Source organism: Paraburkholderia sp. XV (genome assembly GCF_020177535.1).
Taxonomy (GTDB): Bacteria; Pseudomonadota; Gammaproteobacteria; order Burkholderiales; family Burkholderiaceae; genus Paraburkholderia; species Paraburkholderia caribensis.
On sequence record NZ_JAGUUD010000036.1, the window covers coordinates 1 to 57,671 of the forward strand.

49 protein-coding genes and 1 pseudogene (1 of these 50 running past the window's edge) are annotated in these 57,671 nt (G+C 61.2%); 21 read left to right on the forward strand and 29 right to left on the reverse strand.

What is annotated here, in order from left to right; translation table 11 throughout:
* Positions 1-307 precede the first annotated feature (307 nt).
* The 5 genes from KFO72_RS18580 to ppk2 all read left to right on the forward strand — a co-directional run bounded on the left by KFO72_RS18580 (position 308) and on the right by ppk2 (position 6,739).
* On the forward strand, positions 308-1,813 hold the full coding sequence (locus KFO72_RS18580; protein WP_225032722.1) for an NAD-dependent succinate-semialdehyde dehydrogenase: 1,506 nt from the start codon (positions 308-310) through the stop codon (positions 1,811-1,813).
* A gap of 38 nt (positions 1,814-1,851) precedes the next feature.
* Positions 1,852-3,249, forward strand: coding sequence for an aspartate aminotransferase family protein (locus KFO72_RS18585; RefSeq protein ID WP_225032723.1), 1,398 nt, complete (start codon positions 1,852-1,854; stop codon positions 3,247-3,249).
* Positions 3,250-3,403: 154 nt separating this feature from the next.
* Positions 3,404-5,134 carry a gamma-glutamyltransferase gene (ggt, locus tag KFO72_RS18590; RefSeq protein ID WP_225032724.1) on the forward strand — a complete coding sequence of 577 codons (1,731 nt, stop codon included), beginning with the start codon at positions 3,404-3,406 and terminating at the stop codon, positions 5,132-5,134.
* Positions 5,135-5,252: 118 nt separating this feature from the next.
* Positions 5,253-5,639, forward strand: coding sequence for a VOC family protein (locus tag KFO72_RS18595; RefSeq protein ID WP_035997620.1), 387 nt, complete (start codon positions 5,253-5,255; stop codon positions 5,637-5,639).
* A 173-nt stretch (positions 5,640-5,812) separates the two neighbouring features.
* Complete coding sequence (gene ppk2, locus KFO72_RS18600) at positions 5,813-6,739, forward strand: polyphosphate kinase 2 (RefSeq protein WP_054933578.1); 927 nt, start codon at positions 5,813-5,815, stop codon at positions 6,737-6,739.
* Positions 6,740-6,842: 103 nt separating this feature from the next.
* Here ppk2 and KFO72_RS18605 read toward each other — a convergent pair whose 3' ends face one another.
* Positions 6,843-8,432, reverse strand: a complete 1,590-nt coding sequence (locus KFO72_RS18605; RefSeq protein ID WP_225032725.1) for an inorganic phosphate transporter — start codon at positions 8,430-8,432, stop codon at positions 6,843-6,845.
* Positions 8,433-8,653: 221 nt separating this feature from the next.
* On the opposite strand from KFO72_RS18605, the gene KFO72_RS18610 reads away from it, so the two are divergent.
* Both KFO72_RS18610 and KFO72_RS18615 read left to right on the forward strand, forming a co-directional pair.
* The gene (locus KFO72_RS18610; protein ID WP_062917123.1) at positions 8,654-9,595 is read left to right on the forward strand and encodes a LysR substrate-binding domain-containing protein; all 942 of its coding nucleotides are present in this window, start codon (positions 8,654-8,656) and stop codon (positions 9,593-9,595) included.
* A gap of 363 nt (positions 9,596-9,958) precedes the next feature.
* Positions 9,959-11,032 carry a diguanylate cyclase gene (locus KFO72_RS18615; RefSeq protein WP_225032726.1) on the forward strand — a complete coding sequence of 358 codons (1,074 nt, stop codon included), beginning with the start codon at positions 9,959-9,961 and terminating at the stop codon, positions 11,030-11,032.
* Positions 11,033-11,062: 30 nt separating this feature from the next.
* Here KFO72_RS18615 and KFO72_RS18620 read toward each other — a convergent pair whose 3' ends face one another.
* The 3 genes from KFO72_RS18620 to KFO72_RS18630 form a co-directional block, all read right to left on the reverse strand.
* Entirely contained in the window at positions 11,063-11,965 is a 903-nt protein-coding gene (locus KFO72_RS18620) for an aspartyl/asparaginyl beta-hydroxylase domain-containing protein (RefSeq protein WP_054933582.1), read from the reverse strand.
* Between the two features lie 222 nt (positions 11,966-12,187).
* Positions 12,188-13,231: a VTT domain-containing protein gene (locus KFO72_RS18625; protein WP_225032727.1), complete on the reverse strand. Its 1,044-nt coding sequence runs from the start codon at positions 13,229-13,231 to the stop codon at positions 12,188-12,190.
* A 125-nt stretch (positions 13,232-13,356) separates the two neighbouring features.
* On the reverse strand, positions 13,357-15,372 hold the full coding sequence (locus tag KFO72_RS18630) for a VTT domain-containing protein (protein ID WP_060605209.1): 2,016 nt from the start codon (positions 15,370-15,372) through the stop codon (positions 13,357-13,359).
* Positions 15,373-15,722: 350 nt separating this feature from the next.
* Between KFO72_RS18630 and KFO72_RS18635 the strand changes: the two genes are divergently transcribed.
* The 5 genes from KFO72_RS18635 to KFO72_RS18655 all read left to right on the forward strand — a co-directional run bounded on the left by KFO72_RS18635 (position 15,723) and on the right by KFO72_RS18655 (position 22,732).
* Positions 15,723-16,493, forward strand: a complete 771-nt coding sequence (locus tag KFO72_RS18635) for an H-NS histone family protein (protein WP_225032728.1) — start codon at positions 15,723-15,725, stop codon at positions 16,491-16,493.
* A gap of 390 nt (positions 16,494-16,883) precedes the next feature.
* Positions 16,884-18,308 carry an aldehyde dehydrogenase gene (aldA, locus tag KFO72_RS18640; protein ID WP_225032729.1) on the forward strand — a complete coding sequence of 475 codons (1,425 nt, stop codon included), beginning with the start codon at positions 16,884-16,886 and terminating at the stop codon, positions 18,306-18,308.
* Between the two features lie 152 nt (positions 18,309-18,460).
* The gene (locus KFO72_RS18645) at positions 18,461-19,780 is read left to right on the forward strand and encodes an MFS transporter (protein WP_225032730.1); all 1,320 of its coding nucleotides are present in this window, start codon (positions 18,461-18,463) and stop codon (positions 19,778-19,780) included.
* Positions 19,781-20,998, forward strand: a complete 1,218-nt coding sequence (locus KFO72_RS18650) for a mandelate racemase/muconate lactonizing enzyme family protein (RefSeq protein ID WP_060605213.1) — start codon at positions 19,781-19,783, stop codon at positions 20,996-20,998. It begins immediately after the preceding gene.
* A gap of 66 nt (positions 20,999-21,064) precedes the next feature.
* Positions 21,065-22,732, forward strand: coding sequence for a GMC family oxidoreductase (locus KFO72_RS18655; protein ID WP_225032731.1), 1,668 nt, complete (start codon positions 21,065-21,067; stop codon positions 22,730-22,732).
* A gap of 81 nt (positions 22,733-22,813) precedes the next feature.
* On the opposite strand, the gene KFO72_RS18660 is transcribed toward KFO72_RS18655, so the two are convergent.
* The 7 genes from KFO72_RS18660 to KFO72_RS18695 all read right to left on the reverse strand — a co-directional run bounded on the left by KFO72_RS18660 (position 22,814) and on the right by KFO72_RS18695 (position 32,047).
* Entirely contained in the window at positions 22,814-23,407 is a 594-nt protein-coding gene (locus KFO72_RS18660; protein ID WP_225032732.1) for an IMPACT family protein, read from the reverse strand.
* Positions 23,408-23,743: 336 nt separating this feature from the next.
* Positions 23,744-24,760, reverse strand: coding sequence for an alpha/beta fold hydrolase (locus tag KFO72_RS18665; protein WP_225032733.1), 1,017 nt, complete (start codon positions 24,758-24,760; stop codon positions 23,744-23,746).
* Positions 24,761-24,773: 13 nt separating this feature from the next.
* A complete protein-coding gene (locus KFO72_RS42315; RefSeq protein ID WP_318248508.1) occupies positions 24,774-26,474 on the reverse strand; it encodes an amino acid ABC transporter permease/ATP-binding protein in 1,701 nt (566 codons plus the stop codon).
* A gap of 59 nt (positions 26,475-26,533) precedes the next feature.
* Positions 26,534-27,385, reverse strand: a complete 852-nt coding sequence (locus tag KFO72_RS18680; RefSeq protein WP_224100570.1) for an ABC transporter substrate-binding protein — start codon at positions 27,383-27,385, stop codon at positions 26,534-26,536.
* 76 nt (positions 27,386-27,461) lie between these two features.
* On the reverse strand, positions 27,462-28,364 hold the full coding sequence (locus tag KFO72_RS18685) for a polysaccharide deacetylase family protein (RefSeq protein ID WP_225032734.1): 903 nt from the start codon (positions 28,362-28,364) through the stop codon (positions 27,462-27,464).
* Positions 28,365-28,502: 138 nt separating this feature from the next.
* Positions 28,503-30,878 (reverse strand): acetamidase/formamidase family protein, encoded by a 2,376-nt coding sequence (locus tag KFO72_RS18690; protein ID WP_062917115.1) that lies wholly within the window; start codon positions 30,876-30,878, stop codon positions 28,503-28,505.
* A 137-nt stretch (positions 30,879-31,015) separates the two neighbouring features.
* Positions 31,016-32,047, reverse strand: a complete 1,032-nt coding sequence (locus KFO72_RS18695) for an acetamidase/formamidase family protein (protein ID WP_062917114.1) — start codon at positions 32,045-32,047, stop codon at positions 31,016-31,018.
* A 386-nt stretch (positions 32,048-32,433) separates the two neighbouring features.
* Between KFO72_RS18695 and KFO72_RS18700 the strand changes: the two genes are divergently transcribed.
* Together KFO72_RS18700 and KFO72_RS18705 are read left to right on the forward strand one after the other, a co-directional pair.
* Positions 32,434-33,363: an ABC transporter substrate-binding protein gene (locus KFO72_RS18700; protein ID WP_060605239.1), complete on the forward strand. Its 930-nt coding sequence runs from the start codon at positions 32,434-32,436 to the stop codon at positions 33,361-33,363.
* Entirely contained in the window at positions 33,363-34,994 is a 1,632-nt protein-coding gene (locus KFO72_RS18705; protein WP_225032735.1) for an amino acid ABC transporter permease/ATP-binding protein, read from the forward strand. Before KFO72_RS18700 ends, KFO72_RS18705 begins: the two co-directional genes overlap by 1 nt.
* Positions 34,995-35,062: 68 nt before the next feature.
* Here the strand turns inward: KFO72_RS18705 and KFO72_RS18710 are convergent, their stop codons facing one another.
* Positions 35,063-36,310, reverse strand: coding sequence for an MFS transporter (locus KFO72_RS18710; RefSeq protein ID WP_263627710.1), 1,248 nt, complete (start codon positions 36,308-36,310; stop codon positions 35,063-35,065).
* A 222-nt stretch (positions 36,311-36,532) separates the two neighbouring features.
* Between KFO72_RS18710 and KFO72_RS18715 the strand changes: the two genes are divergently transcribed.
* From KFO72_RS18715 to KFO72_RS18725, 3 genes are read left to right on the forward strand one after another with little or no spacing between them, the layout of a single operon-like run.
* Positions 36,533-37,255: a GntR family transcriptional regulator gene (locus KFO72_RS18715; RefSeq protein ID WP_054933623.1), complete on the forward strand. Its 723-nt coding sequence runs from the start codon at positions 36,533-36,535 to the stop codon at positions 37,253-37,255.
* A gap of 59 nt (positions 37,256-37,314) precedes the next feature.
* A complete protein-coding gene (locus KFO72_RS18720; RefSeq protein ID WP_225032737.1) occupies positions 37,315-38,610 on the forward strand; it encodes an MFS transporter in 1,296 nt (431 codons plus the stop codon).
* A gap of 52 nt (positions 38,611-38,662) precedes the next feature.
* Positions 38,663-39,571, forward strand: coding sequence for an amidohydrolase family protein (locus KFO72_RS18725; protein WP_225032738.1), 909 nt, complete (start codon positions 38,663-38,665; stop codon positions 39,569-39,571).
* 63 nt (positions 39,572-39,634) lie between these two features.
* On the opposite strand, the gene KFO72_RS18730 is transcribed toward KFO72_RS18725, so the two are convergent.
* From KFO72_RS18730 to KFO72_RS18750, 5 genes are all read right to left on the reverse strand, one after another.
* Complete coding sequence (locus KFO72_RS18730) at positions 39,635-40,078, reverse strand: host attachment protein (RefSeq protein ID WP_318248509.1); 444 nt, start codon at positions 40,076-40,078, stop codon at positions 39,635-39,637.
* A 1-nt stretch (position 40,079) separates the two neighbouring features.
* Positions 40,080-41,294, reverse strand: a complete 1,215-nt coding sequence (locus KFO72_RS18735) for an alkene reductase (protein ID WP_082433996.1) — start codon at positions 41,292-41,294, stop codon at positions 40,080-40,082.
* 65 nt (positions 41,295-41,359) lie between these two features.
* Complete coding sequence (locus KFO72_RS18740) at positions 41,360-41,569, reverse strand: hypothetical protein (RefSeq protein WP_225032739.1); 210 nt, start codon at positions 41,567-41,569, stop codon at positions 41,360-41,362.
* Between the two features lie 160 nt (positions 41,570-41,729).
* Positions 41,730-42,260: a DUF1269 domain-containing protein gene (locus tag KFO72_RS18745; protein WP_035997555.1), complete on the reverse strand. Its 531-nt coding sequence runs from the start codon at positions 42,258-42,260 to the stop codon at positions 41,730-41,732.
* 360 nt (positions 42,261-42,620) lie between these two features.
* Positions 42,621-43,229, reverse strand: coding sequence for a helix-turn-helix domain-containing protein (locus KFO72_RS18750; RefSeq protein ID WP_225032740.1), 609 nt, complete (start codon positions 43,227-43,229; stop codon positions 42,621-42,623).
* Positions 43,230-43,837: 608 nt separating this feature from the next.
* On the opposite strand from KFO72_RS18750, the gene KFO72_RS18755 reads away from it, so the two are divergent.
* The 3 genes from KFO72_RS18755 (at position 43,838) to KFO72_RS18765 (ending at position 48,363) form a co-directional block, all read left to right on the forward strand.
* Positions 43,838-44,413, forward strand: a complete 576-nt coding sequence (locus KFO72_RS18755) for an HdeD family acid-resistance protein (protein ID WP_054933601.1) — start codon at positions 43,838-43,840, stop codon at positions 44,411-44,413.
* Between the two features lie 109 nt (positions 44,414-44,522).
* The gene (locus tag KFO72_RS18760) at positions 44,523-45,152 is read left to right on the forward strand and encodes an Hsp20/alpha crystallin family protein (protein ID WP_036001602.1); all 630 of its coding nucleotides are present in this window, start codon (positions 44,523-44,525) and stop codon (positions 45,150-45,152) included.
* A gap of 373 nt (positions 45,153-45,525) precedes the next feature.
* Complete coding sequence (locus tag KFO72_RS18765; protein WP_263627708.1) at positions 45,526-48,363, forward strand: ATP-dependent Clp protease ATP-binding subunit; 2,838 nt, start codon at positions 45,526-45,528, stop codon at positions 48,361-48,363.
* Between the two features lie 51 nt (positions 48,364-48,414).
* On the opposite strand, the gene KFO72_RS18770 is transcribed toward KFO72_RS18765, so the two are convergent.
* The 4 genes from KFO72_RS18770 to KFO72_RS18785 form a co-directional block, all read right to left on the reverse strand.
* A complete protein-coding gene (locus KFO72_RS18770) occupies positions 48,415-48,687 on the reverse strand; it encodes a UBP-type zinc finger domain-containing protein (RefSeq protein WP_036001599.1) in 273 nt (90 codons plus the stop codon).
* A gap of 58 nt (positions 48,688-48,745) precedes the next feature.
* A complete protein-coding gene (locus KFO72_RS18775; protein WP_054933603.1) occupies positions 48,746-49,981 on the reverse strand; it encodes an NAD(P)/FAD-dependent oxidoreductase in 1,236 nt (411 codons plus the stop codon).
* 188 nt (positions 49,982-50,169) lie between these two features.
* The gene (locus KFO72_RS18780; protein ID WP_054933604.1) at positions 50,170-50,409 is read right to left on the reverse strand and encodes a DUF6566 family protein; all 240 of its coding nucleotides are present in this window, start codon (positions 50,407-50,409) and stop codon (positions 50,170-50,172) included.
* Positions 50,410-50,436: 27 nt separating this feature from the next.
* Complete coding sequence (locus KFO72_RS18785; protein WP_035997538.1) at positions 50,437-50,679, reverse strand: hypothetical protein; 243 nt, start codon at positions 50,677-50,679, stop codon at positions 50,437-50,439.
* A 416-nt stretch (positions 50,680-51,095) separates the two neighbouring features.
* On the opposite strand from KFO72_RS18785, the gene KFO72_RS18790 reads away from it, so the two are divergent.
* Positions 51,096-51,662, forward strand: coding sequence for a phosphate-starvation-inducible PsiE family protein (locus KFO72_RS18790; RefSeq protein WP_060605251.1), 567 nt, complete (start codon positions 51,096-51,098; stop codon positions 51,660-51,662).
* 41 nt (positions 51,663-51,703) lie between these two features.
* Here the strand turns inward: KFO72_RS18790 and KFO72_RS42570 are convergent.
* The 8 genes and pseudogenes from KFO72_RS42570 to KFO72_RS18830 form a co-directional block, all read right to left on the reverse strand.
* A pseudogene (locus tag KFO72_RS42570) lies at positions 51,704-51,907 on the reverse strand (hypothetical protein); the annotation flags it as partial.
* Between the two features lie 24 nt (positions 51,908-51,931).
* A complete protein-coding gene (locus tag KFO72_RS18800; RefSeq protein WP_225032741.1) occupies positions 51,932-53,002 on the reverse strand; it encodes an SDR family oxidoreductase in 1,071 nt (356 codons plus the stop codon).
* A gap of 72 nt (positions 53,003-53,074) precedes the next feature.
* Positions 53,075-54,154 carry a maleylacetate reductase gene (locus KFO72_RS18805; protein ID WP_107202437.1) on the reverse strand — a complete coding sequence of 360 codons (1,080 nt, stop codon included), beginning with the start codon at positions 54,152-54,154 and terminating at the stop codon, positions 53,075-53,077.
* Positions 54,151-55,014, reverse strand: coding sequence for an intradiol ring-cleavage dioxygenase (locus KFO72_RS18810; RefSeq protein ID WP_035997529.1), 864 nt, complete (start codon positions 55,012-55,014; stop codon positions 54,151-54,153). Before KFO72_RS18810 ends, KFO72_RS18805 begins: the two co-directional genes overlap by 4 nt.
* Positions 55,015-55,035: 21 nt before the next feature.
* Positions 55,036-55,320, reverse strand: a complete 285-nt coding sequence (locus KFO72_RS18815) for a YciI family protein (protein WP_035997526.1) — start codon at positions 55,318-55,320, stop codon at positions 55,036-55,038.
* 31 nt (positions 55,321-55,351) lie between these two features.
* A complete protein-coding gene (locus KFO72_RS18820) occupies positions 55,352-56,260 on the reverse strand; it encodes an NAD(P)-dependent oxidoreductase (protein ID WP_225032742.1) in 909 nt (302 codons plus the stop codon).
* A gap of 4 nt (positions 56,261-56,264) precedes the next feature.
* Positions 56,265-57,335, reverse strand: coding sequence for a 2,3-butanediol dehydrogenase (locus KFO72_RS18825; RefSeq protein WP_054933610.1), 1,071 nt, complete (start codon positions 57,333-57,335; stop codon positions 56,265-56,267).
* A gap of 58 nt (positions 57,336-57,393) precedes the next feature.
* A protein-coding gene (locus KFO72_RS18830) for an ABC transporter permease (protein ID WP_060605262.1) crosses the window boundary here: on the reverse strand, positions 57,394-57,671 show its 3' portion. The gene runs 694 nt beyond the window's last position; the window shows 278 of its 972 coding nt (coding positions 695-972); its start codon lies off the right edge, out of view; it ends in the stop codon at positions 57,394-57,396.

Consider the following 57,671-nt stretch of genomic DNA (forward strand, 5'->3'; position numbering starts at 1 on the left):
AAAGAAAAGTAGGTGCCGCCCCGCACAGGGGCGACGCGTGAAGCGAGCTAACGAATCGCGGATGCCAGCGAAAGCGACAGCGAAAACAAAAGCAATTCCCGGATGCCAGCGGAATCGCGGATGCAAGCGCAAAGGCAAATCACGAATAGCAACCGAAAACCCAACCCCTCCCGCGACAGCGAAAAAAAACCGACCACCTCCACCAGAAAACAGAAAAACCAAAACCCAAACACCCCGAGAACAAAAAAAACAGAGCCCGCGCAGCGCCTAAAGTAACAGCCAGAGATATCAAAGAAAGGAGATCACCATGTTGCTCGGCCACCCTGTTCTCTTCAAATCATTGTGTTACATCGACGGCCGCTGGGTCCACAGCGAAACAGCCTCGACAATAGCGATACAGAACCCTGCAGATCAAAAAGTAATCGGCCACGTCCCGATGCTGGAAGCACACCAGATCACACAGGCAGTCGACGCCGCACATCGCGCATTCGAAACCTGGCGCTGGATCCCAGCCACAAAACGCGCCGCCATATTGCTCCGCTGGCACGAACTGATCCAACGCCATCAACACGACCTGGCAGGCATCCTCGCCCTGGAACAGGGCAAGCCACTCGCCGAGGCAACGGGCGAAATCACCTACGGCGCGAGCTTCATCGAATGGTTCGCGCATGAAGGAAAGCGACTGAACGGCCGCACGATCCCATCGCATATCGACGGCGCACATCTCGGCACGATCATGGAACCCGTCGGCGTCGCCGCCCTGATCACCCCGTGGAATTTCCCCAACGCGATGATCACCCGCAAGGCTGCTGCGGCGCTCGCAGCAGGCTGCACAGTCGTCGTGAAGCCCGCGCACGAAACGCCGTTCTCCGCACTCGCGCTCGCGCAGCTCGCAGAAGAGGCCGGTTTCCCGCCGGGTGTCTTCAACGTGGTGCTCGGCGATCCGCAAACGACGATGGAAACACTGGTGCGCGACCCGCGCGTGCGTACCGTCAGCTTCACGGGCTCGACGCGCGTCGGTGGCCTCGTCATGCAGGCCGTCGCCCAAAGCGGCATCAAGAAGACGGCGCTCGAACTCGGCGGCAACGCGCCGTTCATCGTCACGCATGACGCCGACATCGATCAGGCAGTGCGCGTGGCCGTGGCAGCAAAGTTTCAGACGTCAGGGCAAGACTGTTGCGCGGCGAATCGCATACTCGTTGCGCGTCCCGTCTACGATACATTCGTCGAGCGCTATGCGCAGGCCGTGCGTCAGTTGAAGGTCGGCGCGGCGTTTGAACCGGGCATCCAAGTCGGTCCGCTGATGCATCAAGCCGCGTTCGATGCGACCGTCCAACGCGTCGAGGATGCGCGTGCGAAAGGCGCGCGTGTTCTGGCCGGCGGCGTGCCCCATGAGCGCGGCGGCTGGTTCTTCGAGCCAACCGTGATCGCCGATGCGCAGAAGGGCATGCGCATCTACGATGAAGAGAACTTTGCACCCATTTCAGCCGTGTCGCCCTTCGACACGCTCGAAGAAGCGATTACGCGCGCCAACGACACCGAGTACGGTCTCGCCGCCTATCTGTGCGCGAAAGATCTGAACACGGTCTTTCAGGTCATTCGCCAACTGGACTTCGCGATGGTCTCCGTGAACGGCGCGAAATTCACGGGCGCGCCGATTCCATTCGGCGGCATGAGGGCATCGGGTCTCGGCCGCGAAGGCGGACTCGAAGGCTTCGAGCCGTTCGTCGAAACGCGGTACTTCTGCCTCGGTCAATTGGGCTTGCCCCTAACCGACGTCGCTTCGCCTGCTCGCCGGCCGCTCGCCGCGTGAGTCTGTCATTCAACTATCGATTAAATATGGAGTGTCATATGACCCAGTTCGATCAACTGTTCAGCGCGGACCGCGCGCATTTCATGCACCCTTCGACGCATGCTCACGATCACGCCAGCGGCGCGCTGCCCGGCCGCATCGTCACGGGCGCCAAAGGCATTCGCATCGAGGATCATCAAGGCAAGTCGTTCATCGACGCATTCGCGGGCCTCTATTGCGTGAACATCGGCTACGGCCGCACGGAAGTGGCCGACGCGATTTATGAGCAGGCAAAGAAACTGGCTTATTACCACACCTATGTCGGGCATTCCACCGATACGATCATCGAACTGTCGTCGCGCATCATCGACTGGTCGCCGACGGGTATGAAGAAGGTGTATTACGGCATGTCCGGTTCCGACGCGAACGAAACGCAGATCAAGATTGTCTGGTACTACAACAATGTAAAAGGCCGTCCGAACAAGAAGAAGATCATTTCGCGCCAGCGGGGCTATCACGGCTCCGGCATCGTGACGGGCAGCCTGACAGGTCTGCCGAGTTTCCATCAGCACTTTGATTTGCCCATCGATCGCGTCAAGCATACGGTCTGTCCGCATTGGTATCGTCAGGCGCCCGCTGGCATGAGCGAAGCGCAGTTCGTCGACTATTGCGTCGAAGAACTGGAGAAGCTGATTGCGAAGGAGGGCGCGGATACGATCGCCGCTTTCATCGGTGAGCCGGTGATGGGCACGGGCGGTATCCTGCCGCCGCCGGCCGGTTACTGGCCCGCCATCCAGAAAGTACTGAAGAAGCACGACATTCTGTTGATCAGCGATGAAGTGGTGTGCGGCTTCGGACGGCTAGGCTCGAAGATGGGCGCGCAGCATTTCGGCATCGAGCCGGATCTGATCACGGTCGCAAAGGGTTTGACGAGCGCGTATGCGCCGCTGTCGGCCGTGATCGTCGGCGAGAAGGTCTGGGACGTCATTGCGCAGGGATCGCAGGAACATGGTCCGATGGGGCACGGCTGGACCTATTCGGGACATCCCGTTTGTGCTGCCGCGGCGCTCGCGAATCTCGACATTCTTGAGCGCGAGAACCTCATGCAGAATGCGGCGGAAGTCGGCGGGTATCTGCAGCAACAGTTGCATGCCGCATTCGATTCGCATCCGCTCGTCGGCGAAGTGCGCGGCTCAGGCATGCTTGCCGCGGTCGAATTCATGGCGCATAAAGAAGAGCGTCGTCCATTCGACGCCGCATTGAAAGTCGGTCCGCGCGTGTCGGCCGCTGCATTGCAACAAGGACTCATTGCGCGCGCGATGCCGCATGGCGACATTCTCGGCTTTGCGCCGCCGCTCGTGACGACACGCGCGGAAGTCGACGAGATCGTCAAGCTGGCCAGGACAGCCGTGGATGAAGTCGCTTCGCAGGTGCTAAAGGAATCTGCTGCTGTCTAACAGCGTCGCAAGCGTATTGCAATTGGTAATCGCGCGAAGCAACTCGCTGCGGCTGCAGCATGAGGGTTGCTTCGCAAATGCACTCGTTGCGTGTTATAAGCCCAAAGACAGGCTTTTAGTTCCATCACTGGATGATTGTCTTTGGAGGCACGCATTGAAACTAATCGATAAAGCGAAATTCTCCGCAACAGCACTCGCCGTCGCAGGGCTCTTCACGACTTCCGCAGGCTTTCTCGAGTCCGCACCTGCTTACGCGAAGGCACCCCCGCCGCAGCAACCCGTACTCAACGCATCGGCCGTCGCCGTCGCTGACAAGTACAGCGCTGACGCTGCCGAGCAGATCTTCAAGGAAGGGGGCAATGCCGTCGACGCCGCTGTCGCTATCGCGTTCACACTGGCCGTCACGTACCCCGAAGCAGGCAACATCGGCGGCGGCGGTTTCATGACGCTGTACGTGAACGGCAAGCCCTATTTCATCGACTATCGAGAGCGCGCGCCGCTCGCTGCGACGCGCAACATGTTTCTCGACGATCAGGGCAATGTCATCAAGGGCAAGAGCCTTTTCGGCTATTACGCAGCGGGTGTGCCCGGAACCGTGGCGGGCATGTGGGAAGCACAGCACCGCTTCGGCAAGCTGAAATGGAAACAGGTTCTGGCGCCCGCCATCAGATATGCGCGCGACGGCTTCGAAGTCGACGAGCAACTGGCGAAGCGTCGCGAAGATGCCGAGAAGGACTTCGCAGGCAAGACGAATTTCGACACCTATTTCGGCAATCTGAAACAGGGTGTCAATTTCAAGCAACCGGATCTCGCGGCCGTGCTCACGCGCATCGCGAATCAGGGCGCGCGCGAGTTCTATAACGGCAAGACGGCCGATCTGATCGCGGCGTCGATGAAAGGTCACGGCCTCATCACGAAGCGCGATCTGCAGGACTACCGCGCCGTGTGGCGCCAACCCATTCAGGCGGACTGGAACGGCTATCACGTGATCACGGCGCCGCCGCCGAGTTCGGGCGGCATTGGCCTCGTGCAATTGCTGAAGATGAAGGCGGATTTGAAGAGTGACTTCACCAATGTCGATCTCAACTCGCCGCAGTACATTCACCTGATATCGGAAATCGAAAAGCGCGTCTTTGCCGATCGCGCGCAATATCTGGGCGATCCGGACTTCTATAAGGTGCCCGTCGCACAACTGACGGACGACGCCTATATCGCGAAGCGCGCAGCGGAAGTGAATCCCAACGCGCCGTCGGACACAAAGAGCGTGCAGGCCGGGCTCGGTACGTCGATGCCCGAGAAAGCGGAGACGACGCATTTCTCAGTGGTCGACAAGTGGGGTAATGCCGTGTCGAACACGTACACGATCAACGGCTATTTCGGTTCCGGCGTCGTGGCGGAAGGCACGGGCATCGTGTTGAACGACGAGATGGACGACTTCGCTTCGAAGCCCGGCGTGCCGAACATGTTCGGCGTGGTGGGCAGCGACGCGAACTCGATCGAGCCCAAGAAGCGCCCGTTGTCGTCGATGACGCCGACCATTCTGACGAAGGACGGCAAGGTGTCGCTGGTGATCGGCACGCCGGGGGGATCGCGCATCTTCACGTCGATCTTCCAGGTGGTCAATAACGTGTACGACTTCAATATGCCGTTGAAAGATGCGGTTGGCGCAATGCGTTTCCACCATCAACTGTTGCCGCCGAATACGATCTTCGTGGAGCCGTATGCACCTATCGAAGGCGACCTCGCAAGGCAGGTCGAAGCGAAGGGTTATACGCTTAAGACGCAGGATTTCAACGGCGACATTCAGGCAATCAAGATCAACGGCGAGCGGCCGGAGGCCGTATCCGATCCGCGCGGACGTGGCGTGTCGCGTGTGATACCGTAATCTCGCGGCATGCGCTGGCGTCGCGGCCAATCCCGCGGCGCCATGTCGATTCGCTTTGCAGCGGACATCGCCGGTGGGCGTGTCCGCTGTTTTCACTTTCAGAAGCGGGGAGTCAGCGATGAATCAGCCGGAATCACCGAGCCATACGCAAGAGCCGCGATTCGAAGGGCTCAGTGCCGTCACGCTCGCCACGCATGACATGGAGCGCGCCGTTGCGTTTTACCTGGCGCTTGGCTTTCCGCTTGCCTATGGCGGACCCTTGGAGGCGTTCACGTCGTTTGCGTTCGGCGGCACCTATCTGAACCTGATTCTCGACACGAGAGGACCGGTACGATGGTGGGGACGCGTGATCGTGCACGTGTCCGACGTGGACGCCGTTTATCGCAAGGCACTGGCAGCGGGATACCAACCCGAGGCCGCGCCCGCCGATGCTTCATGGGGCGAGCGCTATTTCCATATCACCGATCCTGACGGCCACGAGATCAGCATCGCCAGGAGGCTGTGAAGCGACTGTGAAGCGGCTGTGAAGGGGCTGTGAAGCGCCTACAGAGGCGCTTTGACGAGCCGCACGCGCTGCGCAAGAGTAATATGACTGACACCGAGAAAGCTGACAATCACACGAGCCCACGCGCCGCGTGTACCCTTTTCCGCGCTACGGAAAGAACAGGAGCCACTGTGATGAAGGAATCCGAACAGGAACTTGACGCCGCGTCGCTCGCCGCCCGGCAGCGCCGCTTCGAAGAGGACCTCGTCGATGCGTACGACGAGGAACTCGAAATGGAAGTCGACGACCGTATCCTCGACGGCGGCGAAGGCTTCACGCCCGAAGCGCGCGAATTGCGCAAGCAATACTTCCGCGAACTGTTCCGTCTGCAAGGCGAACTCGTCAAGCTGCAGGACTGGATCGTCAAGACAGGGCATCGCCTTGTCGTGATCTTCGAAGGGCGCGACGCGGCTGGCAAGGGCGGTGCGATCAAGCGCATCACGCAGCGACTCAATCCGCGCGTGTGCCGGGTCGCGGCACTGCCCGCGCCGAACAATCGCGAACGCACGCAATGGTATTTCCAGCGCTATGTCAGCCACCTGCCCGCAGGCGGCGAAATGGTGCTGTTCGATCGCAGCTGGTACAACCGCGCGGGCGTCGAGCGCGTGATGGGTTTCTGCACCGACGACGAATACGACGAGTTCTTCCGTTCGGTTCCCGAGTTCGAGAAAATGCTGGTGCGCAGCGGTATTCAGATCATCAAGTACTGGTTCTCGATCACCGACGAAGAGCAGGAAATCCGCTTCCAGGCGCGTATCCACGATCCGCTCAAGCAATGGAAGCTCAGCCCGATGGATCTCGAAAGCCGTCGCCGCTGGGAACGCTATACGCAGGCGAAGGAAGTGATGCTGCAGCGCTCGCACATTCCCGAAGCGCCGTGGTGGGTCGTGCAGGCCGTCGACAAGAAACGCGCGCGGCTGAACTGCATCCATCATCTGTTGAGTCAGGTGCCTTATCACGAGATCGAACATCCGTCCATCGTGTTGCCGGAACGCGTCTTTCACGAGGACTACAGCCGTCATCCCGTGCCGGACTCGATGATCGTGCCCGACGTATTCTGATCCTTGTTTGAAGGGCTGAAATGAAAAGCGCGGCATGAAAATGCCGCGCTTTCTGTTTGGCGCCGCCGTTCGATCGAATCGCCGCGGCGGCAAGCGTGAATCGTCAGAACAGGTGGCGGAACAACCAGTACAGTCCCGCGGACAGCGCGATCGACGCCGGCAGCGTCAGCACCCACGCAAGCACCAGGCTGCGCACGGTGCCCCATTGCAGGCCCGAGCCGTTGGCGGCCATCGTGCCTGCCACACCCGAAGACAGCACATGTGTCGTCGATACGGGCAGGCCGTACATGTCGGCGGCGCCTATCGTGACCATCGCGACGAGTTCGGCCGATGCGCCCTGACCATAGGTCAGATGCTGCTTGCCGATCTTCTCGCCCACCGTCACGACGATGCGCTTCCAGCCCACCATCGTGCCGAGCCCCAGTGCGATTGCCACGGCAACTTTCACCCACGTCGGGATGAACTTGGTAGCGTGGTCCATCTGCTTCCTGAAGTTGTCGATTGCCCTGGCGTCGTCCGCTGCAAACGCGGGCTGCTTCGCCTTCTCCATCAGACGGATTGCTTCCGACGCGACGTACATGTTGTTACGCACGTTATCGACCTTGTCTTGCGGCACGTTCGCCATCGTGCCCGACGCGCTGACCTGCTGACCGATCTGCTCCATCAGCTTCTGCAGCGCGGGCACCGTCGCGGGCACGAGCTGCCGCGTGCGCACGAAATTCTCCACTTCGCTGCGCGGCGCGACGACGGGCGGCACGCCTTGCGTCGCGTACTTGCCGAGCGCGGCGGAAGCCTGCTGCGAAACGGCGAGGAAGGTTTGCGTTTCGTTTGCCGTGACGGCCTTGTTCAGCGCGTAGGCCGTCGGCACGGTGCCGATCAGGATCAGCATGATGAGGCCCATGCCTTTCTGGCCGTCGTTGGAGCCATGCGCGAACGACACGCCCGTGCAGGTCAGAATCAGCAGCCCGCGAATCCAGAACGGCGGCGGCTCTTTGCCTTTCGGCTCGGCGTACAGCGCGGGCACGCGCACGAGCGCCTTGAGGACCAGCAACAGAAGGCCGGCGAGCAGGAAACCGATCAGCGGCGAGAACAGCAGCGACTTGCCGACGCCGGCAGCTTGCCCCCAATCGACGCCGCTCGTGCCGTCCGCGCCATGCAGCAGCTGGTTCATCAGCCCGACGCCGATGATGGAGCCGATCAGCGTATGCGAGCTGGACGACGGCAGGCCGAACCACCAGGTACCCAGATTCCAGATGATCGCGGCAATCAGCAGCGCGAACACCATCGCAAAGCCTGCGCTGCTGCCCACTTGCAGAATCAGTTCGACGGGCAGCAACTGGAGAATGCCGAATGCGACTGCGCCGCTCGAGGTCAGCACGCCAAGAAAATTCCAGGTGCCGGACCAGACGACCGCGACGTTGGGCGAGAGCGAGTGCGTATAGATCACGGTCGCGACGGCGTTTGCCGTGTCGTGAAAGCCGTTGACGAACTCGAAGCCGAGCGCGATCAGAAGGGCGACGCCTAGCAGCAGATACGGGACGATCGAACCCGTGCGAATCGGCTCGAGATCGCCGATTAGCTGAAACGCGCAATAGATCGCGCCAGCGACCAGCGCAATCACAAAGACGGCGAGTCCTAAGTTGCGGTTTTTGGCACTCGCGGTGCCTGTCTGCGGATATGAGAGTTCCGGCATGGCCTGGGCCTCGGGGGATGGTCGGGGGGATCTCCGATCCTGCAAGCCCAGCATGTCGATACGATGACAAACGCATGACGGGTATGCCCCTTAACATTTGTGCGCCGCGTCACGCCGTGTTGAACCGGACGCATCGCGAGAAGGCCCTTGCCGCCCAGACGCTAAAATAAGCGCGTGGCGCCAAGGCGCCGACCCGAATCGAGACCTCCTTGAAAAGAAAAATGCCAGCGCTCAATGCGCTCAAAGCCTTCGAAGTCGCCGGGCGTACGGGCAGCTTCACGCGCGCGGCGGAATTGCTCAACGTCACGCAAAGTGCAGTGAGCCGCCAGGTGCGGCAACTCGAAGAGCAACTCGGCGAAACCCTATTGCAGCGCAGGCATCATCATCTGGATCTCACGGCGTCGGGCCGCGTGCTGCTGCAGGCGTTGCAGCATTCGTTCGACAAGATCGAATGGACCGTGCGTTCCATTCAGGAGAAGACGCATCTGAACCGCTTGCGAGTCAATGCGCCGCCCACTTTCGCCAGCCGCTGGTTTTTGCCGCGCCTCGGGCGCTTGCACACCGAGCATCCCGAACTGGAATTGAGCCTGTCGACGCGGCTGGAGGACAATCTTGCCGAGTCGAGCGTGCTCGATTGCTCGATCCGTTTCGGCAATGGCGAATGGGAAGGACTCGATAACCTGCTGCTGATGAACGAGCGGCATATCGCCGTGTGCTCGCCCGCGTTGCTTGCACGTCAGGCAGGCAATGAAGCCATCGATCTCAATCAATTCACTTTGCTGCATGTTTTAGCGGGCGACAACCAGCGTTATCTGACCTGGCAGCATTGGTTGAAGGCGGCGGGTATCGAAGGTGTGGATACGTCCGGCGGTTTCGAATTCGACCTGCTCGATCACGCCATACGCGCTGCTGTCGACGGCCTCGGCATCACGATCGCCGATCGTCATATGATTGCGCACGAACTCGCCAATGGAGACCTTGTGCAGGTGCTGAACGTGCATGTCGACGGACACCAGTCATATTGGCTCGTGACCCGTCCCGAACAGGGCGACCTGCCGCATGTGACGGTGTTTCGCGACTGGCTGCAACAGGAAGTGTGGCTGACGCAGCGCAGCGTCGAAACATCGGCGGCCGCGCGGGTGCCTTTGATCAGCGGCCATTGACTCGCTTGCCGCTTGCGCGGCTTTTGACTCACTTAAGCTGATTCGTTTGCTTCACATAACTCTCATTGAGCAAGCGGACGCGCTAGCGCCGTCGACGTCCCTTGCCACGCGGCGCAAACGTTGGGCGTCCATCGCCCGTCGTGCGCAACACTGAAAAACCACAGAAGCGCTTCCAACGCGTAAATGGACTAATTACCCACTGCGGATGCTGGTATCATTTTTTTATACCAATCCATGACGTTGCGCCCGCATCGAAGCGCGCAGCGTCTCTATCAAAGCTTGGTGCAAACAGGGACCCTGCGGCACGCAGCGCACGAACGCGCGCGGCCTCATTCTCAGTCATTTGCTCGGGGATCGATAACGTTGGCAACGAAAAGCAGGGCCGGGCAAGGGAAGAGCTTTGTCGAGCGCATTTACCGCTTGCGCATTGCCGGGCTGGGGCTTGGCTTCTTCTGCGTCGCTTCCGTTTTCGCGCTACAGCCTCGCGGCTTCGTGCTGTGGTCGCTTCTCGTGTTTCATGGTTTCGCCTGGCCGCATGTCGCGCGGCGTGCGGCGCTTGCCTGTGAAGTGCCGTTTCGCGGCGAACGCCTGAATCTGATGGTCGATTCGATGCTCGGGGGTTTCTGGGTCGTGGCGATGCAGTTCAACGTGCTGCCCAGCGTGCTGATTCTCGCGATGCTCAGCATGGACAACATTGCCGCGGGCGGGCTGCGGCTCTTCACTCGCGGCGTGGTCGCGCATGTGCTCGGTGTGCTGACGGGACTCGTCACGGTCGGCTTCGTGTTTTCGCCGATGTCGCAAATGCCGACCATTCTCGCGTGTCTGCCGTTCCTCATTATCTATCCGCTGGCATTAGGCTTTACGAGCTACCGGCTGTCGCTCAAGCTCGCGCAGCGCACGCGCGAACTCGAGCATCTGAGCCGCACGGACGGCCTGACGCGCCTTTGGAACCGCCGCCATTGGGAAGGTCTGCTCGCCGAGGAATTCGAGCGCTGCCGCGCGAACCGCTACGCGTCGTGCCTGCTTTTGATCGACCTCGATCACTTCAAGCGGATCAACGACACGCTAGGTCATCCTGCTGGCGACGCGGTGTTGCAGGCGTTCGCCGATCTCCTGCGCAGCCATTTCCGCGCGGGCGACAGCATTGGCCGTTATGGCGGCGAGGAGTTCGGCGTCGTTTTGCCGGGCGCGACATTGCGCGAGGCGCATACGGTTGCGAAGGTGCTGGTGCAGCGCGTGAGGGAGAAGACGAAAGAAGCGTCGACACAATGCCCGTGCACGATCAGCATCGGCATTGCTCAATTGACCGACGATCTGTCCGACTATCACACATGGTTGCAGGAAGTCGACCGCAGTCTTTATCAGGCGAAGGCGACGGGGCGCGACAGGATCGTCGTCGGCGGTCTTGCGCCCGTTCAGGAAGTGGTGCGCGGCTGACCATGCCGAAGTGCGCAGACGCTTCACACTTCATAGCGCGTAAATGATGCCTGCGAAAATCGTGCCGAACAGCGCCCATTTGACGGCATAGTAAGTCGGCCGATGCCACGCTTTCAGGCGCTTGCCGACGCGGCGAACCGCGTACAGATACTTGAATCCGCGGTTCAGAAAGCCGGTGCGGTCGCCTTCTTCATTCGGCGAACTGGCCGCGCGCATCACGACATTCGAGAACATCCGGTTCAATGCGGTGGCCCAGCGGAAGTACATGGGCCGCTCGACGTCACAGAACAGCACGATGCGCGATACGTCGGTCTCGTTCTTCGCGTAGTGAATATAGGTCTCGTCGAACATCACCGCTTCGCCGTCGCGCCAATAGTACTGTTGGCCGTCCACGTCGATATAGCATTTGGGGTTTGCCGGCGTGACGAGTCCAAGGTGATAGCGCACCGACCCGGCATACGGATCGCGATGCCGCACGAGGCTCGCGCCCGGCGGCAACTGCGCGAACATTGCAGCCTTGATCGTCGGAATGTCCTGAAGCAGACGCGTGGTCACGGGACACAGCGATTGCGCCGACGGATGCGGCGCGTCATACCATTTCAGATAAAAGCGACGCCAGCCAGTCTTGAAGAATGAATTGAACCCGATGTCGTTGTAATGGGACGACGCGGCTATTTTTTGTGCAGCATCTACAGCAAGCGCTTCTTTGCGAATCACTTCCCAGTTTGACTTGAGCGGTGCCAATTCCGGGAAATGCTTTTCGTCGATATAAGCTTTGGCCTTGAGCGGCGAGAAAAGATAGAACAAGCAGTTGATGGGAGCCAGAAAGGTCGAATGATCTGATAGCTGGCGCCCGAATGTGAAACGGGCATTGCCGCGTCTTACTACATACGTGACGCTCACGATAAACCAGATGATAAATAGCCAGCGCATACCTTGCTCTCCAGGTTCCACCTGAACAATCGGTCTTTAGTAACCAGATCTGAAAGTGGAATCTTAGCGAGAACTGCGCCAGCCTGCTCTCGAGGGGTACGCAATGGAACGCGGTTCGCCAATCGGTTAAGCGGCTCGCTGTTAATAGCACCAAAGCGTGGTTTTTCTTTAGCGTGTGATTGCGTGGTAATGGGGCAGACAGACGCGTGAAAACGTGCGCTATTAACTGGAGACGGCGCCTCTTGGTGCAATACCGCGCAAAGTAATGCCGCGTTCCTGCGACATAGCACGGGATTTGTCGCGCCCGGGTTGCGCGGCGCCGATGTTCGGTGCGATCAAAGGCTCCACCGAGTAGCCGCGCCGCTCCCACGCGTCCAGCCCGCCCCTTAGCGCGCGAATTCGTGTAAAGCCTTTGTCGCGCATCTGCTGCGACACCGTTCTAGCCGTGACGTCGTCGGCGCAGATGCAATAGACGACGACATCGCGCGCGAGCAAGGCGGCGTCGACCGTGGCGGGCGAATGGACGTCGAGCGGCAGCGCGCCGGGAATGGGTTGTGGCGTTTGTCGTTTCATCTGCTCGGGGCGGGCGTCGAGCACGACGGGCGGCTTGTCGGGACGCATCATCGCATCGACCTGTTCCGACGAGATAGCCGCGAGCGACAGCGGCCGTTGCAGGCGCCAGCGCTGCACGAAACGGAACACCAGATAACTCGCGGCGATGGCGGTCAGCACATCGATGATCGTCCAGCCGTGCGCCCGCACTTCGTGAATCAGCAGGCTGAGTTGCCGCTCGAAAATCGCCCCGCCGAGCAGCCAGAACGTTGCCCACGCGACGATACCGACGGCGTCCCACGCGAAGAAGATGACGACGCCGACGCGCGTCGTGCCCATCAGCGGCGGCGTGATGATGGCGAGTCCCGGTATGAATTTGGAGACCGAGACGATTGCCGGTCCAAAGTGCACAAAGAGGGCACGCGCCTTGCGCACGCGCTTTTCGACGGCGGCCGACAGACGCGCGAGCGCATGGATCAGCCGTCGTCCAAGCATGCGGCCCGCCGTAAACCACACTCCGTCGCCAATCAGCGCAGCGGCAAGCGCGGCCGTCAGCACGTGCCAGAAGGACAGATGGCCGTTGGCGATCGCCGTGCCGGCGAGCAGCAGCACGGGCACGGCAGGCACGGGAACGCCGAGGCGCGTGAGCAGCACGTTCAGGAACACAACGGCCGCGCCCCACGTAGAAATTGCCGACGGATTGAGATCGACCAATTGAAATAGCTCCTTGCGCATCAGTTCGCTTCGCCGCGCACTGGCTGTCGTTCATTGTTGCACGGCTGACCATACCGCATGCCTGGCAAGCGGGCACAGAACCGGTACAACCGCTATAAATGACTTTAGCGTTCTATGGATGCGATGAGCGTGACGGGAATGTCGGTACATCCCATGCTGCTCGACAGTTCAAGTTCTCGCCATTCGCCATTCACCGATTTCGGGGAAATCAGCGGATCGAGTTGTCTGTCGGTGCGCAGCACATTGAAGGGCCACGAAGGGCGCAGCAGACGCTCATGCACCAGCGAACCAAGCCAGATCGGCGTGGGCGCCGCGCCGTTGCGGCGCGCAACGGCATAGCCCGTGCGCCAGAAACGCAATACGTCGCGTTCGTCGGTGCGGGTGCGCTGACGGCTGAAAACGAGTGTCGACGGTTCGCCGTCGTTGAGCTTGGGCAGCACGGGCAGATCCATCACGGGCACGTCGGGCGACACCAGCGAGAACAGGCTGCGCACATTGAAGCGCGTGCCTTCGAGCCAACCTCTGCTGCTCAATTGCGCGACGATCTGCTGCCGGTCAGCCGTCCATTGCACGGTGATCGGCTCGCGCCGGTCGCCCTTCATGTCGGAGCGGTAACACGGAAACTGCTTCCACAGCGAGTCCGTCCATTGCGCCTGCGTGACCACTACGGGCGGCCGCTGGCGCACCTGCGGCTCCGCGTCCGGCTGATGTCCCACGGCGATCTGCAGCCCGACGCTTGCGCATAGCACGACCAGCAGAACGGCAGGCATGTATTCGCGCGAAGGCGGCGCTTCCGGGTGCCGCCATACGGCCGTCAGTGCCACGACAGCGACCCAGACGGCCGCGAATGCTGCGCCGCCCACGGCATCGGAGAACGCGAAGCGCCCGGAATACAGGCCCGCGAACGCAATGGCGATCACGATCAGGCTCGCGAGGGCCGTGACGGCGATGCCCGTCAGCATGTTGACGCGGCGCGCCACGACGAACGCTAGAAAGCCGTAGACCGTGACGCTCGCGGCGACGTGATTGCTGGGAAATGCATAGAGATCGGACAGCGCGGCGGCGGGCGGCGCGTGCGGCACGATGACCTGGATCGCGAAGATCAGCACCTGCGAGAAGATCACTGCGATGAGCCAATAAATAAGCATGCGCCAGCGTTTCTCGAAGGCGATCATGATGGTCGATGCAATGACCAGCGCCGCGAGCGTCGGGATGCTGCCGAGCGTCGAGGCACGCGCGAGCGCTTCGCTGATCCACGGCGCCTGCGCGGATTGCAGAAAGCGATAGAAGGACATGTCGACCTGAACGAGCGGATCGCCCGATACGACGTCCTGCATGACGCCAAAGAAAATCCCCGCGCACACCAGCACGAAAACCGAAATGCCGACCAGCAGGCCAATAGCCGCGCGCTCGGGATCGACGATCCGATAGACCAGCTTTCCATACGGCGCTTCGTGATCGCGCGCCCACGCCACGAGGCCGCTGCGCGATGCACCGGCCCATGCGCGTGCGTGCGAGACGACTACGCGCATCACCCAGAAGCACAACCATACGATGGCGACCACGATTGCCAGCGCCGCGACGAGACGGAAGGACACGGCACCCGCCAGCTGGATCGAGGCGCCGAATACGACGCCCGGAAGAATATGCGCGGGCGCCCACAACAACGCGGACAGCACGTTCATCGCGTAGAAGCGCATGGGCGGCATTTCGAGCATGCCCGCGATCACCGGGATGATCGCGCGCAGCGGTGCGGCGAAACGCGCAAACACGACGCTCTTCGCGCCATGTTTGTCGAAATACTTCTGGCCGCTCTCGAGCAGCCCCGGGTGCGTGCTGAACGGCCAGAGCCTGCTGATCCTGTCTTTATAACGGCGGCCGAACCAGTAGCTCATGCCGTCACCCGCCACAGCGCCTGCAATCGCGCTCGCGAAGAGCCAGCCGAGATTCAGCGTGCCCGTGCCGACCAGCGCGCCCGCGATGAACATCGCCGTGCTGCCCGGCACGAAGGTGCCGATGATCGCGACGGCTTCGAGAAACGCAGCAAGAAAAACCACGACCAGCGTCCACGCAGTGTGGCCTGCAAGCAGGTGCAGAAGCTGGACGTACGCGTGCTCCATCAATATCTCCAGGTGTCGAAGCGGCCAATCAAGAGCACGGCGATGCGCATGTGGGCTCAAAGGAAAGGGACGTTGAAAGTTTATCAGTGTCGTACCGTTGAGCGCAGGCGTGCGGCCATGCAGCAATTGGCAGTCAATGGAATTAACGGTTGAAGGCGGGCTGTTATTCTCGCGGCATGCAAGCCAATGTCAAAAGCCGCTTCAGCAATTGCGTGTGACGAGTCTTATGCGAGGCTTAAGGGGAATAGCGTATCTGAGGACAACGGTTTTCTTACTCAAGCTTTAAAACGATAGCGCTTCTAAGCAATTCCGTGGCATAGTCCGCGTATGCAATTCAAAGGGAGGCAATAATGGCTACATTGGAAATCATCCAGGCTCGCATAAAGAAACTCCAGTCACAGGCCGAAGCGCTCATTGCTCAAGGCGCGCAAGGTGCGTTGGACCAGATCCGGGAACTGATGATCAAACACGGTCTCACGACGGAAGATATCGAGCGTCGCGCAAAGGCACGGCGCGAACGCGAGCGCAAGGTGCGTCTTGGCGTCAGCAGCGGCAAGGCTGGAATCAAAGCGGCGGTGAAAGGCAAGTTGCCGCCCAAATATCGCGATCCGAAGACGGGTGCAACGTGGAGCGGTCATGCTCGACCGCCGGCATGGATCAAGGACGTAAAAGACCGTAGCAAGTTTCTGATCGATGCTGCTGCGGCTGCGGCGGAACCTGCGGTGACTGCAAAGGCAGTGACGAAGAAAGCGGCGGCGAAGAAAGCTGTAACGGCGAAGTCGGCGGGCCGCAAGGTTGCGAAGAAGGCATCGGCAGGTGCAAAAGCCGCTGTGAAGAAAGTCGCTGCGAAGAAAGCGGCGGCGAAATCGGCCGGCAAGAAGACCGCCGCTAAAAAGGTCGCTGCGAAGTCCGCCGCGCCGACTGCCGGCAAGCGCGTCATTGCGAAAAAAGCCGCCGCGAAGAAAACCAGCGCGAGCAAGGCGCCTGCAAAGAAGGCAGCCGCAAAGAAGGCAGCCGCAAAGAAGGCAGCCGCAAAGAAGGCTCCCGCGAAAAACGTTACGTCCGTCGTCGAAGCGCCCGTGACGGCGCAGGCATCTACGCCCGCGACGGGCGAGGCTTGATCCGCGTCGAAGCGGCTTTCATGTAATCCCGGTCCGGCGACATCCTGCCGGACCGTTCCCAGGCGCGACGGGCAGATCTCCGCGCCATTTACCCGCAGCCGGTGCAATGCCGGTTCGCGCAAGAGCGGATTCGCCGCCTTGACGCGCTCTTCGCTCCTCCCCTGGAAGACGCATTTCCACATATCCGCCGCATCCTCTGGCGATTCGTTCGTGTGCACGTCATATCGCCCTCGAAACATGAGTTTTATGAATGTTCGACGGTCGAAATACTCGCTTGCGCGGCATAAGGCCGCAGAGAAGAATCCCGGTCATGCGCCGGCTGCATGTTTCGAATCGCTCTGACCCGCCGCCGGTAATGTGCTTCGCGCACGCGTCACCAGGTAAAACACCATGCGACTCGACCGGAATTTCGTTGGCGGCCAGTTCGTCGAACCCGCAACGGACGAACTCATCTCCGTCTATAACCCCGCTACCGGGGCGCACATTGCCCAGGTATCGGGCGCGTCTCGTGAAGAGGCCGTAGCGGCAGTCGCTGCCGCTGCCGCCGCACAAAAGAGCTGGCGCAAGCTGCCCGCGGCGGAGCGCGCAGCGTATCTGCACAAGCTCGCCGACGCATTGACCGACTGCGCGCCCTCCATCGGCGCGGCGCTCGCGCTGGAGTCCGGCAAGAGCGTGGCCGACGCGACCAACGAAGCCATTTACGCCAGCCAGATCACGCGCTATCACGCCGAGTGGGCGCGCCGTATCGAAGGCGAAGTGATTCCCAGCGACACCCCCGACGAGAACCTCGTGATGCACCGCGAGCCGATCGGCGTCGTCGCATGTCTGATTCCGTTCAACTATCCCGTCTATACGTTCATGCGCAAAATCGCGCCGGCGTTGATCGCGGGTAATACGGTGGTGGTGCGGCCGAGCAACAACACGCCCACCTCCGCATTCGAAATCGCCAAGGCGGTGATTCGCGCGGAATTGCCGCCGGGCGTCGTCAACATTCTTGCGATGAGCCACGCAACGGCGGAAGCCGTCTGCACGCATCCCGCGGTCGGCATGATCACCTTGACGGGCAGCGTCGGCGCGGGCCGCAAGGTGCTCGACTATTGCAAAGAGAACATTGCGAAGCCGTCGCTCGAACTGGGCGGCAAGACGCCTGCCATCATTGAGCCGGACGCCGATCTGGAAAAGGCCGCGCGCGAACTCGTCGGCTCGAAGACGACGCACTGCGGCCAGCTTTGCACGGCAATCGAACGCGTCTATGTCCACGAGAGCGTGCACGACCAGTTCGTCGCGCTGCTGAAAAAGCACATGAGCGCAGTAAAGAGCGGCGACCGCAGCACGGATGCTTCCTCGATGGGGCCGCTCGTCAACGAAGCCTCACGCCAGTCGATTCACGCGATGGTGCAGCGCGCGATAGCCGATGGCGCAACGCTCGAAACGGGCGGCGCGATACCCGAGGGCAAGGGCTTCTTCTATCCGGCTACGCTGCTGACGAACTGCCGCCAGGACATGGAGATCATCCGCGAAGAAACGTTCGGCCCGATCATGCCCGTCGTGCGCTACAGCACGCTCGACGAAGCGCTGCAAATGGCCAACGATCACCAGTTCGGTCTGTCGTCGGTGCTCTACACCGAGAACTACCGTACGACGATGAAAGTCGCGAACAACATCGAAGCGGGCGAACTTTACGTGAACCGCACGCCTGCCGATCCGTATCAGGGCTTCCACGCAGGCTGGAAGCGCTCGGGGCTCGGCGGCGACGACGGCAAGCACGGCATGCTGGAATTCACGCAGACGCGTCTGGTCGTCATGAAGTACTGATCCTGTCGGGGCGCATTCCGCGTGCGAAAGCAACACGGGATGCGCTCTCTTTTTAACCATAAAAAGCACACGCTGCATTCATAACAAAGTAATGGAGACACGACGGCCACGGCGCATGCTGTGCTCCTCGCGCGTCTCCCAGGAGCATTTCAGTGGCAAGCCAACCTCTTCAAGCGGACGCCTCGGCGCGCCGTTCCGCCAGCGCAACCGACCAGTCCGGCAACAAGACACAGCGCTATGTGCAGCTGTTGCTGCTCGTCATCGCAGCCGGCGCGATTTATCCGATTCTCTATCTGCGTCAGGTCTATCAACCGACGATGCTGGATGTTTTCCACATCAGCGAAAGTCAGCTCGGTTATCTGTATTCGATGCTCGGCACGATCTTTCTGCTGAGCTACCTGCCTAGCGGCTGGCTCGCGGACCGCATCGCGCCGCGCCTGCTGATCAGCTTTTCGCTCGTCGCCACGGGGCTGCTCGGGCTGGTGTACTCGACCGCACCGTCGTTCAATCTGCTGCTGGTGATCTTCGGCGGCTGGGGCCTGTCGACGGGGCTCACGTTCTGGGCGGCCGTCATCAAGCGCGTGTCGATGATCGCGGGTGCCGACGAACAGGGCCGCTTCTTCGGCTTTCTCGACGGCGGCCGCGGGCTGATCGAAGCGATGCTCGCGACGATCGCCATCACGCTGTTCGCATGGCTCACGCAGACGAAGGGCGAACTGGCCGCTGTCGGCTTCAAGGTCGTGGTGTATATGTACGCGTTCCTGTGTATTGGCCTCGGCGTGTTGCTCGCCCTCGTGAAAGATCCGTCGTCGAAAGCGGAGCAATCGAGCCGTGCGCAAGCGGCCAAACGCAGCAACGTGATCGCCGATCTGATCACGCTCGCGAAGATTCCCGAACTGTGGCTGGTCGCAGCGATCGTGTTCTGCGGTTATCAGGTGTTCTGGGCGACCTACAGCTTCTCCGCGTATCTGCATGAGGGCGAGATTGGCTTGTCGGTGGTGATGGCGGGCACGATCACGACGCTCAAGCTGTGGATGCGTCCTATCGGCGGCATTGGCGGCGGCTTTCTCGGCGACCGCTTTTCGAAAGTGACCGTGCTGATCATCGCGCTCTTTCTCGCGTCGCTTTCGCTGCTCGGCCTGATCGCCGCGCCGCTAATCAGCAGCCATGTGTTGCTGGTGTTCCTTGTGCTCTTTATCGGCGTGCTGACGTATGCGATTCGCGGTCTCTACTGGTCGCTGCTCGATCGCTGCAATGTGCCCGTTGAAACAATGGGCCTTGCGATTGGGTTGATTTCGGTACTCGGCTATTCACCCGATGTTTTCCTGCCGCTCATCAACGGATATCTGACGCAGAACTATCCGGGCGTGCATGGCTATCAAATGTACTTTGGCTATGTGGCCGCCGTGTCCGCCGTCGGCGGCTGCGCGGGGCTCGTGCTGCGTAATGTGCTTAACAGGAAGGAAGCGTAAATGAAAGTCGTCTCGCTCGAAACGCATATCGTTGCCGTGCCGCCGCCGCACATCGGCGGCATGTACTGGATCTTCGTCAAGCTGAAGACGGATTGCGGCATTGAAGGCGTCGGCGAAATCTATTCCGCCACGTTTCATCCGAATGCGATGGCGCCCATCATCGACGACGTGTTCTCGCGCTATCTGCTGGACAAGGACCCGCATCATGTCGAGCGTCTGTGGCGCGAAGCGTATTCGAGCGGCTTCACGCAGCGTCCCGATCTGACGATGATGGGCGTTGTGAGCGGCCTCGAAATGGCATGCTGGGATATCATCGGCAAGGCGGCGAACAAGCCGGTGTACGAGCTGCTCGGCGGACGCGTGCATGAGCGCCTGCGTTCGTACACGTATCTGTATCCGAAGAACCGTCGTGGCGAATACGACTACGACGATCCCGATCTCGCGGCCGAATGCGCGGCGGAAAACGTCAAGCGCGGCTTTACGGCGGTGAAGTTCGATCCCGCCGGTCCTTATACGGCTTACTCGGGCCATCATCTGTCGCTCGAAGTGATGGACCGCTGCGAAACGTTCTGCCGCAAGGTGCGCGAAGCCGTGGGCAGCAAGGCCGATCTGCTGTTCGGCACGCATGGGCAAATGGTGCCGGCTTCGGCAATCCGTCTTGCGAAGCGCCTCGAAAAATACGACCCGCTCTGGTTCGAAGAACCTGTTCCCCCGGGGCAGCATGACGCCATGGCGGAAGTTGCGCGCCACACCAGCATTCCTATTTCAGCCGGCGAGCGCCTCACCACGAAGTACGAATTCCACAAACTGCTGGAAGCGGGCGGCGCGTCGATCCTGCAACTGAACGTGGCGCGCGTCGGCGGCCTGCTCGAAGCGAAGAAGGTGGCGAGCCTCGCCGAGGTCTATTACGCGCAGATCGCGCCGCACCTCTACAACGGTCCGGTCGGCGCCGCCGCGAGCATTCAGTTGGCAACGTGCACGCCGAACTTCCTGATTCAGGAAAGCATCGGCACGTGGGGCGGTTTCCATGCGGAGGTTCTGAAGACGCCGATCCGCTGGGAAGACGGCTACATCATTCCGTCGACGGAGCCGGGCCTCGGCGTCGAGCTGAACATGGAAGTGGTCAATCAGCACACGCCATACAAGGGCGAGCGCCTGCATCTGCAGATGGCATCGAAACCGGCCGACGTGAAGGATCTCGCGCCCGCCAAGGGTTGAGTGCGCGAGCGGGCCATAACGGACTCCACGTATTCCACGTATTGGACGCCTGCGGGCGAATAGAACATGAATTACGACTACATCATCGTCGGAGCGGGATCTGCGGGCTGTATTCTCGCCAACCGGTTGTCGGCGTCGGGGCAGTACTCGGTCCTGCTGCTCGAGGCGGGGCGCGCCGACGATTCGTTCTGGTTCAAGATTCCAGTTGGTTTCACGAAGACGTACTACAACGAAACGTACAACTGGATGTACTACAGCGAGCCGGAGAAGGAACTCGACAACCGCTCGCTGTATTGCCCGCGTGGCAAGGTGCAGGGCGGCTCCGGCTCGATCAACGCGATGATCTACGTGCGCGGCCAGGCGCAGGATTACGACGACTGGGCGGAGGCGGGCAACAAGGGCTGGTCGTATCGCGACGTGCTGCCGTATTTCCGCAAGCTCGAATCGCATCCGCTGGGCAACACGGAGTATCACGGCGCGAATGGCCCGATCGGCATTTCGCCGATGAAGGATGCCGCGCATCCCATTTGCCACGTGTTCATCAAGGGATGCGAGCAGGCAGGCTACCAGCGCAGTGACGACTTCAACGGCGCGCAATTCGAAGGCGCGGGCATTTACGATGTGAACACGCGCAACGGCCAGCGTTCGTCGAGCAGCTTCGAATACCTGCACCCGGTGCTCAATCGCAAGAACCTGACGGTCGAACGTGAAGTGCTTGTCACGCAGGTGCTGTTCGACGCAAAGCGGCGCGCAACGGGCGTCGTCGTCAAGCAGAACGGCAGTGCGCGCCAGTTCACCGCCAGCCGGGAAGTGATTCTTTCGGCGGGCGCCGTCGATACGCCGAAGCTGCTGCAACTGTCGGGCGTCGGCGATAGCGCGCTGCTGGCAGAACATCGCATTCCCCTTGTGCATCATTTGCCCGCCGTCGGCCAGAACCTGCAGGATCATCTTTGCGTGAGCTTTTACTATCGCTCGAACGTGAAGACGCTGAACGACGAAATGCGCCCGTTGCTGGGCAAGATCAAGCTGGGCCTGCAATACATGCTGACGCGCAAAGGCCCGCTTGCGATGAGCGTAAATCAGGCTGGCGGCTTCTTCAAAAGCAGCGAGAAAGAGGCACTGCCTAATCTGCAACTCTATTTCAATCCGCTGTCGTATCGCATTCCGAAGAGCAACAAGGCGAGTCTCGAACCGGAACCGTATTCGGGGTTTCTGCTGTGCTTCAATCCGTGCCGTCCGAGTAGCCGCGGTTCGATCCAGATCGCGTCCGATCGCGCCGAAGATGCCGCGAAGATTCGCATCAACGCGCTGACGACGCAAAAAGATATCGACGAAGCCATCGAAGGTTGCGAACTGGTGCGCAAGATCATGTCGACGGCGGCGCTCAAGGACATCACGGTCGAAGAGATTTCCCCCGGCCCGCAGGTGCAGGATCGCGATGCGTTCCTGAAGTACTTCCGCGAGCAGTCGGGCTCGATCTATCACCTGTGCGGATCGTGCGCGATGGGACGGGACGACGGCAACTCGGTCGTCGACGAGCGTCTGCGCGTGCATGGCATGTCGGGCTTGCGGATCGTCGATGCGTCGATCTTCCCGAACATCACATCAGGCAATATCAACGCGCCGACGATGATGGTCGCGGAGAAGGGCGCCGAGATGATTCTCGAAGACGCGCGGGCAGCGGCGGGTGCGCAAGCGAAGGAATCAGCGAAGGCGTTTGCTGCGGCGCATTGATCGCCGGTCGATAAACGGTGTTTCGGGCGGCCGCGTGTACGGAGCATTTTCCGGCACGCGGCCGTTCTGCTTTTGATGCGCTCAGTCGTTGTCGGCGAAAACCGCGCGGCCTTGGGTCATGTCGCGCAAGGCTTCGCGCGCGGCCTTGATGGCTGTGACGGGCATGCGGATCGACAGTTGCACGTTCATGTCGTACGCACTCGCTTCGAGCGCGAAGTTTTCCTGTTCGATCCAGCGTCGCACGCGGGCTTCGTCGGGATAGCCGATTTCTACCTCCAACGACGCGAGCGCGATCCGCTCGACACGCGGCGCGTCCTGCAGCGCGGTGGCGATTGCGTCCGTATAGGCGCGCACGAGGCCGCCCGCGCCCAGCTTCACGCCGCCGTAATAGCGCACGACAGCGGCCAGCACACCATCCAGATCGTGATGACGCAGCACTTCGAGTATCGGGCGTCCCGCCGTGCCCGAGGGCTCGCCGTCATCGGACATGCCCGACTGGCCGCCCGCCAGTAACGCCCAGCAGACATGCGTGGCCGTGGGGTGCGCTTCGCGCAGGCGGCGCAGTTCTTCCATCGCGACGTCGCGGTCGGCGACGGGAATCGCGTAGGCGATAAAGCGGCTTTTGCGGATGTCGAGTTCCGCCTGCAGCGCAGAGGGGAGAGTGAAGGTCGGCAAGGCGGCAAGCGTCGGTTGGTTTGGGTGGGGTCAGGTGGTTATCTTAGCGGATATGGCTGCGCGGTCCGGAATGGGTCCGGCGCGCGATGCGACGGGATGGCGTTATTTTGACGCATCCGGAAAGAGTCTCTTGCTCACTTGTGTGATGACGCGGTCGCCGCGCGAGCCGATAATGCAACCCATGGCGGATCTAGCTCTGGCTGGGGCGATGCCGGACTCCTCATCCGGCGCGATCCGTCTCCCCATTCCCGATCCAGTATGGCTGGATCGCTTGCCGCGCGGTCACGACTCCAAGTCAAACGGCGCGAATAAATAAAACCGAAAAAACTCCGACCACTACATAGCCAGAATCTCCCTCACCGCACTGTCGATGAACTTGACATCGACAGCATTGGCTGCAGGACCGCCCGCAAAATGCCCCCACACCGACTCGATGGGCCGCAGACGCGCATCAGGCATCTTCGAAACCTCGTACTCGCTATCTTCGGGCGGGAAATACAGATCCGTGCGCCCGGGCATCACGATCGCCTTTGCAGTGATACTGCCCAACGCCCGATCGAAATCTCCCTCGTAAAGTGAGTTTGCGGAAATATCGCCGTTCTGCCAGCTCCACATCATCGACAGAATATTGTTGGCGTCCTTCTTCAAGAAATCGCCTTCCCAGAACTGAGTAATGAAGTCCTCAAGCGACCCATACCCCATCGCTTCCATGTCGAGGCGTTGACGCAAAAACGCCTGCGAAAATCCCCAGCCGGCGAACACACGGGCAGCAGCGCGCATTCCACGCGTCGGCGGCGCATCGTAGAAGCCGTTCCTGAAATCGGGGTCCAACAGCAATGGTGCCTTAAGTCCTTCGATAAACACAAAGTTGTGCCGCGAGCACCGAGCCGCCCCGCAAAACGGCAGAATGCGCTCGACCATCTCCGGATACATCGCCGCCCAATGGAATGCCTGCATCGCGCCCATTGACCAGCCGGTGACGAGCCTGAGAGACTCGATGCCGAACTTCTCGGTCACAAGGCGAAACTGCATCGCGACGTTGTCGTATAGCGTCACATGCGGAAAGCGGCCACGATCATACGGGGGCGGATAGTTGCTCGGCGAGCTCGATACGCCATTGCCAAACATGTTCGGCACGATGATGAAATACTCCCGCGGATCGAGCCCCATGTGCTCGCCGATCAGCCACTCATTGTCGACATGGCTGCCGCTATAGAAGGTCGGATAGACAATCGCGTTGTCTCGCGCTGCATTTAGCCGGCCATAGGTCTTGTAGCTGAGCCGCATGTCAGGCAGCGTCGCACCGGATTGCAGCGCGACGCGGCCAAGATTGAAAGTTTCGAAGTCGGTCACTTGAGCCTCATATTTAGTTGGCAACGACGTTAAGAAATTTTCGGGTGCGTTCTTCGGTCGGGTTGTCGATGACCTGCTGCGGCGTGCCTTGCTCGATCACTTCGCCGCCGTCCATGAAGACGACGCGGTCAGCGACATCGCGGGCAAAGCGGATTTCGTGCGTGACCACGATCATCGTCATGCCGGCATCGGCAAGCCCGCGCATCACGCCAAGCACTTCGCCGACCAGTTCTGGATCGAGCGCCGAAGTAGGTTCGTCGAAGAGCATCAACTTGGGCTTGATCGCGAGCGCACGTGCAATCGCCACGCGCTGCTGCTGTCCGCCCGATAAGCGGTGCGGCAGAAAATCCGCGTGTCCGGCCAGGCCCACGCTCTTCAACAGCTCGCGCCCGAGCGCTTCCGCCTCCGCGCGCGGCACGTCATAGACCCGGCGCTGCGCTTCAACGATATTGCCCAGCGAACTCAAATGACTAAACAGATTGAAATGCTGGAACACCATGCCCACGCGTGCTTCCGCGCGTGCACGTGCGAGATTGTGCAGCGGCCGCACCGTGCCGCCGCCGCCCGGCACTTCGCGATAGCCCACATACTGCGAATCGACCTTGATCGTTCCCCAGTCAAGCGGTTCGAGATGATTGATGAGCTTGAGCAGCGTGCTTTTTCCGGAGCCGCTCGGGCCGAGTATCACGACCACTTCGCCATGCGCGATTGACAGGTCGACGCCGCGCAAAATCTCGCGTTTGCCATATGATTTCCAGACGTTCTTGCAAACGACAAACGGTTCGTCGCACCGCCGCGGCGTGCGGCTTTCGTCAGGCAGCAGGGTGCTGATCCATGCGTGATCGTTCGTCTCTGGCGCTTTGGCGGCGACGGGCAAAGCAATCGGTGCGTCGAGAGGTTCCACATCACTCGATGCACGCAGTCCGAACCACGAGAACGCGAGCTTTCGGTCGCGCTCGTGATCGAAGATGCGTTCGAGCCACACCTGAAGCAATGAGATGCCGCTCGTCAGGACCAGATAAATCACCGCCGCCGCGCCGAACACGGTAAAGAACTTGAAGTTCTGCCCGACGACCTGTTGCGAGCGAAAGGTGAGCTCGTTGACGAAGATCACCGACGCGATCGACGTCAGCTTCAACATGCCGATGGTGTCGTTGGCGAGCCCGGGGATCACCGCGCGCATCGATTGCGGCAGGATAATACGGCGCAACGTCAGCAACGGTCCCATGCCGAGAGCGGCGGCCGCGGTCGATTGCGAACGGTTCACCGACAGGATCCCGGCACGAAACAGCTCAGCGCTGAACGCCGCTTCGTTCAAGGCGAAGCCGATAACCGCAGTCGTGACTTCATCGAAACGCAAACCGATCAGCGGCAAAGCGTCGAAGATGAATACGAGTTGCAGCAGTTGCGGTGTGCCGCGCACGAACCAGATATAACTCCAGGCCGCTGAGTCCAGGGCCTTGAACCGCGACAGCCGCATCAGCGCAAGACCTAGCCCGAGCATGAGCCCAATCGACATCGCAATCAGCGTGATCTTCACTGCAATCCACGCGCCGCCGAGCAGGAACGGCGAGCCGACGTAACCTGCCAGCTCTTTGAAACCGTCGAGCACCTGAACGCCTTCGAGGCCGGCGGCCATCGCCGGCTGCAATACGAACATGGCCGCCATACCGAGGGCGCCGACGATCTTGTGTTTGATACGCAATGCCTTCATTTCCGGGCCTGATCCATGACGCTGCCGGCACACGCTGTGGTGTGCCGCGCAGGCAGCCTTTATTGAGTAAGTAGCGTGGTCGGCATTTCCAGCGACGGGTCTACGCCGTACTGCAGAAAGGTCTTCTTCTGGGTCTGATTGGCCTGCATGATCTTGAGTCCATCGGATACGGCAGCGATCATATCGGCGTTGCCTTTCTTCACGCCCACGCCGATCTTCATGCCGCTCGTCACCATGAAGCCGCGCATGTAGAGCTGAGGGTTTTGTTTTGCGAGTCCGTCGACGAGCGCGAGGTCATACATCATGACGTCGGCGCGATGGCTTGCAACCAGGCGCGCGCCTGACGCGATATCGGCGGATGTCATGATGGTTACGTCGGGCTTGTTTTCCGCTTTGCATTTGGCGCCTTGCGCTTGTGCCATCGTCAGTTCGACAGTGCCGATGCCTGCTGTGACCGTCAGACCGCAAAGCCTGGAGATGTCATCGATCTTCTTGGGGTTGCCGGCTGCGACCAGACCACCCGTACCGGCCTGCATATAGGTGACAAAGCTGGTCTCCTTTGCGCGCTCAGGTGTGTAGTACAACAAGTCCCACATCACATCGATCTGTCCGGCACGCAGTGCGGGCAGCAACCCAGGCCAGCCAGCCGTAAAGAATTCGGTCTTCACGCCAGCGCAGGCGAACACGGCGCGGGCCATGTCGGCGTCGGCGCCGATGATCTTGTTGAAATCCTTGCCGTCACGAAACGCGTACGGCGGCGATTCTGGGTCGACGCCGATCTTGATCGTCTTGCCTGCTAGCGACGGGTATTTCTGCGCCACCTTGGACGGTTCGCACGATTGCGCCGACGCGGCTTGCGCGAGGAGGAGGCCGGTGACTGCGCATAGCAGCAGCTTGATTGCCTTTGACATGAACATGGCGAATCCTATTCAGGTTGAACGATATAAGTGCGAAAGAAGGAGTACGGCGAAGCAGGGATGAAGTGGTCTAACGGCCGAGAAAATCCATGTGGCTTGCGATCGAGCCCGGCGTAGTGATGCAGGCGAGGCCCTCGTCGCGCGCCCGCGCAATATGTTCGAGTGCCCGCCGCAAGTGACACAAACGATGTGGCTGACCCATCAGGTATGCATGCAACGCAATGCCCATCACCAGCGGCTGACGTGCGGATTGCCGCAGCATTTCGTCGAAGTGATCGATCACCAGATCGGCGAACGACCTGGCATCCATCTGGCGTGCGAGGATCATCGGGATATCGTTGACTTCTTCCGGATACGGAATCGCCCACAGCGGCTGACCGTTGCGTGTGTGCAAGCGCGTGGGCTGATCGTCGTGACACCAGTTGAGCGTGTACTGATAGCCCGCTTCGGCTACCAGATCGCTGGTGACATGACTTTCCGAGAGCCACGGCGACAACCAGCCCGCTGGCTGTTGCGCGCTCTCCGCCGCGATCCGCTCCCGGCATGCCGTGATCAGCGCGCGTTCGTCGTCCTCCGTGAACGTTCCTTGCCGCTCCGAATTCGTATGACCGTGCGCGACCAGTTCATCGCCGCGCTGAGCGAATGCGGCGACCAGCTCCGGGCAGTGATCGTAGAGCGCCGTGTTGATGATGGCGGCCGTCGGCAGCGCCAATTCATCGAAGAGATCGAGACAGCGCCATGCGCCCACACGCAATGCGTACTCTCGCCACGCGTGATTCAGCACATCGGGTTCCGGCATCACCGGACCGATAGTCGGCCCCAGTCCCGCGCCGAATGCAAAGTGCTCGATGTTGAAGCCGATATAGACCGCGAGCCGCGAACCGTCAGGCCAGCGATAAACAGGGCGACCGTTGATCGGCAAATAGGGAAAGCGCCCGTGGCCGGGCAGCACGCGATGTGCGGGAGAATTCATGATCCAAAGAGTCCTGTCGAGCGGCGCATACGCCGGTGGTCACGTCAGAACCCATGGTAGGGATGCCAAAATAGCCGCATCGAGCCTGTTGCGAACAAACTCTTGTCTGCACGCGCATCGAAGATGAGACGCGCTGCATCACGAGTTGAACAGCGCTTTTCGGATGATCGCGTGAACGCCCCAGTTGCCGTCCACTACCTGTGTCACGCCGAAGTCGACCGCTACGGAGATCAGCGAGATCGCCTCATCTTCGGACAGGCCTTTGGTCGTCATCAGGAAGCGCCGTGTTTTGATGAACGCGTCGCGCATCGCGAGGTCGAGGGTCGATTTTTCATACACCGCGCTTTGCGCGTTCGCGCCAAACTCGGCGAGATAGTTTGGATAACTGAAGCCGTGAAGCACCCATTCGTCGGCGGTTTCGACGAGTGGATAGGTGAGGTCTGCAAACGGTTGTCCGCTTAACGTGTCTCTCTTATGAAGCACCAGTTGGAAGTCACCCGTAAGAGAACACTCGATCGCAGTGCCGCACAGTTCCGAGTCTCCTTGCGATGCATGCGGGTCGCCAACGGAGAGCAGCGCGCCGGGTACGCCGATTGGCAGGAAGACGCTCGCGCCGCGCGTTACACGCCAGTTGTCGAGATTGCCGCCGAAAGTGGACGGCGGAATCGAATCTATCAGACCGTCCTGCTGCGGTGCGACGGTGACCACGCCGAAGTGTGGGCGCACCGGGATTTTCACATTCTTCAGGATGTCGTGATTCTCGACGACCGTCGAATGATCGACCGGCACGCCGGGATAGTCGATGGTCGGATGCATCACGCCAAAGGGATCACGCTGAGGCGTCCAGCGGAAGTTGTAGACCGCACGGGCGTAGGCGGTTTCGCCCGCGGTGGCGGCGTCGTCGATTTCATAGATGGTGACGACTTCGCGCGGTTTCGGTTCGGTCAATAACTCGCGATAGTGAAAGCCCCACCACGCAGCGGCATTGCTGCCGAACGCGCGGCCGGCGAATTTCGGATTGGCGCAGCCGCGCGGATGAATATCGACTATGCGCACTTCCAGGACATCACCCGGTTCCGCGCCGCGCACGGCGATCGGCCCTGTGCAGATATGCACGCCGATACCTTCTCCCGCACCGCGTCCATAGATGGACGCGTCCATGGGCCCTGCGCCGCGGCGGTTGACGTTCTTGCGCCCAGCCGTCCAATGGAACACACTTTCGGCGCCAGGATCGCCTTGCACCATGCGCTCCCAGTCGTCCGCCGCGTGTTGCGTGAGGGTTTCGATCGTTACCGTGTCGCCGCTATTCACTTCGAGCACGGGCTTAAGATCGTGACTGAAGTATCCCCAATGTATGGTGTTGGCCGTTGCACGCAACAGATGGTGACGCGGCTTGCCGGACTCGCGCTGTACTTGTGCCGCAGGGGCCTCGGGCTGCCCGGCAGAGTCGGCCTCATCGGCAACTTCGTGAGCGGTAGCCTGCCCGGCAAGTTGTGCATGTACGATCAAACTCCCGGCATTCACCGGCAAGCCGCGCGAGATTCGCCGCACGAGATGGCGTGCTAGTTCGAGACCCGCTTCGTGTCGAAAGGTGCGCGGCGATGCGCCATATTGCTCGCGGAACACCCGGCTGAAATACGCGGGATCGTTGAAACCCCAGCGGAAACAGACATCGGCAATCGAAACCTTTTCATACAGCGGATTCACCAACTCCGCGCGGCAGCGCTCCAGCCTGCGCGAGCGCAAGTAGATCGAGAAATTCTGTCCGACCGCTTCGAACAGCTTCTGCAAATAGCGCGGCGAGACGCGCTCTTCTTTGGCTATGGACGTGAGCCCCAGATCGGGGTTGGCGAGATTGCCCTCGATGGTCCGGCACACTCGCGAGAAGATCGCGGCCTGAGAGGGCGTGAGCCCGCTGAAACTGCCTTCCTTGTCGTGAGCGGCGAGACTGGCCACCAGAAATTCCGCGAGCGCGAGTTCGAGGGGTCGCAACTCGTCGAGCGTCAATGTTTCCACGCTTTCAGCAATCGAGCGCAGAAAGCCGGAGAACACGTGACCGATGCCGGCCTCGCCTGGCAAACGCCCGGCACGTAGCGAGAATGGTGTAAGAAGGCGTGCATTGATGGCGGATCGGGGCACGCGGATGGCGAACGCACGGAAGTCGGATGGGTACGCCAGGTGGGCTTCCTCGCGCGACGACGCATAAATGATATCGCCGGTTGCAATCCGCGCACGCACGCCGTCGGCGACGAGCGTTGCGCCGCCGTCGAGATGCAGCACGATCATGAGACTGTCGGCGCCGTCGACCTTGAACTCGATGGTTTGCGCGAATGCGGCCAGCGCGATCAGCTCAAAGCCGCTCGTCGACCTGCGCGACGTAATGGTTCCATGCAATGGGCGCCCGGCAACAAGAGGCGCGCCGCAGTGCAGCCCGAGCCGGTCGAGCGCCTCGGTCCATGCGCGCAGGCGATCTCTTTCGGCGTACGACTCGGTGGTGAAACGCAGTAAGTCCAACCTGGGCTCCCGGACGCTGACGAACGTCAGCCGAATGATTCAAAGGCAATGTCCGTGCCATTGATAATGACGCCGCTAGCGCTGCGGCGCGCGGTAACGGTGCGTGGATGCACCGTTACCGCGCGCGCACGCACTGCTCACACGCGAGGCTTTTTCTTAGGAGGAAAGACGCTGCGAGGGATCTTGCAGTGAATGCCCTGACGGCCGTCGACGACCTGGGTCACGGAGAAATCCGCGGCGACGCTCATCAGCGAATACGCATCGTCACGCGAGAGGCCTTGCTGCTCGGTGAGCAACAACAACATATCGCGTGAAGCGTTTTTGGTCGCGATGTTGAGATCTTCATCGAAGCCGTGGACGATCCAGAAGTCCGGTGTTTCCAGCAGCGGCGAGGGAAACGCGAAGTCGCGCCGCAGCACGATCTGGAACATTACATTGAGCGATGCCTCGATCGCGGTGCCGCTGATCTCGCCATCGCCTTGCGATACATGCGGATCGCCAATCGAGAACAACCCGCCGTCCACGGCGACCGGGTAATACATGGTCGAACCTGCGCCGATGCGCCAGTTATCGATATTGCCGCCATGCGCACCCGGCGGCACGGTGCTCACACGGCCCGCCACATCGGGCGCGACGCCTGCTGTGCCCAGATGAGGGCGCACGGGCACGCGAATGCCATCAAGCGCGAGCTCGCGGCAGCAGTCGCGAATCTCCGAACGCTTGCCCGGCACCAGATATTTGCCGGGATAGTCATACGCATAGAGCGCGTGAGCCGTGTTTGAAGCCTGATCGAGTTCGTAGATCGTGACGCGCTCTTTCTCGAAATCGGTGAACAGATGGCCCCAGTGCGCCGCGAGATTCGAGCCGTAGTTGAAGCGCGGGGTCATTTGCAGATAGCGCACTTCGAGCAGATCGCCGGGTCTGGCGTCGCGCACGAAGATCGGACCCGTCATCAGATGCACGCCAGGCGCGCGATCGGACTCGGGAATCGTGTCGTAGAGGGCACGCACCTTGTCATCCATCATGAGGTCAGGTGCGTCACCTGCATGATGCGTGATCGCTTCGGCGCGAATAAAGTCGCCGCTATCGACAATCAACGCGGGCGCTAGCGCCGCATCGAAATATCCCCAATGAACATTTTTCTGAATGGCAGGCAAGTCGTAAAGCATGCTTTCTAAAGCTCCGTAAGAGTGTCCAATGGATGCGGCGCGACTGATGACCGATCGTACGGGCGACAGAATTGACAGACTTGGTTGACTGCGTACAAAAGCTTGTGCGTGGACGAATCTGCTTCGCGTCACTCCGCTTGGGGAGTCTTGCGATGTCCGGGCGGAAACCATGCGGTGAACTTCCACGTGCGCCACGTCCTCGTTCAAATAATGCCGCGCGAATCCGACGCCCCCTGCAGGCAGACTTCCCCTTCATCACCGTACAAGGATTTGTGCGCACCGGGACAAGTCCGGGAAATTTCCTCCACCTACGCTTGCGCTGATGCGATGCAACAAGGCTTACATGGGGTAGGCCATTGACATCTGCCGCTAAGGGAGTCTTCCGGATGCATACCAAGCTCATTGAACACGGACCTAGCTTGCTCGACAAAGGTATTGGCTTTCGTCGCTGGCACGAGTTCGTCATCGGCGCCGTCTGTTTGCTGGCACTGTTGATATCGGGCCACGCAAAGGCCGCCGCACCGGCCGCGCCCGCCGAGTGCAAGGCGCTTCAGGCCCGGTATCCGCAATTCAAGGGGAAGTCGCTTGTCAACGCGATCAATCCCCACACACCTGGCTACGAAGCGCTGGATCCGAGCGACCCCAGCAAATACATCGGCTTTGATATAGACCTCGGCGAGACGATCGGCAACTGCCTCGGCTTCACGATGACGTACAAGCCGGTGACGTTCGCCGCGCTGTTGACGACGCTGCAAAGCGGTCAGGCTGACATTGTGATCTCCGACATCTATGCGACCGAAGAGCGCGCGAAGGCGGCGGACTTTATCACCTACTCGAAGGTGTTCGACGGCGTTCTCGTCGCAAAGGGTAATCCGAAGAAGATCACGGGAATCAACCCGACCATGTGCGGTACCACGGCCGCGGAAAACACCGGTTATGTCGAAGTGCCTCTGATCCAGAATCTTGGGCCGGCCTGCAAGGCGGCCAACAGGCAGGAGGCCGCGATACAGCTTTACGACAACAACGCGAACTGCATTCAGGCGATCCTCTCGGGTCGCGCCGATACGTACATCAACGACGTGAACACGGTGGACCAGGCAGTGAAGGCGTATCCGGACAAGCTCGAAAAGGCGAGCGCGGTGACGCTGCCGTACTCGGTCGGCATCGCCGTACCGAAGGACAAGCCGGAATTTCGCGCGGCCGTGATGGCGGCGCTCGTGGCGATCCAGAAGGCGGGCATCGAGGCTGAGTTGCTGAAGAAGTGGTCGCTTGGCGCTGAAAATCTCGAAACACCCAAACTGATCGTGTCGAACTGATGGAACTGTTTCTGCATTATCTCGGCTTGCCGTATCTGCTGCGCGGCATCGGCTTCACGATCGCGGTGACGGTCCTCGGGCTCGCCGGCGGTGTTGTCGTAGGGCTGGTGCTCGTAGCGATGCAGCTGAGCAGGGTCGGCCCGTTAGCGGCGCTCGCGCGCGGTTATACGGTGATCTTCCGCGGTACGCCGCTCATCCTGCAACTTGTTTTCGCGTATGACGCGCTACCACATATCGGGCTGAAGCTGAGTGCAATCGGCGCCGCCGGTCTCGCGCTCGCAGCAAACGAGGGACCGTTCATTGCGGAGATCCTGCGGGCGGGCGTGCTCGGCGTCGAACGCGGCCAACTGCTCGCAGGACAGGCGCTTGGCATGACACCGTCCGTCCTGATGCGCCGCGTGATCGCACCGCAGGCAATCCGTGCAATCGTGCCGGCGCTTGGCAACGAATCGGTCAGCGCGTTGAAGAACTCATCGCTGGCCTCGGTGATCGCCGTCGATGAGCTGACGTTGCGCAGCACGCAGCTCGCCTCGTCGACGTTCGACTTCTTCTCGATCTTCTTCGCATCCGGGCTGATGTACCTGATCCTGACGGGGGCGGTTGCCGTAATCCAGTTGATCGCGGAAGCCGCGCTCGATCTCGATCGCCCCGTTTCCGGGAGGGTCGCGCGTGTATGGCCGTGGCGCCGTGCCGTTGTGGCGGAAGATACAGCGGCTGGCGCGCGAGCGGCGCCGCAGCCCGAGCCGCTCACTGCCGATCTGCTTCGCGGGAGCGGCCCGCCCACGCGCAGACGGGCGTACAGGCGGGCGGAACATGTAAAGCGCCAGGCGGAACTTGCCCGGCAGGGCGCAGCGGTGCAGGTGAGCGCCTTGCGCAAACAGTACGGCAAGCAGACAGTGCTTGATGGATTCGACCTGACGGTTCGCTTCGGTGAAGTCGTCGTGGTGCTCGGGCCGAGCGGCTCAGGCAAGAGCACGCTGCTCCGCTGCATCAACCACCTCGAACACTGGGACGCGGGCGAAATCCGCATTGACGGAAGGCGCGTTGGCTTTCGCGCCGACGGCCGGCCAATGACGCAGCACGACATCGCGAACGAGCGCGCGAGCATCGGCGTCGGCATGGTGTTTCAGCACTTCAATCTGTTCAGTCACCTGAGCGCGTGCGAGAACATCGCGGGGCCTTTGCGGTGGGTGCATGGCATGGAGCCCGCCGACGCGGAGCGCCGCGCACACGAGTTGCTCGAACGCGTCGGTCTCAGTCATCGCGCCCACGCGTTGCCGCGCCATCTTTCTGGCGGGCAGCAACAGCGTGTTGCGATCGCCCGCGCGCTGGCTCCCAATCCTCGCGTGCTGCTGCTCGATGAACCGACGTCCGCCCTAGACCCGGAGCTCGTCGGCGAGGTGCTAGACGTGATCCAGCGGCTCGCGATCGAAGACGGACTGACCATGATCATCTCCACCCATCAATTGCGTTTCGCCGATCAGGTTGCCGATCGCGTCGTCTTTATGAGCGGCGGCATGGTCGTCGAAGAGGGACCTGCGCACGATGTGCTCACGCATCCGAGGCATCCTTTGACGAGTCGCTTTCTGAGCGTGATGGGCGCTGACAGTGGGTTCGAAGTCGCGTCATAGGCGCGGTAGCGCTTCGTCGCAAGCATCAACCCGGTGGTCAGTCGCGCGTGCCTTGCAGCAATCATTTGTCACTGCCGCGGCGCAAGCCGCACGCGCTCGCCTGCGCTGCTTCGCGCAGATGCGATCGACATGCCCATGCCGAGCAGCGTCAGACAGACGACGGGCACCAGCATCGGGGCGCTCGCGTTGCCCGCGACCTTGCCGATATAGGGCATCAGGTTCTGCGCGAAAAAGCCGCCAAGATTGCCGATCGAATTGATCGCCGCGATGCTCGCCGCAGCACGGGCGCCTGTGAAGTATCGCGGCGGCAGCGACCAGAAGCACGGATAGAGCAGCGGAATGCATGCCCCGCCCAGCACGAGCGCGGCAAATTGCAGCGGCAGGCCCGGCAGCACGAGACTGAGCGCGAAGCCGATCACGCCGACGCCTGCCACCATCGCCATCGCCTTGAGTACCACGCCCTCGCGTTTCAGCTTCGCGGGCAGCCACAGCAGAAGCAGCGCGGAGAGCATCCACGGAATCATGTTGAGCAGGCCGTTGAGCGACGAATGCGAGACGCCGCCGCTTTTCAGCAGCGTCGGCAGCCAGTACGTCACGCCGTAAAGCGAAGTGGACATCAGCATGTAGCCGCACGCGAACATCAGCACGCGTTTGTCGACGAGCGCCCGCCACGGATGCCCGGCGGCCGCTTGCGCCGGCGCCTCGCGCCGGAGTGCCGCGATCATCAGGGCTTTCTCGTCGTCCGACAGGAACGGCGCGCGTTCGACGGACTCAGGCAGGAAGCGCAACGCAACGAGTGCGACGAGGACGGCAGGTATCCCCGTTGCGACAAACACCCATTGCCAGCCGGCGAGACCGAGGTTGCCGTCCAGCGACAACAGCAAGCCACCCGCGAGCGAGCCGAGCATGTTGGCAAGCGCGCTGCCCAAGGTGAAAAAGCCGAGCATGCGCGTCCGATGACTCTGCGGAAACCAGAGCGTCAGATAGAAGATCACGCCCGGATAGAAGCCAGCTTCGGCGACACCCAGTGCAAACCGGAACACATAGAACAGTCCCGTCGAATGCGTGAACGCCATCGCCACGGTGATGGCGCCCCAGGTCGCCATGATGCGCGCGAGCCACAGGCGCGCGCCGAAACGATGTAGCGCAAGCGTGCTCGGCACCTCGAAGATCAGGTAGCCGATAAAGAACAGCGACGCGCCCAGACCATACGACGCTTCCGACATCCCCAGCGCGTGCACCATCTGCAGCTTGGCAAAGCCGACGTTCTGCCGGTCGATGAACGCGATCAGGAACATCACGATCAACAGCGGCATGAGCCGCCAGGCAACTTTTTTCACGACTGCCTGCTCGGCAACCAGAGTTTGGCTCACAATCAATCTCCGTTTAAGAATTCATATATATGTTTTGTTGAATCGGCGTTTGCAACAATGCGTGGAAACCCGAAACGTGCACAAATACGTGCGTTTACGGGTTATTACCGATCCATCATCGACCGTGCATGTGAAATCATATATATGAATTTGATGGAGACGAAAATGCCTGCCGAGGACCGGTTGCCCCGTTACCAGCGTCTGCGCGACGAAATGGTTGCCCTGATCGCGGCCCGCCATTGGCGGCCGGGTGAAGCGATCCCCACCGAGCAGGCGCTCGCCAGCAGCTACGACGTCGCTGTCGGGACGGTTCGCAAGGCCGTCGATCTGCTCGTCGCGGAAGGCTTGCTGGAGCGCTTCCAGGGCAGGGGGACGTTCGTGCGACGCGCGAGCTTCGACAGTTCGTTGTTCCGTTTCTTCCGCTTCCAGACACGGCAGGGCGAACGGCGCATTCCGGAGAGCCGCATCTTGCGCCGCGAGGTCGTCGACGCACCGTCGGCCGTTGCCGCGATTCTGCAAATTTCGAACAGTGCGCGCGTGATCCAGATGTCGCGCCTGCGGTTGATCGACGGCGTGCCGATGCTCGCCGAAGAAATCTGGCTGCCCTACGTACGCTTTGCCGCGTTTGCGCAGATGGACCTGAATGACGTGGGTGACCTGCTGTACCCGGTGTACGAGGCGCAGTGCAATCAGGTCGTGGCGTCCGCCACGGAAACACTGACCGTCGAAGCGATTGGCCCGTTGCATGCGCGGTTGTTGCACATCGAGCCGGGTACGCCGGCTGTCGTCATCGAGCGTCTTGCGTACGGCTATGACAGGCAGCCGCTCGAATGGCGCCGCTCGCGCGGGCCCGCCAGCGAATTCATCTATCAGGCCGAGATCCGCTAGCGGTCGCGCCTTAACAAATACGTCGTCCCCACGCAGGAACGGCGACCCAGGAGACAGCGATGTTCAAATGGTTCAGCGAGATCTCAGGTAACGAACGCCGGACGTTCTGGGCGTGCTTCGGCGGATGGGCGCTCGATTCGCTCGACGTGCAGATGTTCAGCCTCGTGATTCCGGCGATCATCGCCGAATGGTCGATCAACCGCACGCAAGCGGGACTTGTCAGCGGCGTCACGCTGGTGGCGTCGGCGCTGGGCGGCTGGATCGCGGGAATGCTGTCGGACCGGCTGGGACGCGTGAAGACACTGCAATGGACCGTCGCGTTTTTTTCAGTGTTCACGTTCCTGTGCGCGTTTGCGCAGAATTATCCGCAGTTTCTGGTGCTGAAGACGCTGCAGGGGTTTGGCTTCGGCGGAGAATGGGCCGCGGGCGCCGTGCTGATGGCCGAGACGATCCGCAACGAACATCGCGGCAAGGCGATGGGCAGCGTGCAGAGCGCATGGGCCGTCGGTTGGGGCGCGGCAGTGCTGCTCTATGCGTTGATGTTCTCGTTGCTGCCTGGCGATACTGCGTGGCGTGTGATGTTCGGGATCGGCATCGTTCCCGCGCTGCTGATTCTGTACGTCCGGCGCGGCGTGCAGGAGCCCGCTGCACCCGCGCACGCGGTGCGCGACGCGCGCGCGCGTCAACAGGAGCGCACGCCTGGCGGCGTCGCCGGCATCTTTTCTCCGCAAGTGCTGCGCATGACGATGATCGGCGCACTGCTTGGCGTTGGCGCGCACGGCGGCTACTACGCGCTGATGACCTGGCTGCCGACCTTTCTCAAGAGCGAGCGCCACCTGTCGGTGCTAAGCACGGGCGGCTATCTCGCCGTCGTAATCGTCGCGTTCTTCTGCGGGTGCCTCGTGAGTGCGCAGCTGCTGGATCGGATCGGACGCCGCAAGACCATTCTCACGTTCGCGATCTGCTGCGTGATTACGGTGACTGCCTATCTGTTTCTTCCGCTCGGTAATACCGCGATGCTGTTCTTCGGATTTCCGCTCGGTTTTTTTGCAGCCGGCATTCCGGCGAGCATGGGCGCGTTGTTCAACGAGTTGTATCCGCGCGGCATGCGCGGCACGGGCGTGGGGTTCTGCTACAACTTCGGTCGTGTCGTATCGGCGGGATTTCCGGTGCTCGTCGGGCATATGTCTGCAAATATGTCGCTCGGGACGGCGATCGGCATCGATGCGGGTCTCGCCTACGCGATTGTCGTGCTGTCCGTGCTTATGTTGCCGGAGACACGCGGCCGCGCGCTTGGCGAAGCCGCGCTCGATCCGGAACACACCGGCGCGCTCTCCCACGCGCAAAGGCATTGATGCGCGGAGCGCTGGCGCGCAACCGCGCAGCACCTGTGATGAAGGAATGTTCATGATGGAGAAGTCGGCGACGGGCGCGAGCCACGGGCAGACGGCGTATCGTCCGGCCCGCATCGCATCTGTCGATACCCATGCTCATGTATTCGAGCGAGGCTTGCCGCTCGTCCGGCAGCGACGCTATGCGCCCAGCTACGATGCCCCGCTCGACGCCTATCTTGCGCAACTGGATACGCACGGCGTATCGCACGGCGTGCTGGTGCAGCCCAGCTTTCTCGGCACCGATTGCAGCTATCTGCTCGATGCGCTGCGCCGCGCGCCGCAGCGGCTGCGCGGCGTCGCGGTGATCGAGCGCGATTGCCATATCGACGCGCTCACGGAGATGGCAAGGGCGGGCATTGCAGGGATTCGGCTAAACCTGATCGGGCATGCGGATCTGTCGCTCGACAGCTGGGTGAGCGCGCAAACGCTCGCGCATGTTCGTGCGCTGAAATGGCATGTCGAAGTGCATGCGGAAGCTGCGCGGCTGCCACGCATCGTCGAGCCGCTTCTGGACGCTGGCGTGAATGTCGTCGTCGATCATTTCGGCCGGCCCGATCCCGATAGCGGCATACGTGACGCGGGCTTTCGCCGTCTTCTGGAACTGGCGGAGACGCGGCGCGTGTGGGTGAAGATATCGGCGGCATATCGGAACCGGCGCCAGCTTCGCCCGAATGACGATGACGCGCACGAGGCCTTCCGTCTTCTGAAAGCGGCCTTCGGCCTGCATCGCCTGATGTGGGGCAGCGACTGGCCGCACACGCAGTTCGAAGCGGACGAGAGTTTTGCTCACGCGCTCGCACTCCTGCGGGCGCTGCTTCCCGTTGACGAAGAGCGAAAGGTTGTCCTGGCAGACACACCTGCAAGACTTTATATGTTCGAGAAGTGTGATTCCCCTGGCGCACTACAAGGGAAGGTTGGCTAAAACGCCTTCCTGAAAGCATTCGCGCGAACTTCCTGTGGCAGTGGCGGCACAGACAAAGTGCCGTTAATGTCTTTGCAGGTGCGCTTGAATTGCGTGCGCATCGAGAGCCGAGAGATCTTCGTCAATCTCTTCGAAAATCAGGCGACGCGTCTCCTCGCTCAAACGTGCGCGCAGCATCCCGAGAAACTTCGGCTCGACGGCAAGCCGCAATCGCTGATACCGCTGATGAAGACGCCCCTGTTCGATGTAGTCGGCGACGGTCTTGGCGAATTTTTCGCGATCTTTCTCGCTTAGCGCCTGTCCACCAGCGACGACATTGACGATGTCTTCGATTTCCCGCAAATCCAGTTTGAGTCCCGGTGTCTCGAAGATCCTTGCGCGGCTGCCGTCGGCAACGACAACCCAAGTATTGACAGCCATGATGCGCCTCTCAGTGTGATTGGTCGCTGGCCCGGCGGGCGCCGCCAATCGTCGCGTTACGCTGGCGAGCTCGCCGGTCAGCAACACGCTATCTCCAACGCCCATCGACAACGGACCGTGGGGCCTCCCCTCGCTCCTGCGCGAGCGATGGATAATCGGTATAGCCCCGCTCGCCGCCTCCGTAGAACGTGGACGGATCCGGCGAATTGAGTGGAGCGCGCGACCGCAAGCGTTGCGGGAGGTCGGGATTGGCGATGAACAAGCGTCCGAACGCGATCAGGTCCGCGTTGCCGTCCTCGAGCCATCTTTCCGCACTGCCGCCGTCGAACCCGCCCGCAACCATCAACACGCCACGATACGTGCGGCGTACCATCTCGCTCATGCGTTTCGCGCGCTCCATGAAAGCGGCATCCTCACCGGTCGCCGCCAGCGCGGGATTCACGATGTGCAAATAAGCCAGCCCGTATCGATTGAGCTTCTCGATGACGTAAGAAAAGGTCGCCTCGGGATCGTCATCATGCATGTCGTTGAAGGTGCCGAGAGGGGACAGCCGGACGCCGACCTTTTCCGGTCCCCATACTTCGCAAACCGTTTCGATCACCTCGAATAGCAGCCTGGCCCGACGCTCGCTCGATCCGCCGTATTCGTCCGTGCGGCGGTTCGTGCCGGACAACAGAAACTGATCGAGCAGATACCCGTTCGCTGCGTGCACTTCGACGCCGTCCATACCGGCAGCCTTTGCGTTGCGAGCACCTCTGAAGTACTGGCGCGCGAGATACGGCATCTCTTCGACCTGCAGCGCGCGAGGCGTGACGCAGGGTGCGAGGACACCTTCGCCGCGCTCGTTCTCGATGAACGCCTCCGCTTTCGGCAGAACAGCAGAGGGCGCAACGGGCAGCATTTCATCGGGCTGCAACGACGGGTGCGATATGCGTCCTACGTGCCACAACTGCATGAACATCAACCCGCCCGCCTGGTGCACGGCGTCCGCCACCCGCCGCCAGCCTTCGACCTGCTCACGACTATGGATGCCAGGCGTCCATGCATAGCCCTGTCCCTGCATCGACACCTGCGTCGCCTCGCTGATGATGAGCGCGGCCCCTGCGCGCTGCTCGTAATAGCAGGCGTTGAGCTGCGACGGTATATTGCCTGGTCGGCTCGCGCGCGAACGCGTCAGGGGCGCCATCACGACACGATGCCGCAGGGTGTAGGGGCCGACTTTTACGGGCTCGAAGAGCTTGCGCAGCGGGACTTTCTCGTCGCGCTGCCCGGCGTCCCCGGGTGCGATTTCCGTCTCTGGCATATTCGCTCCTTGTGTCTTTGATTCGGCCCGAAAAGTCCTGCCATAGACGCGTCAGTTTGTCGGCGTCAGATCACATCGAAAATGTTGCCGCCTGGTACCGACGACGACTGAGTTTGCGTCTTCGCAGGTTGTTCGGGTTCGGGGTGAACGGCGATTGGGTCGCTCGCAGGAAAGGTCTCTTCGAGCGCTTCGTCGAGTTGTTCATCCGGGGTCATCGGCGCTTCGTGCGCCGCGATATTCGGCTTCTGGACGTCGACGCAACTTGCCTTTGTCATATAGCGCTCCATAAGGGAACCAGCTTCAATGTCGAACTGCGCGTCGACGTGATCGACGTCCACGTCGAATAATCCGCTTGAATTATCAGGGTGCCGATCCGGCCCAAATGCGAACTTCAACAGTATTCAAGATCGCAACCCTGACGCAGGGCTGCGATGCTTACGCTGTCGTATCACTGCTGTTCATGCTCTCTAGCGCCTTTCTCAGGCGTTCTTCCTGATCGTTCGTGAGTGATGTCTTTAATACCTTCCCACCGAAAGGCTTCAGCTCCGGCAGGACCTTGTCGAAATTCACGCGACGCACGAGGATGAACAGCGCCGACGAACCCGGCTCAATGTTCTGGCCCGTCGAACGCATGAAATCGTCGTCGATTCCATAGTCCGAGAGCGCGCCCGACAATGCGCCCGTGCCAGCGCCAATGGCCATGCCCGTTGCCAGCCCGGCGAGGGGATTGAGCAGCATCAGCCCAACCAGACCACCAAATAGACCACCCCAGGCCGCGCCACTGACAGCGCCGATCCTGACGAGATCGACGGCCTGCTTGAGGTGTACCTTGCCCTTCGCGCTACGGACCACGACGCAGGCATCCTCCAGATCAATCAGATGTTCCTTTTGCATCTGTCGGAGTTTGGTCAACACCTGGTCGGCTGTCTCTTCGCCTTTGAAACTTACAACGACTAGATCGCTCATCGATTTTCTCCTCTATTCTCCGGGAATAAACCAAGGCTCTTGCGCAGCATGATTGAGTCGGGCTCAGCGCCGCCCGCGAGCCCGTCGACCGCGCCGCGAAGCAGTTGCGGTGCCAGCCAACCTCGCATATGCCGCCCGGCGCACACCCTGGGACTTTAACGGGGCCATCGACGCGACGACGATGGCATCAAGACTAGATTCTTGCGGCTTGCACGTCTTCCTCGTTCCTGCAGGACGTGTCGGATATCTGCAGCTTCGGCTGCGCGGCTTTCGGATGTGAACGTGACGAACGAGATCAAGCCGAAGGGCAAGCTCGAAGAACTCAAACACGAGATCGAGGATGCGCTTTCCAGAAAATGACTAACCACCAACGTTTCGGTGGGCAAGCCGGAATGTGCGAGGCGTCATACCCGTATATCGATGAAACACGTCGGTGAAATGCTGCTGGGTCTGGAAACCGGCGTGCGCGGCAACCTCAACCAGGGGAAGCGTGTCCTCGCACAACATCGTCCTCGCAAACTTCACTCGTTCGAGGGTCACGTACAGATGGGGCGGGTTACCTGTCGCTGTTTTGAAAACGCGTGCGAAGTTCGAGGCACTCATGTGCACCAGCGCTGCGAGTTGCTCGACTAAAATGGCTTCGGCTATGTGCTCATGAATGAAGAGGTGAATGCGAGTCAGCATTCGACGCGTAAGTGGCGAGTCCGGCTGTGCCGAACCAGCACAGTGTCCGTAGCGTAAGGCAATGTGCATCGAGATGACATCGGCAAACGCGTCGGCGCAGGCGGCGTCGATGAGATCCGCATTATGCAAGGCGCCCAATGTATCCACGGTCTCGCGCAGGAAGGGGTCCCAGGACGTAGACCATTTCGGGACCGCGCAAAACGCCTCTTGCGAGACTTGCCCAAGTACGCCTGATTCGAGCGCGATAACCCATCCGTTGGGAGCGCTGTCCGCGATCGTGTCCAACCTCGCCATCGTGGGGATAACTGCGGTAAAAGGTGCACCTATCAGGATAGAGTGACTCCTGCCGAGGTCGTCGCAGCCGGCGGCGCGCACAACGGTGGGGCCTGTCGGTACAACAAGCTGAAATCCAGGCATCAAAGTCCGTCCGCGGTCGGTAAAAGCGACATGCATCGGTTGGCATCGTAATCCGCGAGCCGTGGCCAATCTCGTAGCCTGGTTCATCATAGTCAGGATTCTCTTTTCCACCTTGGGCTTATCGAAAGCTTATGCCGTAGTTCAGCGGTGCTTAAGATGTATTAGTCATTTGGGCAGAAGCGACCTCGCGCCGTTGGACCGCTGTTGAGCTGTCCCTGCGCTGCTCAGGCGATGCGCGACCGGTGGTAGCGGGATTCAAACCTACACATCCTTCAGACTCGAGTCGGCGTGCTCACGCGCTTTGCGTCAAAGACCACGCGTCGCAAGCGATGTGCGCGCACGCGCGGGCAGAAGTTCAGGCTCGGCAAAACCTTACGAACACAGAATCGCGAAAAGCATGGCAGAAACGCGAAAGAACGGCAGATGCATGGAGCCTAGACTGAAGCTCATCACCTGACGTACACGTGGAGTCCTGCATGGATGAACTGCTTGGGCGCGCTTGGTGGATGCTCATTCTGCGCGGCACAGTAGCGCTGTTGTTCGGCACACTGGCGTTATTCTGGCCCGGTCTTACTCTTCTTCTGCTCATCGCCCTCTTTAGTGTGTATGCGATTGCCAGCGGCGTTGTCGCCATTGTCGCGGCCATCCGCTACCGGGCGACGCACGGCAGCTGGTGGGTGCCCTTGCTGCTCGGCATCTGCAGTGTCGGCGCCGGCGTGATTGCCGCGTTGGTCCCGGGCATTACCGCCCTCGTGCTGGTCGCCGTAATCGGCGCGAACGCGATTATCACCGGCGTGTTGGATCTGATCGCAGCAACGCGTCTGCACCGGCGCCTGCGCAATGCGTGGATGCTAGTGGTGACAGGTGTACTGTCCGTGCTTTTCGGCATCTTCGTGTTGCTCTTTCCGGGCGCCGGCGCACTAGCGCTCGTCTGGCTGATCGCCGTGTATGCGTTGTTCACGGGCGCGCTGCTAGTCGTAATCGGCATCACTGCGCGTGCCTGGCGCCATGACGACCTGACCAGCCAGACACACGCACCATTGCATCCGTGAATGCATCGCTCACGGGCGCTCGTGGGTTACACAGTGAAACCCGCGGGTGATGCTGCGCCAGGTCCTGCCACAGGTCTGGCACTGGCGCACCTCACGTAAGGAGAATCATATGGCTCTGGATCTCGACAAATGGAACCCGTTCCGGTTTTTGCGCTCGCACGCGCAAAAAGGCGCATCCGGCCGCGCCGACGCGCCGCGCACCGGTCAGCAAGGCGCCCAGCAAAACGCGCAACAGACTGGCACACAAACGGGTAACGGGGCGCCGATGGAATTCGGTGCTGCGCCCGTATCACTTGCGACTGCCAGCTGGCCGCTGCCTGACCCGATTCATCTGCTAACCGAATTGATCCGCGATCCGTTCGGAGGTCGTGGACCGCTCGGAAGCTGGTTCGGCGACTTCAGCGCGAGCGAGTTTCAACCGCGGATCGACGTCACCGACGAAGGCGACGCACTGCGTGTCGTCGCCGAGTTGCCGGGCATGAACCGTGACGACGTCGAACTCGAAGTGATAGACGACATGTTGATCGTGAGCGGCGACAAGCGCTTCGAATCGACGCGCGAAGAACAGGGATGCTATCGGGTCGAGCGGTCGTTCGGACATTTTCAGCGCGCAGTCCCACTGCCCGCGGGCATCGATCTCGACCGGGCAGAGGCCAGATTTGAAAACGGCGTGCTGACGCTGCGCGTCCCCAAAGCGGCCGGAGAACCGGCAGCGAAACGGCGCATTGAGATCAAATGACACGATCCGTCAGCGTGGAACTGGTCGGCTTGACGGCGCGAGTTGTGCGCGCCCGTCTGCCCGCCGGCGACGCGACAACCTGCTGGGGCGTTATACCTTGCATGATGACCCGACGCATATCCATTGGAGAGGACACGTTGCATTGCCTTCCGCTGTTGGTACTGCACGATGAATCAGTGCGCTGGCCGACGCGACGAAGAACGATGGGATTCGCCTGAATCGCTTCGAGTGCAGCGCGAGCCCGGCACGCGAACAAGGCGAGCCCGGAACAGGTAGCCGAACAAACAGCGGAACAAATAGCGGAACAGGTATTTTTCACCCACCCGATAGCCGCGCGGGAAGCAATTTCCGCACGGACGAAAAGGAGATCATCATGGCTGAGTGCAGCGTCTGTGGAAGGCCCGCAACCTCACAGATCACGATCACCGAAAACGGTCAGCGCCGTCAGCTGATGCTGTGCAATGAGCACTACATGGAGTTCATGACGCGCAATCAGCGCCACCTGTCGCCGCTCGAGTCCCTCTTTCATGGCGGATTGTTCGACAGTCTGTTCGACGACATGTGGCCGCAGATGGAAAGCGGCCGAGGTACCCGGTTCACCGGGCCCTCGGCTGGACAATCCGGCGGCGCAAATAAGGGTGCAGCGGCCGGCAGCGGACAGACGGGCGATTCAGCAGGCGCACAGCCAGGCGGCCGTACACGCCGGCATCGCCGGGCGCGTGAAGCGGTGGACCTGCAGACGTACCTGAGCCAGAGCGGTCTGGACCGCCTGCAAGCGGCAGCCCAAGCCGCGGTCGAATATGGCAAGAACGAAGTCGATACGGAACACCTGTTGCTGGCGCTTGCCGATAACAATGTGGTGCAGGAAATCCTGCGCGAATTCAAGCTTGATTCTGAAGAGATCAAGAAGACCATCGACCAGAGCGCGCCGCGCGGCACCCGCAAGGAGCCCAGCGACAACGAGCAGATCGGCGTGTCGCCGCGCGCGAAGAGTGCGCTGGAAAATGCGTTGAAGGCGTCGCTGGAACTGGGTCACAGCTATGTCGGACCCGAGCACATCCTGATTGGGCTCGTCGAGGAAGAAGACGGCTTTGCAGGTGAATTGCTGCGCAAGCTCGGGCTGTCGCCGCAATCGCTGCGGCAAAAAGCAGTCAACGTGGTCGGCAAGGGTGCCGAAGACGGCAAGGTGGAAGGCCGTTCCACCACGCCCACGCTCGACAAGTACGCGCGCGATCTCAGCGCGCTTGCGCGCCAGGGCAAGCTCGATCCGGTGATCGGCCGCGACAAGGAAATCGAAACGACCATTGAAGTGCTCGCGCGGCGGCGCAAGAACAATCCCGTGCTGATCGGCGAACCCGGCGTGGGTAAGACCGCTATCGTCGAAGGTCTGGCGCAGCGCATTGCTCAGGATCAGGTGCCGGAAGTGCTGCGCGGCAAGCGCGTGGTCGAACTGAATATCAATAGCGTGGTGGCTGGCGCGAAGTATCGTGGCGAGTTCGAGGAGCGCGTCAAGCAGGTACTGGATGAGATCATCGAGAACCAGGACCGCCTCGTTGTTTTTATCGACGAACTGCATACGATTGTCGGCGCGGGCCAGGGCGGCGGCGAAGGCGGCCTCGATATCGGCAATGTCTTCAAGCCTGCGCTCGCTCGCGGTGAGTTGCACCTCGTGGGTGCGACCACCTTGAACGAATACCAGAAATACATTGAAAAGGACTCGGCATTGGAACGGCGCTTTCAGCCCGTGACGGTGCCTGAGCCTAGCGTCGAGGAAACGATCGAGATCCTGCGCGGCCTGCGCGACCGGCTCGAAGCACATCACAAGGTGAAAATTACCGAAGAGGCGATCGCTGCAGCGGCAAAACTTTCGGATCGCTACATCGCCGCACGCTTTTTGCCAGACAAGGCAATCGACTTGCTCGATCAGGCCGCCGCCCGCGTGCGCATTTCGTCGAATTCGCGTCCGCAACCATTGCACGACGTCGAGGCGAGCATTCGCCGCATCAGGCAGGAACAGGACGCGGCCAGCGCTGCAAAGCAATTCGATAAGGCCAAGGAACTGGAAGGACAGCTCGTCGCGGAACAACAACGCCTGCATGAAGCCACTGAAACATGGAAGAAGGAGCGCGGCACCAGTTCGCAGGAAGTGACGGCGGAAGACATTGCGCAAATCGTATCGTCCCTCACGGGCGTACCGGTAGCCGAACTCACGGCCGAAGACCGTGAAAGGCTGTTGCGACTGGAAGACCATCTGAAGGAACGCGTAGTCGGACAGGATGAAGCCGTCTCCGCAGTGGCCAAAGCGGTGCGGCTTTCGCGTGCCGGTTTGACGGAAGCCGGCAAGCCGACTGCGAGCTTCCTCTTCCTCGGGCCTACGGGTGTGGGTAAAACCGAACTCGCGAAGGCGCTGGCCGCTTCCGTGTTCGGCGACGAGAACGCGCTGGTGCGCATCGACATGAGCGAGTATTCCGAGCGTCATACGGTGGCGCGGCTGGTTGGGGCGCCCCCCGGATACGTCGGCTACGAGGAAGGCGGGCAACTCACCGAGCGAGTGCGGCGCAGGCCATATTGCGTGGTGTTGCTCGACGAGATCGAGAAGGCGAACTCGGAGGTGCACAACATTCTGCTGCAACTGTTCGACGAAGGGCGGCTCACCGACGGCAAGGGACGTCTGGTCGATTTCACCAACACGATCATCATCGCGACCAGCAATATCGGCTCGCAACTGATCCAGGACAACATGAAGGCCGACTCGAAGCAGCTCGGCTACCCTGAACTGCGTGACCGCTTGATGGAAATGCTGCGGCATCATTTCAGGCCCGAGTTTCTGAACCGGGTCGATGAAGTCGTCGTGTTCCATGCGCTGGGCAAGGAGCAGATTCGCCGTATCGTCGACCTGCAACTTGCACGCGTACGGCGTACCGCGCTGGCCCAAAACATCGATCTGTCGTTCGACGACGCGTTGCGCGATCATCTTGCACAGATCGGCTATGACCCCGAGTTCGGCGCGCGGATGCTCAAACGCAAGATCCGTCTTGAGGTGGAATCGCAACTCGCCGATGCGATGTTGCGAGGCGACGTGCGCGATGGCGACAAGGTCACCATGACCTACGACTCGGGGACGCGTTCTGTGCGTGTGCAGAAAGGAGCATCGCCCACAGAAGCAGAAGCGCGCAGCGACGCGTCAACGCAGGCACCGGCACATGCGTGATGCTGGCGCCATCAGGAATGCGACGCCCCCGCCCGCGCGGGGGCGCCGCCCTCACGATTCAAGTTCACCGGCCACGATCTCGTCGCGATAGCACCAGATCCACGTTTCGCCGGGTTCGATTGACCTGACCAGCGGATGACCGGTCGCGTGAAAATGCTTGCTCGCATGCCGGTTGGGCGACGAATCGCAACAGCCGACGTGTCCGCAAGAAAGGCAAAGCCGCAAATGTACCCACGGCTGGCCGAGCTTCACGCAGTCCTCGCAATAGTCGATGGACGTGTTGAGTATGCGGGCTTGGCCCAGGTGCGTGCAACCGGCGGTCATCATCGTGCTCCTCGGACAGGTGTGCGCAGACGCGCGGGGATCAAGGTTGCGCTCGCGCTCAGCTGCTATTCAGATAGCGATGCACCAGTGCCACAGCCATTGCCCCCTCGCCGACAGCCGACGCTACGCGCTTGATCGATGCGTGACGCACATCGCCCGCTGCGAATACGCCGGGCACACTCGTTTCCAGATGCAGTGGCGCGCGTTCGAGAGGCCAGTTCAGGTTCGCCCGATATTCCTGCAGATCGGGCCCGGTCACGAGATAGCCGCCTTCATCGCGAACGACGCCGACCTCCTGTGCCCATTCCGTCTGCGGCACGCCGCCAATGCAGACGAATAGCCAATGCGTTTTTGCCCTGCGGGACTGGGTGGTTCGCACATCGGTCAGCGTTATCTCCTGCAACACGTCGTCGCCAGCAAGCGCGGTAACTTCGGTGCACGTGCACACCTCGATGTTCGACGCCGATGTAATGCGATCCGCCAGGTATCGTGACAACGTGTTCTTGAGCGATGCGTCACGGACGAGCATATAGACGCGATTGGCGGACTGCGAAAAGTGCATGGCGGCTTGTCCCGCCGAATTGCCTCCGCCCACCACATACACGTCTTCGCCGTGGATCAACGCAGCCTCGCTGGCGCCGGCGCCGTAATAGAGGCCTGCGCCGAGAAAGCGCTCTTCACCCGCGAGGCCTAGCGTGCGATATGCCACGCCCGTCGCGCAGATGGAGGTGCGCGCCGTGATACGCGTGCCGTCTTCCAGATATACGATGCCCTGGCCGGGCGGAAACTCCGCGTGCACGCCAGCGCGCGCCAGCAGGATTTCAGCGCCGAATTTGACGGCCTGGTCGCGTGCCCGTTCAGCGAGTTCCGCGCCGCTCAGGCCCTGTGGAAAGCCGAGATAGTTCTCGATCTTCGAACTGCTGCCTGCCTGACCGCCCAATGCCCAGCGCTCCACCAGTACGGTATGCAGCCCTTCCGATGCGCCGTACACTGCGGCGCTCAATCCCGCCGGTCCTGCGCCGTAAATCGCAAGATCGTAGGCTTCACGAGAGGGACTCGCAAACCAGCCGAGCTTCTCGGTGATTTGCCTGATGGTCGGACATTCGAGCCGCGTGCCGTCGTGGAAAACGCAGACGGGCAGGCGCGAATCGGAAAGATGCTGCACGTGCGCCAGGTCCTCAGCTTCCTTATCGCTGCCCAGTTCGATCCACTCGAACGGTATGTCGCTGCGATGCAGGAAGTCGCGTATCGCGTAGCCCTGTGCGCTGCGCATGCGTCCATAGATCCTGACCATGAATATGCTATCCACTGTTGAGGACGTCACGACTTTGCATCGTATTCTCGCGCTTCACGAGCAGCCGGCCGCGCCGAGGTATCGCCAGGATATCGGCGCTTGGCCGTACTCAACCACTATAAGCGCATCGGAGGCGGGTGTCTTTCGCGAAACTGCCAGGTTTTGTCCCCTTTCCGCTGATCGTTCGATCACATCAGGTCGTGCGACTCGTCCAGCTTGCGATCGACAAAACGCATGCCCCATTCGATGCCATCGCGGACCGCCTCCTCCTGCGTAAGCCATTCCGGCTGAATCGTCTCCGGACGGAATTCGGCCACGCGGCTATCGGCATGGCGCACACTCACGGTCGCCTGCCACGCGCCGTATGCATTCCGCTCCGGGTGTACCGCGATCTCGTAGCCTCGATGCTCAAACACGTGCGTTTGCATGACCGGCTCCCGTTTCGTATGAAGGCGTCAATCTGGAAGCACGAACTCGCTGCGCATGTCTTCGATCGCCTTCTGGACATAATGTGCGCAATCTACGCCGAGGTCATTGAGCGGCACCATGTTCCAGTTGCGGCCGGATGCGTCGGGCGGATGCCGCTCTGGTAGCGGTATGCGCACCCGCAAAGCTCCCGGCACATCAGCGGCGATTTTCGTCACGCGGTTCTGCAGTTCGTCGCGGATCTGCTCGGCGGTTCGAACGGTCTTCGGCATCGGTCTGGCTCCTTCGATTGCACGTTCCAATCGTGACTGAATTCACTGAATGGCGCATACGTGCCTGCTGCGTGCGCATGCACCGACGACGCTTCAAGTTTAGTCGCTAATCCCGAGATGCACGGATTAGCGCGCGCTTTTGTGAACAGCATCAACGGAAGGCGCGCCGCAAAGCTGCTGATCGGAACGATGCGAAAGGGCACAAGGGCAACAAAGGCAACAAGGGCCACGAGGGCCCGATCCTCTCCTGGTCAGCCCGTGTCGCTTTGAGCAGCTATCCACAAAGAAGCCGCACAAACGCGAAAAACAGTAGCATGTGCATACGCGACTCGTGAATGGACTGTGCATGGCGCATGTGCACTCCATGCACGCGCAATGCGCTCGCGGCGCAACGACGGCTCTCCGGGAGTCAAATCATGGAAAGTAAGAAAAGCTGGTTACGCAGGGATATCGATGCGTTGCGTCTGCAGTGGGACATGCTCACCTTTTATGAACGATTCGAGCAGCTTGTCGCGCATGTGCTGAGCGTCGTGATTTCCATCATTATCCTCGTGTCGCTCTGGCAGTTGATTCACGCGGTGATTTCGTTGCTGGTTTCGGACGCGCTGAACCCGCTGGATCACGCGGTGTATCAGACCATCTTCGGGATGGTCATGACGCTGCTGATCGCGATGGAATTCAAGCATTCGATTACGCGCGTGATGGCGCGGCGCGATCACATCGTGCAGGTCAAAACGGTGCTTCTGGTTGCGCTGCTGGCTATTGCCCGCAAATTCATCATTCTCGATCCGGCCAGTGCGCCCGCCCAGATCGCGGCGCTTGCGTTTGCGCTGGTGGCACTGGGGAGCGTCTACTGGCTGATGCGGCAGCGTGATGACCCGGTCGACGCGGTGACGGCCGCGCAAGCAGAGCGTGATCCCGCGGTGCATACGCAGCGGCAGCAACGGGGACTGCCCCGCGAAGGCGGCCAACCCGACAAATGATCAGGGTCGCCGCGCTCGTCAGGTGGTGAGAGCGTAAGCCTTCAATCCGGTGGACGGGATTGATGATCGCGGCAAGTCCGGTCGCCTCCGGTTGTGCCCGGGACAGGCGCTTCGAGCGCGAGCCCTTTCGTCTCAGCGCTGACGGGCGTCAGAACCCCCAGCCGTTCACCCCAGAGCAGGACCGTCACGTTGACGAACTCGATCTCCATAACCGATCCTTTCTCCAGACGATGCAGCATCGAGGTCGTGAACGCGGGCGAGAGTCCCGTCTAGGAAGGAATGATCCGTTCGCGCTTCAATTTATCGAAGAGCGCGAAGAACGCATCCGGTGTGGGCTGATAATCGAGGAAGCCGGCTTTACGGCTCTTGCTCATGTCAGTCAGCACTTCCATCGGACGTCCGAGGTCGGCGTCCGTATGCCACCACGACACGAGCTTGCCGATATCCGGTTCCTTCAGTTGGTAGCGGCCCGCGATAACCGCCCATTGCCCGCCCGCATCCTGCATGCGATGTTCGAGCGGACGCGTCTCGCCGTCGAAAGGCGCGGGCTCGATGCCGAAATACTGCGCGAGCTGGGACCACATCCATTTCCATCTGAACACGTCGCCATTGACGACGTTGAAGTCCTCGTTGCGTGCGGCGGGAGAGGTGGACGCCCACTCCAGATGCCGCGCGAGCAGGCGCGCGTCGGTCATATCCGTGAGACTGTTCCATTGGGCGGCCGAGCCGGGAAACACGAACGGCTGCCCCGTTTCCTTGCACAGCGTCGCATACACGGCGAGCGTGACGCCCATGTTCATCGCGTTGCCGAGCGCGAAGCCGATGATGGTATGCGGTCGATGCACGCTCCAGCTGAAGTCATATCGACGCGCGGCTTCGAACAACCGGTCTTCCTGCTCGTAGTAGAAGTTATCGACGGGTTGCCGGCCTTGTTCCTCCCGAAACGGCGTGAGCGGGACATTGCCTTGCGCATACGCTTCAAAAGGGCCGAGGTAATGCTTGAGGCCCGTGACGAGCGCGGCGTGTTCGAGCTTGCCGGTCGGGCCGAGCGCATCCAGCACGTGACGGACCATTGCGCCGTTCACTTCGATGTTCTCGCGCTCGGTTGCCTGTCGCGACCATGCGGTAAAGAAGACGTGACTGAAATGCTGTCCTTGCAGCGCATCCGTAACGGATTGCGCGGAAGTGAGATCGGCTGTGACGGATTCGACGCCGTCGGGCGCTTTGGTGCGTCCGCGCGAGAGACCCGTTACGTTCCAGCCTCCGCGCGCCAGTAGATGTTGCGCGAGATTGCCGCCGACGATGCCCGTCGCGCCAATGATGAGTGCCCGTTTGTCCATGTAAAGTAAATATCGAAAGTTGCAATGTTGGCAGGAAGAATCTGCGGATGCGCGCTGCGCCAGGGGACGCGGCTATACGCTCTGGAAGGTCCGGCTGTCGGGCCGTATGCCGTCGAAAGCACACGCCAGCAAGCGATGTACCGCTTCACGGGAGAGCGGCCTTGGGTTGTAGTAGGGAGCCTGCATCGCTGCCGTGGCGGCAGCATCAATATCGCTTGAGCGAAGGCCTAGCATATCGAGAGACGCGGGGGCATCAAGCGAGCGGCCAAGGTCGTGCAGCGCCGCGGCGGGTTCCTGGGTGTCCAGTGCCTTGCACAGGCGTTCGTGGGCGGCTGGCGCCGCGGGCAGATTGAACGCCATCGAATAAGGCAGCATCACCGCATGGGTCTCTGCGTGCGGCAGATTGAACATTCCGCCGAGCGTGTGGCACAGCTTGTGATGCAATGCCATGCCGACGCTCCCCAGCACGGTCCCGCACAGCCAGGCGCCATACTGGGCGGCTTCGCGCGCCGCGATATCGTCCGGCTGCTTCACGATGCGCGGCAACGCATTCGCGAGGCTGCGGATGCCTTCTTCAGCAAACAGCGACATCACGGGGTTGGCGTCCTGCGCATAGAGCCCTTCGGCCGCATGCGCAATTGCATTGAGGCCGCTCGTCGCCGACAGCGACGCGGGCAAGGTCAGTGTGAGGCACGCGTCGTAGATCACGGTGCGCGGCAGTACGCGATAACTCTTGCCGGTTTTTTTCTCGCTCGCCGACGTCATGCCGTAGATAGGCGTGACCTCCGACCCGGCGTACGTGGTCGGAATGGCGAGAATCGGCAACGAGGTTTCGAGCGCAATGGCTTTTGCGAGCCCGAGCGTGGAGCCGCCTCCCGCTGCGACGAGTCCATCCGCGCCCGCTGCGAGCGCCGCCGCGACTCCTTCCTGCGCGGTTTCGACGGGCACATGCATGACGGCCCGATCGAACATGTCCGCACATCGCTCGCCCGCGAGCTTGCGCACGCGGTCGGCAAGAAAGCGCTGCTCGGGCGTGCAGAGCACGAGCGCGCGGCGGATGCACAGTTCGTCCAGTTCATCCGCGAGGCGCTCGATCGCTCCCGTGCCGAAGACGATGCGGCCGGGCCGGCTGGTATAGGTGAAGGCAATCATGGGCATTGACTCAGGACGAAGTCGAATGAGAGCGTGCTGAACGGCGTCGCCATCACCGTACCGTCGGGCGCCGTGCCACGTTCGTGGCGAGTCCAGGGCGCAATCAGCGACGAGCGCACGCCGAATACCGCGTCCGAGTCCAGGTAACGATCGCCCTCGCGGAACACGTGCGTGACGAGCCGTTCATAGCCGGGCGCCGTAATCATGAAATGCAGATGCGCCGGGCGCCACGGGTGACGCCCCAGCGCTTCGAGCATGCGTCCAACGGGACCATCGTGAGGAATCGGATAGGGCTCCGCCACGATCGAGCGAAAGTGATAGCGTCCATCGGCAAGGCTATGCAGCACACCTCTTGCGCGATGCGTGTCGGCGTCGCTGGTCTGGACATCGTAGAAGCCATCGGCGTCCGCCTGCCAGACTTCGATGCGCGCGCCGCTTACCGGCTCGCCGCCCTGGCCGCGCACGACACCCGATACGAAGCACGGTTCGCCGCGCGCACCATTGGCGACGTCGTCGCCGTTACGATATTCGGGCGCATTGTCGACGAAGAAAGGACCGAAAACGGTTGCCTCCGTGCAGCCCTTCGGCTTGCGGTGCGCCATTGCCGTCACGAGCATCGACAGGCCGAGCGTATCCGACAACAGAATGAACTCCTGGCGGCGGTCGTCGGTGATATGGCCGACATCGGTGAGAAAGCGGATGCCGGCTTCCCATTCGCGCTCGGTCAGGCCGACTTCGCGGGCGAAGCCGTGCAGATGCCGCACGAGACTCGTGACGATCGTCTTGAGCCGCTCATCGGGTGCCTGTTCGTGGCGTGCAAGTACGGCATCCGTGATGGTGTTCTCGTCGAGGTTTCGCATGGATCGAATCCGTTGATGTGACTAGCGGTTGTCGACGCGCTTGAGGAACGGACGGATATCCACGCTGCGCCAGATGCCCGCCTTGTTGAACGGGTCGTTGCTGTTGAAGCGCATCACGTCACCGATCTCGTCAGCTTCGAAAAGAAAGAAACTGCCGATCATCGTTTCCTGATCGCCTGCCAGCAGCGGGCCGGACATGACCATCCTGACGGGCGAGGTGGCCAGATAAGCCTTGTGTGCTTCGTAGTGGGCAAGACGGCGTTCGACCATGTTGTCATGGTCGAGGCAGTAGACGGTGTAGTGCATCGCAACTCCTGAATGTGGTGAGAAAAAGCGTTCAGCGGGAAATGCCGGCTTGCGCTTCGACGGCGCGCACGATCGAGAAGAAATCCAGATCCGCACCATCGCCCTCTGCGTAGCGCGCGAACTGCTCGCGCACGAGCGCTGCGGCTATCATCGGCACGCCGGCGTCCGCGCCCGCATCGACGACGAGCGACATGTCCTTGAGCATCTGCCGCGACGAAAAGGCAGGGGAAAAGTCCCGATTCTTCAGTGGATCGAGTTTGTACTTGACGAGCGGGGACGCCGCGACGCTTTCGCCGATCACCTCCAGCATCCTGGCCCAGTCGAGCCCGCCCTTTGTGCCGAGCGTGAGCGCCTCAGCCAGCAGCACGGCCGTCGAGCCGACCAGATGATTGATGGCGAGCTTCAGATAACGTGCCTGCTGATCCTCGCCGACGTAGTACTGGCGCGCCGACATGACCTCAAAGACGGGCAACGTGCGGTCGTACGCGTCTTGCGGGCCGGATGCGAATACCGTTAGCTGCGCCTTGTCGGCAAGAACGGTGCTGCCCGATACGGGCGCGCAGATATAGCCGATTCCGCGCTTGTGCGCCGCGTCGCGTACTTCGCCCGACGCGGTCGGCGAGACCGTGCTCATGTCGATATAGACGGCGCCGTCGTTTGCGTTTTCGATCACGCCATGTGCACCGAGCGCGACCTTACGCAATACGGCGTCGTCGGGAATGATCGAGAACACGAGCGGGGCCGAACGCGCGACGCTGGCGAGATCCTCAGCGCGGCGGGCGCCGAGTCGAACGGCCTCGTCGATGCGCGCTGCGTCGACGTCATACACGGTCACGTGGAATCCTGCGGCGAGCAGATTGCGCACGATCGGCGTGCCCATCTTGCCAAGGCCGATCCAGCCGATCTGTTGTGCGTTGTGTTTCTCTTGCGTTTGCGGCATGTCGTCACCGTACCTGGGGATTGATGAGAATCTTCATCTTGTCGCTGCCTTTGTCGCTCAACACGTCGAAGCCTTTTTCGACGACATCGTCGGCATCGATCAGATCGTGGATGAGCTTTTCGACCGGGAATTTGCCGTTCGCGATCATGCCGATGATGCGCGGCCAGATCGTCACGGGGTAACACCACGTTCCTTCGATGCGGATGTCCTTGAGCGACCATTTCATTGGATCGACACTCGCTGTGCCGACGTGCAGACCTGCCTGGACCACGGCGCCCGCCGAACGCACGGCATCGACACAGGCGTTCAGCGCATGCTGGTTGCCAGCGCATTCGATCGCGACATCGACGCCCACGCCTTCCGTCAAATCGCGAATCTTTTGCGGCAGGTCGCCGTCGGACGGATCGAAGATTTCAGTCGTGACGCCGAAGCCGGCCATCTTCGCGGCGCGCGCCGCGTTGGGTTCGCTGACGAATATCTTTGTGGCGCCCGCTGCGTGACAGGCGAGGGCAGCAAGCACGCCGATCGGGCCCGCCCCTGTAATCAGCACCGTCGAGCCGACCGTGACGCCGCCCCGGTCCACGGCATAGAGTGCGACGGCAGCTGGCTCGATCAGCGCACCCTGCTTGTCGCTGACGGTGTCGGGCAGGCGGTTCGCGTGATAGTCGTTGAGCACTGTGTATTCCGCCATACCGCCGCCGTCCCAACTGAGCCCGACGCAACCCATCTTCGTGCAGAGATGGCGCATGCCGCGCGCGCAGTAGTAGCACTGACCACACGACGCGAGCGGCATCACGGAGATACGGTCGCCGCGCTGCACGTTCTTCACGTCCTTGCCGACTTCGACGACCTCCGCACTGAACTCATGACCGAGAACCTGAGGCGCTTTTGCTCCCGTCAATGCATGCGGCTCGGTCGGCACGACGATGGGACCCGCCTGATACTCGTGCAGGTCGGTGCCGCAGATGCCGCACCACAGCGGTTTGACGATCATCTGGCTCGCGCCCATGCTCGTCGGGTCGGGGACGTTCTCGACCCGGATATCGTGCGCACAGTGAAAACGCACTGCTCTCATATTCGACTCCTTGGTTTAGACGGGCCATTTCGAATGGCCTCGTGTGGATCTGCAAAATTCAGCGTTGCCGGCGGCTCACGTAGCACGCGGATGCGCCGATGATGATGACGCCCTTGACGATGATCTGCGCCTGCACGGGCATGCCGATCAGCAGCACGATGTTGAAGACGATGACGAGAATGGCTGCACCCGCGAGGCCGCCCAGCAGCGAGCCGCGGCCGCCGGAGAGCGCGAGCCCGCCCATGACAGCGGCGACGATCGAATCGAGTTCGAAGCCGCGGCCCACCCAGTTGTCTACGATGCCGACATAGCCGGACAGGATCAGTCCCGCCAGCC

Bases quoted from the DNA above. Each gene is read 5' to 3' on its own strand.
- KFO72_RS18580 (WP_225032722.1), top strand. From the start codon at position 308: ATGTTGCTCGGCCACCCTGTTCTCTTCAAATCATTGTGTTACATCGAC.
- KFO72_RS18585 (WP_225032723.1), top strand. From the start codon at position 1,852: ATGACCCAGTTCGATCAACTGTTCAGCGCGGACCGCGCGCATTTCATG.
- KFO72_RS18595 (WP_035997620.1), top strand. From the start codon at position 5,253: ATGAATCAGCCGGAATCACCGAGCCATACGCAAGAGCCGCGATTCGAA.
- ppk2 (WP_054933578.1), top strand. From the start codon at position 5,813: ATGAAGGAATCCGAACAGGAACTTGACGCCGCGTCGCTCGCCGCCCGG.
- KFO72_RS18605 (WP_225032725.1), bottom strand. From the start codon at position 8,432: ATGCCGGAACTCTCATATCCGCAGACAGGCACCGCGAGTGCCAAAAAC.
- KFO72_RS18610 (WP_062917123.1), top strand. From the start codon at position 8,654: ATGCCAGCGCTCAATGCGCTCAAAGCCTTCGAAGTCGCCGGGCGTACG.
- KFO72_RS18620 (WP_054933582.1), bottom strand. From the start codon at position 11,965: ATGCGCTGGCTATTTATCATCTGGTTTATCGTGAGCGTCACGTATGTA.
- KFO72_RS18630 (WP_060605209.1), bottom strand. From the start codon at position 15,372: ATGGAGCACGCGTACGTCCAGCTTCTGCACCTGCTTGCAGGCCACACT.
- KFO72_RS18635 (WP_225032728.1), top strand. From the start codon at position 15,723: ATGGCTACATTGGAAATCATCCAGGCTCGCATAAAGAAACTCCAGTCA.
- aldA (WP_225032729.1), top strand. From the start codon at position 16,884: ATGCGACTCGACCGGAATTTCGTTGGCGGCCAGTTCGTCGAACCCGCA.
- KFO72_RS18650 (WP_060605213.1), top strand. From the start codon at position 19,781: ATGAAAGTCGTCTCGCTCGAAACGCATATCGTTGCCGTGCCGCCGCCG.
- KFO72_RS18655 (WP_225032731.1), top strand. From the start codon at position 21,065: ATGAATTACGACTACATCATCGTCGGAGCGGGATCTGCGGGCTGTATT.
- KFO72_RS42315 (WP_318248508.1), bottom strand. From the start codon at position 26,474: ATGAAGGCATTGCGTATCAAACACAAGATCGTCGGCGCCCTCGGTATG.
- KFO72_RS18680 (WP_224100570.1), bottom strand. From the start codon at position 27,385: ATGTCAAAGGCAATCAAGCTGCTGCTATGCGCAGTCACCGGCCTCCTC.
- KFO72_RS18685 (WP_225032734.1), bottom strand. From the start codon at position 28,364: ATGAATTCTCCCGCACATCGCGTGCTGCCCGGCCACGGGCGCTTTCCC.
- KFO72_RS18695 (WP_062917114.1), bottom strand. From the start codon at position 32,047: ATGCTTTACGACTTGCCTGCCATTCAGAAAAATGTTCATTGGGGATAT.
- KFO72_RS18700 (WP_060605239.1), top strand. From the start codon at position 32,434: ATGCATACCAAGCTCATTGAACACGGACCTAGCTTGCTCGACAAAGGT.
- KFO72_RS18705 (WP_225032735.1), top strand. From the start codon at position 33,363: ATGGAACTGTTTCTGCATTATCTCGGCTTGCCGTATCTGCTGCGCGGC.
- KFO72_RS18710 (WP_263627710.1), bottom strand. From the start codon at position 36,310: ATGCCGCTGTTGATCGTGATGTTCCTGATCGCGTTCATCGACCGGCAG.
- KFO72_RS18715 (WP_054933623.1), top strand. From the start codon at position 36,533: ATGCCTGCCGAGGACCGGTTGCCCCGTTACCAGCGTCTGCGCGACGAA.
- KFO72_RS18720 (WP_225032737.1), top strand. From the start codon at position 37,315: ATGTTCAAATGGTTCAGCGAGATCTCAGGTAACGAACGCCGGACGTTC.
- KFO72_RS18725 (WP_225032738.1), top strand. From the start codon at position 38,663: ATGATGGAGAAGTCGGCGACGGGCGCGAGCCACGGGCAGACGGCGTAT.
- KFO72_RS18735 (WP_082433996.1), bottom strand. From the start codon at position 41,294: ATGCCAGAGACGGAAATCGCACCCGGGGACGCCGGGCAGCGCGACGAG.
- KFO72_RS18740 (WP_225032739.1), bottom strand. From the start codon at position 41,569: ATGACAAAGGCAAGTTGCGTCGACGTCCAGAAGCCGAATATCGCGGCG.
- KFO72_RS18745 (WP_035997555.1), bottom strand. From the start codon at position 42,260: ATGAGCGATCTAGTCGTTGTAAGTTTCAAAGGCGAAGAGACAGCCGAC.
- KFO72_RS18755 (WP_054933601.1), top strand. From the start codon at position 43,838: ATGGATGAACTGCTTGGGCGCGCTTGGTGGATGCTCATTCTGCGCGGC.
- KFO72_RS18760 (WP_036001602.1), top strand. From the start codon at position 44,523: ATGGCTCTGGATCTCGACAAATGGAACCCGTTCCGGTTTTTGCGCTCG.
- KFO72_RS18765 (WP_263627708.1), top strand. From the start codon at position 45,526: ATGGCTGAGTGCAGCGTCTGTGGAAGGCCCGCAACCTCACAGATCACG.
- KFO72_RS18770 (WP_036001599.1), bottom strand. From the start codon at position 48,687: ATGACCGCCGGTTGCACGCACCTGGGCCAAGCCCGCATACTCAACACG.
- KFO72_RS18775 (WP_054933603.1), bottom strand. From the start codon at position 49,981: ATGGTCAGGATCTATGGACGCATGCGCAGCGCACAGGGCTACGCGATA.
- KFO72_RS18780 (WP_054933604.1), bottom strand. From the start codon at position 50,409: ATGCAAACGCACGTGTTTGAGCATCGAGGCTACGAGATCGCGGTACAC.
- KFO72_RS18785 (WP_035997538.1), bottom strand. From the start codon at position 50,679: ATGCCGAAGACCGTTCGAACCGCCGAGCAGATCCGCGACGAACTGCAG.
- KFO72_RS18790 (WP_060605251.1), top strand. From the start codon at position 51,096: ATGGAAAGTAAGAAAAGCTGGTTACGCAGGGATATCGATGCGTTGCGT.
- KFO72_RS18800 (WP_225032741.1), bottom strand. From the start codon at position 53,002: ATGGACAAACGGGCACTCATCATTGGCGCGACGGGCATCGTCGGCGGC.
- KFO72_RS18805 (WP_107202437.1), bottom strand. From the start codon at position 54,154: ATGATTGCCTTCACCTATACCAGCCGGCCCGGCCGCATCGTCTTCGGC.
- KFO72_RS18810 (WP_035997529.1), bottom strand. From the start codon at position 55,014: ATGCGAAACCTCGACGAGAACACCATCACGGATGCCGTACTTGCACGC.
- KFO72_RS18815 (WP_035997526.1), bottom strand. From the start codon at position 55,320: ATGCACTACACCGTCTACTGCCTCGACCATGACAACATGGTCGAACGC.
- KFO72_RS18820 (WP_225032742.1), bottom strand. From the start codon at position 56,260: ATGCCGCAAACGCAAGAGAAACACAACGCACAACAGATCGGCTGGATC.
- KFO72_RS18825 (WP_054933610.1), bottom strand. From the start codon at position 57,335: ATGAGAGCAGTGCGTTTTCACTGTGCGCACGATATCCGGGTCGAGAAC.